Origin of the sequence: Roseivivax halodurans JCM 10272 (assembly GCF_000521785.1) — a bacterium.
Classification (GTDB): Bacteria; Pseudomonadota; Alphaproteobacteria; order Rhodobacterales; family Rhodobacteraceae; genus Roseivivax; species Roseivivax halodurans.
The window spans coordinates 53,741-110,311 of the sequence record NZ_JALZ01000011.1 but is presented as its reverse complement, the minus strand read 5'-3'; the positions used below and the strand labels follow the sequence as shown (position 1 = coordinate 110,311).

Annotated in this window: 51 protein-coding genes, 5 tRNA genes and 1 pseudogene (2 of these 57 only partly in view); 35 read left to right on the top strand and 22 right to left on the bottom strand. The window is 67.4% G+C overall.

What is annotated here, in order from left to right:
- From OCH239_RS12090 to OCH239_RS23100, 7 genes are all read left to right on the top strand, one after another.
- On the top strand, positions 1-2,405 hold the 3' portion of the coding sequence (locus OCH239_RS12090; RefSeq protein WP_084782404.1) for a xanthine dehydrogenase family protein molybdopterin-binding subunit. 412 nt of this gene lie to the left of the window's left edge; the window shows 2,405 of its 2,817 coding nt (coding positions 413-2,817); its start codon lies off the left edge, out of view; the stop codon is at positions 2,403-2,405.
- Complete coding sequence (locus OCH239_RS12085) at positions 2,402-2,923, top strand: (2Fe-2S)-binding protein (protein WP_037262904.1); 522 nt, start codon at positions 2,402-2,404, stop codon at positions 2,921-2,923. The genes OCH239_RS12090 and OCH239_RS12085 overlap by 4 nt, the downstream gene beginning before the upstream one ends.
- Entirely contained in the window at positions 2,920-3,903 is a 984-nt protein-coding gene (locus OCH239_RS23105) for a cytochrome c family protein (protein WP_051489439.1), read from the top strand. Before OCH239_RS12085 ends, OCH239_RS23105 begins: the two co-directional genes overlap by 4 nt.
- Entirely contained in the window at positions 3,900-4,595 is a 696-nt protein-coding gene (locus OCH239_RS12075; protein WP_037262902.1) for a Crp/Fnr family transcriptional regulator, read from the top strand. Before OCH239_RS23105 ends, OCH239_RS12075 begins: the two co-directional genes overlap by 4 nt.
- Positions 4,596-4,836: 241 nt before the next feature.
- A complete protein-coding gene (locus tag OCH239_RS23745; RefSeq protein WP_280110916.1) occupies positions 4,837-4,968 on the top strand; it encodes a hypothetical protein in 132 nt (43 codons plus the stop codon).
- The gene (locus OCH239_RS22665; protein ID WP_157577859.1) at positions 4,965-5,123 is read left to right on the top strand and encodes a hypothetical protein; all 159 of its coding nucleotides are present in this window, start codon (positions 4,965-4,967) and stop codon (positions 5,121-5,123) included. The genes OCH239_RS23745 and OCH239_RS22665 overlap by 4 nt, the downstream gene beginning before the upstream one ends.
- A complete protein-coding gene (locus OCH239_RS23100; RefSeq protein ID WP_037262899.1) occupies positions 5,124-5,357 on the top strand; it encodes a hypothetical protein in 234 nt (77 codons plus the stop codon).
- 198 nt (positions 5,358-5,555) lie between these two features.
- Here OCH239_RS23100 and OCH239_RS12065 read toward each other — a convergent pair whose 3' ends face one another.
- Positions 5,556-6,197, bottom strand: coding sequence for a response regulator (locus OCH239_RS12065; protein WP_037262896.1), 642 nt, complete (start codon positions 6,195-6,197; stop codon positions 5,556-5,558).
- Entirely contained in the window at positions 6,194-7,633 is a 1,440-nt protein-coding gene (locus OCH239_RS12060) for a sensor histidine kinase (RefSeq protein ID WP_211241984.1), read from the bottom strand. Before OCH239_RS12060 ends, OCH239_RS12065 begins: the two co-directional genes overlap by 4 nt.
- A 225-nt stretch (positions 7,634-7,858) precedes the next feature.
- On the opposite strand from OCH239_RS12060, the gene OCH239_RS21700 reads away from it, so the two are divergent.
- A complete protein-coding gene (locus tag OCH239_RS21700; protein ID WP_051489437.1) occupies positions 7,859-8,233 on the top strand; it encodes a hypothetical protein in 375 nt (124 codons plus the stop codon).
- Positions 8,234-8,607: 374 nt separating this feature from the next.
- Here the strand turns inward: OCH239_RS21700 and OCH239_RS12050 are convergent, their stop codons facing one another.
- The 4 genes from OCH239_RS12050 to OCH239_RS12035 form a co-directional block, all read right to left on the bottom strand.
- Positions 8,608-9,498 (bottom strand): cation diffusion facilitator family transporter, encoded by an 891-nt coding sequence (locus OCH239_RS12050; protein WP_037262893.1) that lies wholly within the window; start codon positions 9,496-9,498, stop codon positions 8,608-8,610.
- A gap of 577 nt (positions 9,499-10,075) precedes the next feature.
- Positions 10,076-12,322, bottom strand: a complete 2,247-nt coding sequence (locus OCH239_RS12045) for a xanthine dehydrogenase family protein molybdopterin-binding subunit (RefSeq protein ID WP_037262890.1) — start codon at positions 12,320-12,322, stop codon at positions 10,076-10,078.
- On the bottom strand, positions 12,315-13,367 hold the full coding sequence (locus tag OCH239_RS12040) for an FAD binding domain-containing protein (protein ID WP_037262887.1): 1,053 nt from the start codon (positions 13,365-13,367) through the stop codon (positions 12,315-12,317). Before OCH239_RS12040 ends, OCH239_RS12045 begins: the two co-directional genes overlap by 8 nt.
- Complete coding sequence (locus OCH239_RS12035) at positions 13,364-13,861, bottom strand: (2Fe-2S)-binding protein (RefSeq protein WP_037262885.1); 498 nt, start codon at positions 13,859-13,861, stop codon at positions 13,364-13,366. The genes OCH239_RS12040 and OCH239_RS12035 overlap by 4 nt, the downstream gene beginning before the upstream one ends.
- 135 nt (positions 13,862-13,996) lie before the next feature.
- On the opposite strand from OCH239_RS12035, the gene OCH239_RS12030 reads away from it, so the two are divergent.
- Positions 13,997-14,599 (top strand): TetR/AcrR family transcriptional regulator, encoded by a 603-nt coding sequence (locus tag OCH239_RS12030; protein ID WP_037262882.1) that lies wholly within the window; start codon positions 13,997-13,999, stop codon positions 14,597-14,599.
- 27 nt (positions 14,600-14,626) lie between these two features.
- Here OCH239_RS12030 and OCH239_RS12025 read toward each other — a convergent pair whose 3' ends face one another.
- From OCH239_RS12025 to OCH239_RS11995, 7 genes are all read right to left on the bottom strand, one after another.
- On the bottom strand, positions 14,627-15,307 hold the full coding sequence (locus tag OCH239_RS12025) for a response regulator (protein ID WP_037262880.1): 681 nt from the start codon (positions 15,305-15,307) through the stop codon (positions 14,627-14,629).
- Positions 15,307-17,988, bottom strand: a complete 2,682-nt coding sequence (locus OCH239_RS12020; RefSeq protein ID WP_037262877.1) for a sensor histidine kinase — start codon at positions 17,986-17,988, stop codon at positions 15,307-15,309. Before OCH239_RS12020 ends, OCH239_RS12025 begins: the two co-directional genes overlap by 1 nt.
- Positions 17,985-18,557, bottom strand: coding sequence for a potassium-transporting ATPase subunit KdpC (kdpC, locus tag OCH239_RS12015; RefSeq protein ID WP_037262875.1), 573 nt, complete (start codon positions 18,555-18,557; stop codon positions 17,985-17,987). Before kdpC ends, OCH239_RS12020 begins: the two co-directional genes overlap by 4 nt.
- A gap of 10 nt (positions 18,558-18,567) precedes the next feature.
- Positions 18,568-20,598: a potassium-transporting ATPase subunit KdpB gene (kdpB, locus tag OCH239_RS12010; RefSeq protein ID WP_037262873.1), complete on the bottom strand. Its 2,031-nt coding sequence runs from the start codon at positions 20,596-20,598 to the stop codon at positions 18,568-18,570.
- A gap of 56 nt (positions 20,599-20,654) precedes the next feature.
- On the bottom strand, positions 20,655-22,358 hold the full coding sequence (gene kdpA, locus OCH239_RS12005; protein ID WP_162149993.1) for a potassium-transporting ATPase subunit KdpA: 1,704 nt from the start codon (positions 22,356-22,358) through the stop codon (positions 20,655-20,657).
- A gap of 9 nt (positions 22,359-22,367) precedes the next feature.
- Positions 22,368-22,454 carry a K(+)-transporting ATPase subunit F gene (gene kdpF, locus OCH239_RS23880; RefSeq protein WP_037262871.1) on the bottom strand — a complete coding sequence of 29 codons (87 nt, stop codon included), beginning with the start codon at positions 22,452-22,454 and terminating at the stop codon, positions 22,368-22,370.
- 451 nt (positions 22,455-22,905) lie between these two features.
- The gene (locus OCH239_RS11995; protein WP_244430347.1) at positions 22,906-23,508 is read right to left on the bottom strand and encodes a L,D-transpeptidase; all 603 of its coding nucleotides are present in this window, start codon (positions 23,506-23,508) and stop codon (positions 22,906-22,908) included.
- A 434-nt stretch (positions 23,509-23,942) separates the two neighbouring features.
- Here OCH239_RS11995 and OCH239_RS11990 point away from each other — a divergent pair, with 434 nt between their 5' ends.
- Together OCH239_RS11990 and OCH239_RS11985 are read left to right on the top strand one after the other, a co-directional pair.
- Positions 23,943-25,604 (top strand): thiamine pyrophosphate-binding protein, encoded by a 1,662-nt coding sequence (locus OCH239_RS11990; RefSeq protein ID WP_037262867.1) that lies wholly within the window; start codon positions 23,943-23,945, stop codon positions 25,602-25,604.
- A gap of 152 nt (positions 25,605-25,756) precedes the next feature.
- Positions 25,757-27,307 carry a cytochrome c gene (locus OCH239_RS11985; protein ID WP_162149992.1) on the top strand — a complete coding sequence of 517 codons (1,551 nt, stop codon included), beginning with the start codon at positions 25,757-25,759 and terminating at the stop codon, positions 27,305-27,307.
- Between the two features lie 39 nt (positions 27,308-27,346).
- Here the strand turns inward: OCH239_RS11985 and OCH239_RS11980 are convergent, their stop codons facing one another.
- The 3 genes from OCH239_RS11980 to OCH239_RS11970 are packed head-to-tail and all read right to left on the bottom strand — an operon-like array spanning position 27,347 to position 31,444.
- Positions 27,347-28,411 carry a lipocalin-like domain-containing protein gene (locus OCH239_RS11980; RefSeq protein WP_037262865.1) on the bottom strand — a complete coding sequence of 355 codons (1,065 nt, stop codon included), beginning with the start codon at positions 28,409-28,411 and terminating at the stop codon, positions 27,347-27,349.
- Positions 28,401-30,794 (bottom strand): ABC transporter permease, encoded by a 2,394-nt coding sequence (locus tag OCH239_RS11975; protein WP_037262863.1) that lies wholly within the window; start codon positions 30,792-30,794, stop codon positions 28,401-28,403. The genes OCH239_RS11980 and OCH239_RS11975 overlap by 11 nt, the downstream gene beginning before the upstream one ends.
- On the bottom strand, positions 30,791-31,444 hold the full coding sequence (locus OCH239_RS11970; protein WP_037262860.1) for an ABC transporter ATP-binding protein: 654 nt from the start codon (positions 31,442-31,444) through the stop codon (positions 30,791-30,793). The genes OCH239_RS11975 and OCH239_RS11970 overlap by 4 nt, the downstream gene beginning before the upstream one ends.
- A 196-nt stretch (positions 31,445-31,640) precedes the next feature.
- Between OCH239_RS11970 and OCH239_RS11965 the strand changes: the two genes are divergently transcribed.
- Positions 31,641-32,579 carry a pirin family protein gene (locus tag OCH239_RS11965; protein WP_037262953.1) on the top strand — a complete coding sequence of 313 codons (939 nt, stop codon included), beginning with the start codon at positions 31,641-31,643 and terminating at the stop codon, positions 32,577-32,579.
- Here the strand turns inward: OCH239_RS11965 and OCH239_RS11960 are convergent, their stop codons facing one another.
- Positions 32,580-33,197, bottom strand: coding sequence for a class I SAM-dependent methyltransferase (locus OCH239_RS11960; protein WP_037262857.1), 618 nt, complete (start codon positions 33,195-33,197; stop codon positions 32,580-32,582).
- Between the two features lie 285 nt (positions 33,198-33,482).
- On the opposite strand from OCH239_RS11960, the gene OCH239_RS11955 reads away from it, so the two are divergent.
- The 5 genes from OCH239_RS11955 to OCH239_RS11935 all read left to right on the top strand — a co-directional run bounded on the left by OCH239_RS11955 (position 33,483) and on the right by OCH239_RS11935 (position 34,015).
- Positions 33,483-33,559, top strand: a tRNA-Asp gene (locus OCH239_RS11955).
- Between the two features lie 37 nt (positions 33,560-33,596).
- Positions 33,597-33,673, top strand: a tRNA-Asp gene (locus OCH239_RS11950).
- 37 nt (positions 33,674-33,710) lie between these two features.
- Positions 33,711-33,787, top strand: a tRNA-Asp gene (locus OCH239_RS11945).
- A 37-nt stretch (positions 33,788-33,824) separates the two neighbouring features.
- Positions 33,825-33,901 (top strand) — tRNA-Asp (locus OCH239_RS11940).
- 37 nt (positions 33,902-33,938) lie between these two features.
- Positions 33,939-34,015 (top strand) — tRNA-Asp (locus OCH239_RS11935).
- 140 nt (positions 34,016-34,155) lie between these two features.
- Here OCH239_RS11935 and mepK read toward each other — a convergent pair.
- A complete protein-coding gene (mepK, locus tag OCH239_RS11930; RefSeq protein WP_037262855.1) occupies positions 34,156-34,725 on the bottom strand; it encodes a peptidoglycan L,D-endopeptidase MepK in 570 nt (189 codons plus the stop codon).
- Positions 34,726-35,050: 325 nt separating this feature from the next.
- On the opposite strand from mepK, the gene OCH239_RS11925 reads away from it, so the two are divergent.
- The 5 genes from OCH239_RS11925 to OCH239_RS11905 all read left to right on the top strand — a co-directional run bounded on the left by OCH239_RS11925 (position 35,051) and on the right by OCH239_RS11905 (position 39,794).
- Complete coding sequence (locus tag OCH239_RS11925; protein ID WP_051489435.1) at positions 35,051-36,652, top strand: L,D-transpeptidase family protein; 1,602 nt, start codon at positions 35,051-35,053, stop codon at positions 36,650-36,652.
- A 33-nt stretch (positions 36,653-36,685) separates the two neighbouring features.
- Complete coding sequence (gene lpxD / locus OCH239_RS11920) at positions 36,686-37,777, top strand: UDP-3-O-(3-hydroxymyristoyl)glucosamine N-acyltransferase (RefSeq protein WP_037262852.1); 1,092 nt, start codon at positions 36,686-36,688, stop codon at positions 37,775-37,777.
- A gap of 41 nt (positions 37,778-37,818) precedes the next feature.
- Positions 37,819-38,079: an acyl carrier protein gene (locus tag OCH239_RS11915; protein ID WP_037262849.1), complete on the top strand. Its 261-nt coding sequence runs from the start codon at positions 37,819-37,821 to the stop codon at positions 38,077-38,079.
- A complete protein-coding gene (locus tag OCH239_RS11910; RefSeq protein ID WP_037262846.1) occupies positions 38,076-39,284 on the top strand; it encodes a beta-ketoacyl-[acyl-carrier-protein] synthase family protein in 1,209 nt (402 codons plus the stop codon). The genes OCH239_RS11915 and OCH239_RS11910 overlap by 4 nt, the downstream gene beginning before the upstream one ends.
- 207 nt (positions 39,285-39,491) lie before the next feature.
- Positions 39,492-39,794 (top strand): SH3 domain-containing protein, encoded by a 303-nt coding sequence (locus tag OCH239_RS11905; protein WP_037262843.1) that lies wholly within the window; start codon positions 39,492-39,494, stop codon positions 39,792-39,794.
- Positions 39,795-39,871: 77 nt separating this feature from the next.
- Here OCH239_RS11905 and ggpS read toward each other — a convergent pair whose 3' ends face one another.
- From ggpS to OCH239_RS11890, 3 genes are read right to left on the bottom strand one after another with little or no spacing between them, the layout of a single operon-like run.
- A complete protein-coding gene (ggpS, locus tag OCH239_RS11900; RefSeq protein WP_037262840.1) occupies positions 39,872-41,365 on the bottom strand; it encodes a glucosylglycerol-phosphate synthase in 1,494 nt (497 codons plus the stop codon).
- The gene (locus tag OCH239_RS11895; protein WP_037262837.1) at positions 41,362-42,129 is read right to left on the bottom strand and encodes an HAD-IIB family hydrolase; all 768 of its coding nucleotides are present in this window, start codon (positions 42,127-42,129) and stop codon (positions 41,362-41,364) included. The genes ggpS and OCH239_RS11895 overlap by 4 nt, the downstream gene beginning before the upstream one ends.
- On the bottom strand, positions 42,126-43,277 hold the full coding sequence (locus OCH239_RS11890; RefSeq protein WP_084782393.1) for an NAD(P)H-dependent glycerol-3-phosphate dehydrogenase: 1,152 nt from the start codon (positions 43,275-43,277) through the stop codon (positions 42,126-42,128). Before OCH239_RS11890 ends, OCH239_RS11895 begins: the two co-directional genes overlap by 4 nt.
- Before the next feature lie 411 nt (positions 43,278-43,688).
- On the opposite strand from OCH239_RS11890, the gene OCH239_RS11885 reads away from it, so the two are divergent.
- Entirely contained in the window at positions 43,689-44,597 is a 909-nt protein-coding gene (locus tag OCH239_RS11885; protein ID WP_037262834.1) for a UTP--glucose-1-phosphate uridylyltransferase, read from the top strand.
- Between the two features lie 58 nt (positions 44,598-44,655).
- On the opposite strand, the gene OCH239_RS11880 is transcribed toward OCH239_RS11885, so the two are convergent.
- Positions 44,656-45,339 carry a PAS domain-containing protein gene (locus OCH239_RS11880; protein ID WP_037262831.1) on the bottom strand — a complete coding sequence of 228 codons (684 nt, stop codon included), beginning with the start codon at positions 45,337-45,339 and terminating at the stop codon, positions 44,656-44,658.
- Between the two features lie 196 nt (positions 45,340-45,535).
- On the opposite strand from OCH239_RS11880, the gene OCH239_RS11875 reads away from it, so the two are divergent.
- The 12 genes and pseudogenes from OCH239_RS11875 to OCH239_RS11820 form a co-directional block, all read left to right on the top strand.
- The gene (locus tag OCH239_RS11875) at positions 45,536-46,426 is read left to right on the top strand and encodes a YicC/YloC family endoribonuclease (protein ID WP_037262828.1); all 891 of its coding nucleotides are present in this window, start codon (positions 45,536-45,538) and stop codon (positions 46,424-46,426) included.
- Positions 46,427-46,431: 5 nt separating this feature from the next.
- Positions 46,432-47,073 carry a guanylate kinase gene (gene gmk / locus OCH239_RS11870; RefSeq protein WP_037262825.1) on the top strand — a complete coding sequence of 214 codons (642 nt, stop codon included), beginning with the start codon at positions 46,432-46,434 and terminating at the stop codon, positions 47,071-47,073.
- Positions 47,070-47,591 (top strand): gamma carbonic anhydrase family protein, encoded by a 522-nt coding sequence (locus tag OCH239_RS11865; RefSeq protein ID WP_037262822.1) that lies wholly within the window; start codon positions 47,070-47,072, stop codon positions 47,589-47,591. Before gmk ends, OCH239_RS11865 begins: the two co-directional genes overlap by 4 nt.
- A gap of 51 nt (positions 47,592-47,642) precedes the next feature.
- Complete coding sequence (locus OCH239_RS11860; protein ID WP_051489433.1) at positions 47,643-48,845, top strand: trans-sulfuration enzyme family protein; 1,203 nt, start codon at positions 47,643-47,645, stop codon at positions 48,843-48,845.
- Positions 48,845-49,873, top strand: a complete 1,029-nt coding sequence (locus tag OCH239_RS11855; RefSeq protein WP_037262819.1) for a sensor histidine kinase — start codon at positions 48,845-48,847, stop codon at positions 49,871-49,873. The genes OCH239_RS11860 and OCH239_RS11855 overlap by 1 nt, the downstream gene beginning before the upstream one ends.
- A 340-nt stretch (positions 49,874-50,213) precedes the next feature.
- Positions 50,214-51,257 carry a PstS family phosphate ABC transporter substrate-binding protein gene (locus OCH239_RS11850; RefSeq protein ID WP_037262816.1) on the top strand — a complete coding sequence of 348 codons (1,044 nt, stop codon included), beginning with the start codon at positions 50,214-50,216 and terminating at the stop codon, positions 51,255-51,257.
- Between the two features lie 118 nt (positions 51,258-51,375).
- Positions 51,376-52,838: pseudogene (gene pstC / locus OCH239_RS11845) on the top strand (phosphate ABC transporter permease subunit PstC).
- Entirely contained in the window at positions 52,835-54,178 is a 1,344-nt protein-coding gene (gene pstA, locus OCH239_RS11840) for a phosphate ABC transporter permease PstA (protein WP_037262813.1), read from the top strand. Before pstC ends, pstA begins: the two are co-directional and overlap by 4 nt.
- 12 nt (positions 54,179-54,190) lie before the next feature.
- Positions 54,191-54,994, top strand: a complete 804-nt coding sequence (gene pstB, locus OCH239_RS11835; RefSeq protein WP_037262811.1) for a phosphate ABC transporter ATP-binding protein PstB — start codon at positions 54,191-54,193, stop codon at positions 54,992-54,994.
- An 11-nt stretch (positions 54,995-55,005) separates the two neighbouring features.
- A complete protein-coding gene (phoU, locus tag OCH239_RS11830) occupies positions 55,006-55,743 on the top strand; it encodes a phosphate signaling complex protein PhoU (RefSeq protein WP_037262808.1) in 738 nt (245 codons plus the stop codon).
- A 5-nt stretch (positions 55,744-55,748) separates the two neighbouring features.
- Positions 55,749-56,438, top strand: coding sequence for a phosphate regulon transcriptional regulator PhoB (gene phoB / locus OCH239_RS11825; protein ID WP_037262805.1), 690 nt, complete (start codon positions 55,749-55,751; stop codon positions 56,436-56,438).
- 97 nt (positions 56,439-56,535) lie between these two features.
- Positions 56,536-56,571, top strand: partial view of a patatin-like phospholipase family protein gene (locus OCH239_RS11820; protein WP_037262802.1) — the 5' end (the start) only. Its footprint extends 996 nt past the window's final position; the window shows 36 of its 1,032 coding nt (coding positions 1-36); its start codon is at positions 56,536-56,538; the stop codon falls past the right edge of the window.

Genomic DNA, 56,571 nt, shown 5'->3' with positions numbered 1-56,571 from the left:
ATCTGCATGTGGACCATCTGCTGTCTATCAAGGCCGAAGAGCAGAGCAACACCGCCACCGGCGGCAGCTTCAACCTACCGGACGGTCTGAGCTTCGATCTGCTGGTGATGCCGGGCAGGACCCCGAACTTCCTCGGGCAGGCGGTGGCGCTCTTGCTCTTCGACACCCTCGCGGCCTATCGCGCGGCGCGCCGTTTTCTCGCCGCAGATGACGGCATCGTGCAGCGCTACGGGCCCGGCGAAGGGCCGGACGGCACGCCCCTGCCGGATCAGCCGTTCGATCCGCGCACGCTCTACGTCAAGGATCCGGGGTTCGATTATGCTGGCACCGATTCCGAGACGTATGCCCGCGAGGCGCCGCAGGTGCAGGCGCGCATCCGCCAGGCGCTGGACGAGGCGACCGATCTGATCCGCCAGCCGATCCGCGCCGAAATGCGGGCGATGGATCCGATGTTCATGGAGCCCGAGGCCGGCCTTGCCTGGATCGACCCGGCCAGCAAGGAGATGCAGCTGGTGCTCGGCACCCAGTCCCCCGACGGCGACGTGCGCAACATCGCCAGCATGTTCGGCAGCGAGGCCTCCCCGGTCCCGGACCTCGCCCAGGTGACGCTGCACAGCTGCTATCCGGGCGGCGGCTTCGGCGGGCGCGACAGCTCGCCGTTCTCGCTGATGCTGGCGCTGGCGGTGGCCTTTGCTGGCGGCAACCCGGTGCGGCTCGCCTATGACCGGTTCGAGCAGTTCCGCGTCGGGCTCAAGCGCCACGCCACCACGGCGGACGGCACGCTCTATGCCCATGACGACATGCGGCTCGAGGCGGTGCGGCTCTCGATGGTGTTCGACGGCGGCGGGCGGCGCAACCTGTCGCCCTACGTCGCCTCGCTCGGGGCGCTCTGCGCGGGCGGCAGCTACCGCCTCCCGGTGGCCGACATCCACGCCGAGGCGCGTCACACGGAAAATATCTCGGGCGGTTCTCAGCGCGGCTTCGGCGGTCCGCAGGCTTATTTCGCCATCGAGACCGCGCTCGACGATCTTGCCGCGGCTGAGGGCTGGGACCAGATGGCGCTGCGCCGGGCCAACCTGATCGCGGAGGGCGACACAACCGTGACCGGCGGCCCCATCGAGCAGAGCCTGAACCTGCCCGAGATGCTGGACACCGCCGAAGCCCACCCGCTCTGGGCCGAGCGCGCCGAGATCCGGGCCGCGCACGAAGCCGAGGGCCGGACCTACGGCACCGGGCTCGCCATGTCGCTTCAGGCCTACGGCACCTCGGGCGACGGCATGGTCGCGGCGGTGCATCTGGGGCGCGACGGCACGCTGACCGTGCAGTCCGATGCGGTGGACATGGGCAACGGTTCGGCCACCACGCTAGGGGTGACCATCGGACCGATCCTCGGGGCCAATGCCACGCGCGTCGATATGGGCGGTTACACGCTCTTTGCGGAGACCGGGCTGAGCGATGACAGCGCGAGCCCGGACCGCTGGGATGATCCGATGTGGACCCAGAAGGGCACCGGCTCGTCCTCGGCCTGCCTGACCGCGCTGCATCAGGTCAACACCGTGCAACAGACGGCGCAGGCGCTGTTGCGGGGCTCGCTGCTGGTCGCGGCGGCACAGCTCTGGGGTGTGGGGCCGCTTTCGGCAGAGGACGTGATCTGGGAGGCAGGCGCGCTGCGCCCCGTCGGCGCGGGCAGCGCACCGCTGACGCTGGCGGCACTGGCAAAGGCGGTGCACGAGATGGGCCTGCCGACCGGGGCCCTCGGCCACGCCTATTTCCAGAATTCCTGGGTCGAGGCCGATTTCGACACCCCCGGCGGCGCGTTGCGGCTGCAGCTGGACGGGCTGGCCTATTATCACGGAGCCAAGACCGCGCCGCAGCCGATCCCGCGGCGCAACGGCAGCTATCCCACGCCCGAGACCGCGCGCTATTCGCGCTATGTCTGGGCGCCTTGCGTCAACGTGGTCGGCCTGACGCTCGACCGGGCGAGCGGACATGTGCAGGTGGAGAACGTGCTGAGCGTGCTCAATGCCGGGCATATCCACGTCCCGCAGATGGTCTCGGGTCAGAGCCAGGGCGGCGTCGCGATGGCGATCGGCTACACCCTGCTCGAGGACATGCCGCCGGGCATGGAGGGGCCTGCCGACGGGCGCTGGAACCTCGATCGCTACCACGTGGCGCGCGCAGGCGACGTGCCCCCGGGCGATCGCTACGCGCCGGGCGCACGGGCGCAGGAGCTGATCACGGTGCCCCAGCCGCCGGGAAGCCCCCGGGTCGGACGCGGCATCGCCGAGGCGGTGATGTGCTCGATCCCGCCCGCGATCTCGAACGCCCTGCGCGATGCCACCGGCATCCGCTTCGCCTCGCTGCCGATCACGCCGGACAAGATCCTCGGGGGGCTTGCGAAATGACCATCCGCTTCACCGTCAACGGCATGGGCTACGAGTTGCCCCAATCCCGCGGCCACGAGACGCTGCTCGATTTCCTGCATGACGAGCTGAACCTGACCGGCACCAAGCTCTGCTGCGGCATCGGCGTGTGTCGCGCCTGCACTGTGCAGGTGGTGAAGCCGCCGAGCCCGGCCGCGACGCCTGTGATCAGCTGCTCCACCGCGCTTTCGACGCTCGACGGAACGCGGGTCTCGACCATTGAGAGCGTCGCCCGCGACGGCAGGCCCGATCCGGTGCAGCAGGCCTTTCTCGACCAGTTCGCCTTTCAGTGCGGCTATTGCGCGCCGGGATTTGTCATGGCGGCGCGGATGTTCCTGAGCGATCTGCAGGCGCGGCCGGTCCCGCCTCAAGAGCTCGAGGCCGCGATGATGGAGGCCATCGGCAGCCATATCTGCCGCTGCACCGGCTACGTGCGCTATTTCGAGGCGCTGCGCTCGCTGGCCGAAGCTGTCAATGCGGGGGAGGCGATCGAGCTATGAGACCCGTCGCGTTAGCCATCGCCCTGGCGCTGGCCGTCCTCGCGCCGCCGGCAAGCGCCCAGTCCCCGCACGAGGTCTATGGCGCCGCCTGCGCCGCCGCCATTGCGCCGATCCCGGGTTTCGACTGCGCCGACGGCGTGACCATCCCGATCACCATCGACGGCATGGAGATCACCGACCGCGCGCCCGAGACCTGCGACCGGCCGGGGCTGCTCGACAACGGGCCGGGCTCGGACGGGCAATGCGTGCCGTTCTCCCGCATCCTGAACCTCTCGACGGAGACGGCGCAGGTTTCGGTCATGTGCCGCCAGAAGCGCCTGCGCAGTGCCGACAGCCCGGAGTTCGACGAGATCGACGTGATCGCGCACAACCCCGCCACCGGCGCGACCTGCTGGTTCCAGGCCGTGAACACCAAGGCGGCGCCGGTCCTCGGCGCGGCGGTCCCGTCTCCGACGGGTCCGGATGGCGAGGGCTTCTGGGAGCCGCCCGAAACCGTCGTTGCGGAAGAGTGCGGCAGCTGCCACGACAACGATCCGTTCATGTATTCACCCTTCGTGGGACAGGTCTGGGACCACGTGCCGACGAACCCGCTCGGGCCCTACGCGCATGTGGATGCGGGCTTCGGCTTTGCCGGCTGGCCGACCCACGAAATGCAGCCGCGCGACAACACCTGCCTCGGCTGCCACCGGATCGGTACCGGGTTTCTGGCCCCGCCGGCCGCTTCCGCGGGGAAACCCGGCTCCTGCGGCCAGCTCGCTTCCTGGATGACCGGCGCGCCGGCCCCGGGGGGCGATGAGGCTGCGAAGAGCTATCCGCTCAGCCATGCCATGCCGCCCTATTTCGGGCTTTCGGAAGAGGCATGGGAAGAGGTCTACGGCGCCTCCGTCGCGGCGGTTCGGTCCTGTTGCGCCGATTCGACAAAGCCGTTCTGCAATATTCGCGAGATCCGCTCGTACCTGGAGGAGGGATCTGTTCCATGAAGAATGCAGTGGCCTTTCCACACTTGCTGAAAGCGCGGATCCTCTCGGACCTCCCCGGGGAGGACAAGGCGGCGTTCCTGAACCGGTGCGAAAAGCGGACCTTCGAATGTCCCGAGGTGCTGCTGGAACAGGGCATGGTGTCGCCGGGGCTGTTCATGGTGGCGCATGGGCGCGTCGACGTGGTGCTGATCGGGGAACGCGGAGAGCAGACGCTGCTGGCACATGTCGGACCGGGTGAGACTGTGGGCGAGATCGAGTGCATCTCGGACCAGACCTGCATCGCGCGGTGCCGCAGTCAGCCGCTCGCGACGCTGCTGTTCTGCCCCACTGCGGTGGTTTACGAGTTCCTGCGCGCGCCGGTCTTCATCCGCAATGTCGCCTCGGTGTTCCGCGGCCGGTTGGCGCATGACAACGCGGTCAAGGCGCTGGATCAGCACGGCTCGCTCGAGCAGAGGCTTTTCCTGCGCCTGCGCACCATTTGCGACGGACGGGACCGGGTCCGTGCCAATCAAAGGGAACTGGCCGAAATCCTCGGTTGCTCGCGCCAGAGCGTGAACAAGGCTCTGGGGCGCCTGCGGTCGGAGGGGATCATCGACGTTTCCAAGGGACAGGTCGTCATTCTCGAACCAAACCCGTCACTCGACGATCTGGGGTCCGACTTTCGCAATGACGCGGTGCGCAAGAGCGGCTGACACCGGAGCGGCTCGCGGGCGCGGCGCGCCTGACAGATGTCGGGACCGAGAGGGCCGACCGTTCAGGGGGGCCTGCTCAACCGTTAATTGTAGTCCGGAATTGGGTCACGTCGAGCCCACGCGGGAGCGGTTCATATTCGACCGGGCGAATGTTCGAATGGGGCACCGGGCGCTGCTTGGCCGCTATTTGCATTAACCGGAACCTGATCTCTTTGGGCATGCTCAGGGCGGCAGAACGACTTTGCCCATTGCTGATAAGCGCTCCATCGGGTTGCAGGCCGAGGGCAAGCGGGTTCTCGTGACGAAGCCGACCTATGCCGGGCGGGTCTTCGAAGGCCGGGTCACCGCCTTCGTCGGCCCCTCGACAGCGTGACGCGCAGCGCCACCGTGGAGGCGGAGATCGACAAGGCCGATGGACTGCTTCTGTCGGGCATGACCTACACCATCCGCATGAGCGAGAAGACTGCGCCCCTTCCGATCGTGCCCGCCACGGCGATCACGTGGGACCGCTCCGGCGCGGGCATCTGAGTGGCCGAGAACGGCGCCGCCGGGCGCCTGGCCGTTGCCAACCGCTACCGCGACGGCGATCAGGTCTGGATCGAAACCGACGCGCGCCCCGGCGTGCAAGTCGTGACCGAGGGCGCATCGAAGCTGCGCGAGGGATCTCAGGTCGCGGCAGCCTCCAGCGAGGGGCCGGGCGCATCAGTTTCGAGAAAGGTGCGCACAAGGCCGGTTTCGCCGGCACCTTCGTGGCAACGCTGATCCTCGGGATCGCCTTGAACTTTCTCAACATCATCGCCGGGCTCGCGGCGCTGACCAGCGTCGATATCCGCGAGATGCCTGACGTGGACCAGCTGGTCCTGTTGGTTCGCCGTGATTGTTCGAACAGGTTGGCCCGCCGCCGGGACCATCCACACTGCCGCGACTTGGAATGCCGACCATCAGCCTTGGCTGCCGCCCTCATGACAAGCCAAGGTCTCGTGCCTTCAGTGCGGCTTCGACGCGGTTTCGCACCTGCAGCTTCTGCAGGATGTTGGTCATGTAGTGCTTGATCGTCTTTTCCTGCAGGTCGAGCGCACGGGCGATTTCCTTGTTGCTCTGGCCCTGGGCGACATGGCGCAGGATTTCCGCCTCGCGATCCGTCAGTTCCTCGACCTCGGGCAAAGTGGCGCCACGCCGGTCTTGAAGCGCCGCGAGAACGCGGCCGGCAAGCGCAGGCGGGACGTAGGATGCGCCTCCGGCCACGCTCTGCAGGATGCCGGTCAGTTCGTCCTCGCCGACGCCCTTGAGCGCATAGCCCCGGGCGCCCACCTTCAGGGCGGTCAGCAGGTCGTCGTCGGCCTCGGACGCGGTCAGCATCACGATGGCGACGGCTGGAAAGCGCCGCGCGATCTCCGACGCGGCGGTGAGGCCCGATCCCGGCATGGAGATGTCGAGCAGGACGATTTCGGGCATGTGCGCCTCGACGGCGGCGACGGCCTCCTCGGCAGTGCCCGCCTGCGCGACGACGGTGAAGCCGCCGTGTTCCTGCAGGGTCAGGACGACACCGCCGCGAAAGAGCGGGTGGTCGTCGGCAACGACGATGTGGATCCTTGCAGTCACCGGGGCGCGTCCATGTGCAGGGTCATGGTGAGCCTCGTGCCGCCCGTGGGCGAGCTTTCGATGGCGAAGCTGCCCCCGATGCTTTCGACCCGCTCCCGCAGCCCCGGAAGGCCGAGGCCGGCGGGCGCCCGGCTGGCGGTGTCGAAACCGGGGCCGTCGTCCTGCACCTCGATCACGGCCCCACCCGCCTCTGTGCCTGCCGCGACCCGGACCCGCGCGCCCGGCGCGTGGCGGAAGGCGTTCATCAGCCCCTCCTGCACGACGCGGTAGATGCAGATCAGGAAGGGATGCGGCGCGGGCACTACCATCAGGGGACCGGGGCGGAACGCGCGGTCGACAGCAACGCCGGTCCGCCGCTCGTGGGCCCGGATGGCGATCTCGAGCGTGTCCGCCACGGATAGCCCGTCGAGTTCCGGCAGTGTCAGCCCGCTGCAAAGGTCGCGCACGTCTCTCAGGGCCTCGCCGAGGCAGTCGCGCAGCATCTGCGCCTCGGGATCGCCCGGGGCGACGCCGGCACGGCGCATCAGGGCGTCGAGCCGGAGGGAGGCCAGCGCCAGCGCTTGTGCCGGACCGTCGTGCAACTCGGCGCTGACCCGGCGCATGTACCGCTCGTTGGTCTCGCTCACACGTTGCGAAGCGCCCTCGACCCGCGTCCGAAGCGCCTCGTTCTGGGCTGAGATGCGCGCGAGTTCCGACAGCTGCGCGGTGAGCCGGCGGGTCTGGTCCTCAATCGTACGGCTGCCGGAGCGGACGATGCCGAACAGCGCAAGGAAGGTCATGCCGGTCACCAGCGCCACGACGGTCCAGGCGCGGGTATGAGCGGCCCGCAGGTCCGCCTCGAGTTCGGTCGCATCGAGGTAGAATTCCGCCACGGCGATGATCTGGCCGGTGAGGATGGAGTGGATCGGGTTGTAGACCTCGAGCAGCGGTACCCCGGACTGGCGTTCGCGCAGGCTTTCGGCGCCTTCGAGCTCGTCGAAGGACGCATTGAGCTCGCCCCGCCAGGCCTCCATCAGCTCTTCGCTCGGCGGGAAGGTCTTGCCGATCATGTCCTCGTCGCTGCTGAAGGCGAGCAAGCCGTTCGGCCGCCATATTTTCACGGAGACCACGCGCTCCGACAGCGGCGGCTGTTTCAGGAGAGTGTCCATGCGCGCGACGGTCTCGGGCGAGAGCCGTTCCGAACCGGCAAGTTCCTGCGACATCGGTGCGATGAAGCTCTCCATGTAGACGGCGCTGGAGATGGCGGAATTGCGGACGACGCTGGTCTCGATGCTCGTGCTGACGAGGGAGCCGATCACGGCCATGCCGAGAAGCGTGACAAAGCTGCCCGCCATCGCGAAACGGTGATGAAGCGGCCGTGCCGCCAACCACCGCGCGAGCGACGGGGCGGTGTTGGCACTGCGCGCCGGGGCGAAATCCTGCTCTGTCGTCGCCACGTCCGTCATCCCGATGTCACCCTGCCACAAGGCGGTGGAGCGCGTTCGAAATCAAGCCTCATCGGACCAAGGTCGGAAGCTTTTCCGGCGCTTGGTCGGACGATGCGCGTCCGCAGGTCCGGCGTCAGGCGGCAGGGGTCCGGACCCGGTCGCCTTGGCCGAAGCGGCTGTGCCAGATGGGTCCAGCCCTGGCAAACGAGCCTCGGCCCAACGGAGGACCACCCCATGACCATCAATCTTCGAACCGGCTTCAGTGCCGCAATCCTGACCGCCTTCACGCTGGCTCTTGCCCCTGACGCCGCCCTCGCAGCGCCGCACCCCGCGCTGCCCGGCTTCGAGCTGCCCGCGGGGGGCGATGCCCAGATCGTCAAGGTCCGCCGCGGCCGCGGCGCCGATGACGGCCCAAGCCATGACGTGAACGATGACAAGGGCGGCCGGAAAGGCGGAAAGGGCCGTGGACGCGACGACGGACCCGGTGACGACAAGGGCGGTCGCAAGGGCGGCAAGGGCCGTGGCACAGACGACGCGCATGGCGACGACAAGGGCGGCCGCAAGGGTGGAAAGGGCCGCGGACGCGACGATGGCCCGAACCACACCTGACCACCCTCTCCGGCCCCGTCCTCAGCACATCAGGGATGGGGGCCGATTGCCGATACCGCGGCCCACTCCCACGACAGGGACACGCGGCCCGCGGGGGCCGAACACCCCACGGCGTCGGGACATGACCCAGGACCGGACAGAGGCTCGCCACGAGGAACGGCCAGCCTCAAGTCGCGGACTGCGTGCCAATCAGGTGGACCTGGGGAAAGGCGGGCGCAGTCCATGGTTTCGAACCGGATGGGGGCGCTGCCTGCTGTCGTGGGCCTGAGCGCGTCCGTGTCCTTCCAGCTGTTTTCACAAGCGACTGACAAGCTGGAGATGTTATCTCGGCCGCGCGGCTGTCCAAAGCGAAGCGGTGCCGAGCGCCGCCGTCCTCAATCGAGTACGACGATGCCGGTGTGCTTCTGCTTGTGCTCCGGCTCCACGTGGATGGTGATACGGGCGCCCTCGATCGCCTTGCGCAACGCGGCCTCCACGCGGTCGCAGATCTCGTGCGCGTCGAAGACCGTCGTCTCCCCCGGGACCACGAGATGGAAGTCGATGAAGGTCACCTGACCCGCGTGGCGGGTTCGCAGGTCGTGCGCCTCGACCGCGCCGCCCGCTTCGGTCGAGATGACATCACGAACCGTGTCGAGCGTTTCTTGCGGGACGGCCTCGTCCATCAGGCCGCTCAGCGACTCGCGCACCACCTTGGAGCCTGACCAGAGGATGTTGAGTGCGACGAGGGCCGCCATCAGCGGGTCGAGCACCCACCAGCCGGTGATGATGGCGAGAAGCACACCGAGCGCCACGCCGGCCGAGGTCACGACATCGGTGAAGAGATGCCTTCCGTCCGCCACCAGCGCCGGCGACCGGGCGCTGCGTCCGCGGTTGATCAGGACCCAGGCCCAGATCGCGTTGATCGCCGTGGCTACGCCGTTGATCAGCAGCCCTTCGATGGGAAGCTCCAGGGCCACCGGGTTCAGGAAGCCATGATAGGCCTCGCGCAGGATCAGCAACGCGGCGACGATGATCATGACGCCCTCGAGCACGGCGCTGAAGAACTCGGCCTTGTGGTGGCCATAGGGATGTGACGCGTCGGCGGGCCGCGCGGCAATTCGGATGGCGATCAGCGCGGCGATCGCGGTCGCGACGTTGACGGTGCTCTCGAGAGCGTCCGAGAACAGGGCGACCGACCCGGTCAACCACCAGGCCAGCATCTTTATGCCCAAGACCAGAGCGCCGACGAAGACGCTGCCGATGGCGAGCCGGATAGTCGTGGACATTATGCCTCCCGCGATGAGGGACGGTCAGATGTATCGCTGCGAGACCGGTACAACAAGAGTTGCGCACGGGACAGATCTGGCCAGTGGCGAAATACGAGGTGGCCTTCGTTGGGGAAAACGCTCCACCGGACCGTTTCCCAATCCCGTTCTGGCCGGGGCAGATCGACCACCTGCCCAGATCCGGCCCGCGTATGGCTCGGTTCCTCGACGAACTCGCGCTGTGCTTCATGCCGCCCGAGTTCATTCGGTCAGACAACGTCCCATGTCGGGAAACTCTGGCTGCTCTTCCAGTCACTCGCGCAGGCCCGCGTGGTGATCGAGGCATGGGGGGTCCATTGCCATGCCGCGCGGCTGCGCTCGGATACCTGTTCAAAACGGAGTTTCTGACTTTGACGACCACGCCATTGCCCGAGCCTCTGGCGATCTCCGCGCTGTTGCTCGCCACTGCATGTCGAACGGAAATTTCTGCAGCAACGCGGCCGGTAGTCAGGGGCAAGGTCGATGGATCATTCGCTGCGGAGCTGAACAATGGGTTCTGAATCTTGGGCCGTACCGAGTTGCTCAGCCATGCAGCAACTCACTCCCTGATGAGATCCTCAACGCGGATCGGGAAGCGCCGGATGCGCTTGCCGCTCGCGTGCCAGATCGCGTTGCCGATCGCGCCGACGGTGCCGGTGATGCCGATCTCGCCGACGCCTTTGATCCCGAGTGCGTTCACGTGCGGGTCGTCCTCGTGCACGGAGATCACCTCGAGCCCGTGTACGTCGGCGTTGACCGGAACGTGGTAGCCAGCGAGGTCGGAGTTCACGATGTGGCCGCGCCTCGGGTCGTGCCTTGCCTCCTCGTGCAGGGCGAAGGAGATGCCCCAGATCATGCCGCCGAAAAGCTGGCTCTCGGCGAGGCGGGGGTTGATGATGCGGCCGGCAGCGAAGGCGCCGACGAGGCGCGTCACACGCATCTGGCAGAGGTCCGGATCGATCCTCACTTCGGCAAAAACCGCGCCATGGGCGTTCATCGCGTATTGCTTCGCCATGTCGGGATCACGCGAGGCCGAACCCGACCCTGCGATCTCGGCATTGCCCAAACGGGAGAGGATGTCGGCGAAGGCGTCGCTGCGGCTGTCGTCGCCGTCGATGTAGAGCCGGCCGTCGCGCGCCACGAAGCTCGCGTTGCCTGCGCCGTGGAGGGATGAAGCGGGATCCGCCGCGGCGATCTCGCCGAGCTGACGGACGACATCGCCGCCCGCTGTGTGGAGCGCATTGCCCGCCGTCGCCGTGTGGCCCGAGCCGCCCGCGACGCCCCCGTCGGGAAGTCCGGAATGGCCGGCGCGGAACTCCACCTTGTCGAGTGGCAGGCCGAGACTGTCGGCGGCGATCTGCGCAAGGGATGTCCAGGCGCCCTGACCCATGTCGGCGGCCGAGGTCTCGAAAAGTGCCGTTCCGTCCGCGCGCAGGGCGGCGCGCGCGTCGGCCATGAACATCGGGCAGGGGAAGAAGGCCGTGCCCATGCCCCAGCCGACGAGATGCCCGTGCTCGTCGCGCATCTGCCCGGGCTGGAGCGGCCGCTTTGCCCAGCCGAACCGCTCCGCCCCTTGCGCGTAGCACTCGCGCAGGGCCTTCGAGGAATAGGGCTTGCCGGTGCCCGGTTCTGTTTCCGCGTAGTTCTTCAGCCGGAAGTCGAGCGGGTCCATTCCGAGCGCTTCGGCCATTTCGTCCATGGCACATTCGAGCGCTGCCGATCCCGAAGCCTCGCCCGGTGCGCGCATCGGTCCCGGCGTGCCGACGTCGAGGGCCACTGCCCGATGCGTCGAACGAAGAGCGCCGGCGGCATAGATGCCCTGAGAGGCGTTGGCTGCGGGTTCGATGAAGGTGTCGAAGGTGGAGGTCGCGGATATGCCCTCGTGATCGATCACGGTGAGCTTGCCGTCCGCATCCGCGCCGAGGCGCAGCCTCTGCCGGGTCTGTCCGCGATGCCCGACGGGGCCGAACATCTGCTGCCGTGTGAGCATCATCTTCACCGGCCGGCCGGTCATCCGCGCCGCGAGGATGGCGAGGACGTAAGGCCCGGTCGGGATCGCCTTGGAGCCGAAGCCGCCGCCGAGATAGGGGCTGCGGACGGTGACGTTCTCGGCGGGGATGCCGAAATAGTGCGCGAATCCGGCACAGGACATCGAGAGCGCCTGGCTCGGCATGTCGAGCGTCAGATGATCGCCGTCCCAGGTCGCGACGACCGCGTGGGTCTCCATCGCGTTGTGGTACTGCGGCGCGGTCTCGTAGGTCACGTCGAGCGATGTCGCCGCGCTGCCATGTCCCGCGTCCGGGTCGCCGTGGACTGTGTTCGCGGGCTTGCCGAAGGCGTCGGCCTCGAAGCCGTAGGGCTCGGCATCGTCGATTCCGACGCGGGGCTTTTCGGTCTCGTAGTGCGGGGAGAGGAGGCGCGCTCCTTCTGTCGCGGCCTCCAGCGTTTCGCCCACGACGAGCGCGATCGGCTGCTCGGCATAGCGCACGGTGTCGTCCTGCAGGGCCTCGAAGCGGAACGAGAACATCGTCGGCTTGTCCGAGGGATCGCCCTGAAGCGGCGGACGGTTCTGCGGCGTCAGCACGTGGGTGACGCCGGGATGCGCCTCGGCGGCCGCGGTGTCGAGAGAGGTGACGCGGCCGCGCGCGATGGCGGCGGGTGCGAAGACCGCGTAGAGGAGGCCCTCGGGCGTATTGTCGGCGGCGAAGGTCGCGGTTCCGGTCACCTTAGCGACACCGTCGCGCCGGGTCGCGGGCTGTCCCGAATTGGAACCGAAGCGGATATGGGGATCGAGCGTATCAGGCATGGGCGAGGTCTCCGGCTGTGCTGCCGAACGGAGAAGCGGGCAGGGCGGGCATCTGCGCGGGCGTGCCCGCGGCGGCCATCTCGAGCGCGCGGATCGCGGTCCGTCGCGCAAGGTCGATCTTCCAGGCGTTGTCGCCCGACGGAGTCGCGCCCGCGAGCGCGGCCTCGGCAGCCCGGGCGAAGAGCGCAGCGTCGGGCGTCTGCCCCGCGAGGAGAGCTTCGGCTTCGGTCACGCGCCACGGTGTCGCGGCGACCGCCCCAAGCGCGAGACGCGCCTCCGCGATCCGACCGTTTTCGATCCGCAACGCGGCGGCGGCCGATGTCATGGCGAAGGCGTATGAGGTCCGGTCCCGGACCTTGAGATAGCGGGCGTTTGCGGCGAAGCCCTCGGCCTCCGGCGGCAGGCGCAGCGCCACGATCAACTCGCCGGGCGAAAGCGCGGTCTCGCGCTCGGGCGTATCACCGGGGAGAAGGTGGAACTCCGCCATCGGGATCTCTCGCGCGCCGTCCGGCCCCCGCACCTCGACGATCGCGTCGAGCGCCGCGAGGGGCACGCAGAAATCCGACGGGTTCGTGGCGATGCATATCTCGCTCCATCCGAGCACCGCCTGTCCCGCGCCAGCCTCACGCGCATCGCATCCTGCGCCTGGGTCTCGGCGATTGCAGGCGGCCTGCGGGTCCTGAAAATAGGCGCAGCGGGTGCGCTGCATCAGGTTTCCGCCGACGGTCGCCGCGTTGCGCAACTGCCCGGACGCCCCGGCGAGCAGCGCCTCGGAGACCATCGGAAATCGGCTGGCGATGTCCGCGTCGTTGGCGAGATCCGAGTTGCGGACAAGTGCGCCGATCCGGACGCCGCCTTCCGCAAGCGTCTCGATCTCCGCGAGCCCGGGAAGGCGGGTGATGTCGATGACCTTCACGGGCTGCATCGCACCCGTCTTCATCAGGTCGACGAGATTGGTGCCGCCGCCCAGCCAGGCCGCGCCAGGTTCCCATGCAGCGAGCGCCTCGTCGAGCGAGGTAGGCTGGATGAACTCGAAACGCTTCATGCCGCGTCGTCCTTCTTGATCCCCGCACTGCCGCGCGTTGCCTGGCGGACAGCGAGCGTGATGCCGTGATAGGCGGCGCAGCGGCAGATGTTTCCACTCATGCCCTCCCGGATGCGTTCGAGATCTTCGCCCGCACGGTCTTCGGCGATGAGGCCAACTGCGCTCATGATCTGGCCCGGGGTGCAGTAGCCGCATTGAAAGGCGTCGTTTTCGATGAAGGCTGCCTGCACCGGGTGCAGGTCGTCGCCCGCGGCGAGCCCCTCGATCGTGGTGATTTCGGCGCCGTCGAGCGTCGCGGCGAGGGTCAGGCATGAATTGACGCGGCGGCCGTTCACGAGAACCGTGCAGGCGCCGCACTGGCCACGGTCGCAGCCCTTCTTGGTGCCGGGAAGCGCGAGCCGCTCGCGCAGGAGATCGAGAAGCGTGACGCGCGGATCGTCGAGCGCGACGTCGCGCTTCGCGCCGTTGAGGGTCAGGCTGATGGAGGGTGACATGCGGTCCTCCCGTCCTTTGGCAATGTTGGGATCGGCGGGCACTCGCGCCCGGGCGGAGACGTCTCTACACTCTAGAGCGGGCGCCTCGGGCGTCCCGTGCAGTCAATATACGGAGGGTGCCTCCGGATAGCAAGGATGGAAAGAGCCGCCGTGGAAACCCCGAAGCGCAAGCCGCGCGCCGATGCCCTGAGAAACCGCGAGAATCTGATCGAGGCGGCGAAGGAGGTTCTCGGGAAGGGGGGGCCGGATGCCAGCCTCGAAGCGGTCGCGCGGCGGGCAGGGGTCGGGATCGGTACGCTCTACCGACATTTTCCCGATCGCGAGGCGCTCTTCCATGCAGTGTTCGGCCGCGAGCTCACCCAGCTTGCGGACATGGCGGATCGGCTCGACGGCGGGAGCGACGAGGTCGAGGCCCTGCGGGTATGGCTTCACGCCAACGTGGCCCTCGTCGAGACCAAACGGGGGATGCTGGGAGCGCTGTCGATCGTCCTGACGGAAGAGAGCAAGCAATCCTTCGCGGAACAATCGTCGCGGATTGCGGATGCGCTCAATCGTTTGCTGGCAAGCGGCGTCGCTGAGGGCCGGGTGAGGGAGGGGGTCAGCGCGGAGGACGTGATGCAGACCATGTACGCGCTCTGTTACGCCCGTTCTCCGGGCGAGAGCTGGCGGCGCGATGTCCTCCGGTTGCTCGACATCTTTCTCGACGGTTTGCGCCAGCGGTCAGCGACAGGCCGTTGATTACGACCAGGACGGTCATCAACGATCTCAGGTGTCCCGGAACCGGTATCCGATGCCGGGCTCGGTGAAGATCCAGCCCGGGTCGGCCGCGTTGTCGCCGAGCTTGGCGCGAAGTTGCCGGATGAAGACGCGCAAATACTGGCTATCCTTGGCATGAGCCGGGCCCCAGACGGTCTCGAGCGCCATGCGCTGCGTGACGAGGCGGCCGGCATTCGACGCGAGAAGCCACAACAGGTCGAACTCTTTGGGCGTGAGGGAGAGACGGTGCCCTTCGAGGCGCGCGGAATGTTCCGCGGCATCGAGGGCGAGAGAGCCGATCTCGATCCGTGACACGCTCTCATGCTCGGGCCCTCTGTCCCTGACAATCCCGCGCAGGCGTGCGAGCAGTTCCCGCGTACCGAAGGGCTTCATCACGTAGTCCTGGGCGCCGAGATCGAGGGCTTCGACCTTCTCGCTTTCGTCGGCCCGGACCGAGAGGACGAGGACGGGCACTTCCGACCATTCCCTGATCTCGCGCAGGACATCCTTCCCGTCCCGGTCGGGCAGGCCGAGGTCGAGTATGACGACATCGGGAGAGGCCGTCGCCGCCTTCGCCGCACCCTCGCGTCCGGTGGACGCCTCGGAGACTGAGTGCCCTTCGGCTTCGAGGGCGATGCGGAGAAAACGGCGGATCTGGTTTTCGTCGTCGACGACAAGGATACGGGCCATCAGACCTCCGGATTGGCAAGCGGCAGGCGGAGCACGATGGTCGTGCCGCTGCCGTCTGGGTTCGTGGCCTCCGCGCGGATGCGGCCTCCATGGGCCTCGACGATGCCGCGCGCGATGGCAAGCCCGAGACCGGTCCCGGCACGTTGCGCGTCCCCCGTCGAGACCCGGTAGAACATCTCGAAGACCCGGTGCCGGGCCTCCGCCGGTATCCCCGGTCCCTGATCCGCGATGGCAAGCGCGATCGCCGGGCCGTCCACGCGCGCCCGGAGCCGGATCGCGGTTCCGTCGGGCGCATGCTTCGCCGCATTGTCGAGCACATTGACGAGGACCTGCTCGATCAGGACCGGGTCGACCTCGATCGCGGGCATGTTCTCCGGAATGGTCGTCTCGATCTTGTACCTCGTCAGTTCGCCGCGCAATCGCCGCCGGGCATTGCCGACGATTTCGGACAGATCCGCCGCGATGCGTCGCGGCGTGAGCGCACCGTGACTGAGTCGGGTCATGTCGAGAAGGTTCTGGATGTAGCGGTCGAGACGTTCGCCTTCCTCGCGGATCGTCACCGCCAATTCGTGGCGCATCTCGGGAGTGTAACCGGGCTCCTCGTCTGCCAGAGAGGAGGCGGCGCCAATGATGCTGACGAGCGGCGTGCGGAGGTCGTGACTGACGGAGGACAGAAGCGCCGATCGCAAGCGCTCCGTTTCCGACGACAGCCGCGCGGCCTCCAGCGCATCGACGAGGTCGGTGCGTTCGAACGCAAGGGCGAGCTGGCTCGCGAAAGCCTCCAGCAGGCGGCGATCTTCTGCTGTCATGGGACGGACCTCCCGGGAGCGTAGACCAAGCACGGCGAGGGTTTCCTCGGCGGCGCGTACGGGCAGGAATAGCCATTGGCTCGCGGACAGCGTATCGGTCCCTCGACCGGCCGGGCTCCCTTTCTCGAACGCGTAGCTGCTTGCGGTCCGCTCGCGCATGTCGAGCGGCGCCGCCTCCGGTTCCGAGGCGATCGTCTCGATGCGGGATCCGATGCGACGGAGCACGATGACATCGAGGGCTATTGCCGCGGCGATCTGCTGCGCTCCGGCCCGGGCGACCGCTTCCGAAGTCGGGGCGACCGCGATACTCCGGGCGAACTCATGCAGGATGGTGGTCCGCTCGACGCTGTCGCGGAGGGCAATGGCCCGAGCCCGCAGGCGGGCCGCCAGGTTTCCGGTGACGATCGAGGCGACGAGAAACAGGCCGAGCGTCACCAGTTCCGCCTCTCGCATCACGCGGAACGTGAGACGGGGTTCGGTGAAGATGAAGTTGTACGCAACGAAGCCGATCGCCGAGGCGGCAATCGACGGCCCCAGTCCATAGACCGACGCGACAACGACGACCCCGGTCATGAAGACGAGTGACAGAGCCGTGACGGGAAGCACCGTCTCCAGCGCCATGGCTGCGATGGTGAAGGCAGCCATGATGAGGATAGCGCGCAAATAGGCCGCACCTGTAGCCTGCGGACGCCATCGGGGAAGGCGGCGCCGGCCCGACTCCTCCTTGCGCGGGGGGTCGGCGATCAGCGTGACCTCGAAATCGCGTGCCTGGGCAACCACGGCCCCCGCCACGTCCTCGTGAAAGAGCCTTCTTAAGGTTCGACGGTCCCGGCCTCGGCCGAGAACGATGCGACTGGCGTTGACCCGCCGGGCATGCTCGAGGATCGTCGCCGCGACATTGTCTCCGGCGCGCAGGGTCGAGGTCTCGGCCCCGAGACGTTCGGCGAGCCGGAGTGCCGAAGCGAGGCGGTCGCGTTCCTCCTCGCTCATGCGATCGCTGCGATCCGTGGCGGCATGCATGACGATCCAGCCCACGCGGGCGCGATCCGCCATGCGCTTGCCAGCGCGGACTACCTCGCGTGCGGCGGGGCCGTCGTCGATACAAACGAGTATGCGCTCCTGCACCGGCCACGGACCGCTCGTCGCCGTTGAACGCATGTGACGCATGAGCTGAGCATCCACGCGATCGGCCGCGGCGCGCATCGCAAGCTCGCGCAGGGCGGTGAGATTGCCCTTCGAAAAGAAGTTCTGCACGGCTCGCGCAGCCTGGTCCTGCACGTAGACCTTGCCCTCCCGCAGACGTTTCAGAAGGTCCCCGGGGGGCAGGTCGATCAGCTCGATCTCGTCGGCCTGTTCCAGCACCTTGTCCGGAACCGTCTCGCGCACGCGGACCCCCGAGATGCGCGCCACCCGGTCGTTCATGGTCTCGAGATGCTGGACGTTGAGGGTGGTGTAGACGTCAATCCCGGCGGCCAGCACGTCCTCGACGTCCTGCCAGCGCTTCTCGTGCCGACTGCCGGGCACGTTGGTGTGGGCAAGCTCGTCGATCAGAGCGAGGTCTGGCCGGCGTTCTATCAGAGTCTCGAGATCCATCTCGTGCAGGATACGCTCACGGTAGAAATGCGCGCGCTTCGGCACGACCTCGAGACCGGCGAGCAGGGTCTCGGTCTCGATGCGGCCATGGGTCTCGACCACACCCGCGATCACATCGACGCCTTCGGCCGCCCGTCTCCGGGCGGCCTCCAGCATCGCGTAGGTCTTACCGACCCCCGGGGCGGCACCCAAGAAGATCTTGAGTTTGCCACGACCTTCCCCGGACGCTTCCTCGAGGAGGGCGTCGGGATCGGGTCGCGCCTCTTCGGTCTCGGTCACTCGATGTCTCCCGGGAAGGCGGCGTCGAGCGCGAGATTTGCCTCGAGCACGTTGACATGGGCGGGTCCGAAGATGCCGAGCCAGGGCCTCGTGGTCGCAGCGTCGAGGATCCTCAGAACCTCGTCCCGCGGCGCGCCGCGCGCTTCGGCGACACGCGTCAGCTGGGCGCGGGCGTTCTCTGGCGAAATGTCGGGATCGAGGCCGCTTGCCGAGGCGGTCACCGCGTCCTGCGGCACTTCGGTCCGTCCTGTTTCCCGGCGCCATGCCTCGGCGCGGTCGTCGATCGACGCGAGGAGTTCGGCAGAGGTCGGGCCGAGGTTCGACGCGCCAGCTGCGGAGGCATCGTAGCCGGCGGCGGAGGGTCTTGGGTGAAAGTATCCGGGCGCGGTGAATACCTGGCCGATCAGAGCCGAGCCGATCACGCGTCCCTCACGGTCGATCAGGCTGCCATTGGCCCGCGCGGGCATCGCGACCTGTGCGATCCCGGTGATCGCGAACGGATAGGCAATGCCGGTCAGCAGGATCATGACGGCGAGACTGGCAACGGCGGGACGGATAAAAGCACGCATAACGATCACCTTACGCGAGATTGAGGGCACCGACGACCAGATCGATCGCCTTGATGCCGAGGAACGGGACGACGAGACCGCCGAGGCCGTAGATCAGAAGGTTGTTGCGCAGAAGCACCGAGGCCGAGGCCGGCGCGTAGCGCACGCCGCGCAGGGCCAGTGGAATCAGGGCCACGATCACGAGGGCGTTGAAGATCACCGCGGAGAGGATCGCGCTCTCGGGGCTCGAAAGCCCCATGACGTTGAACGCCGCGAGCCCGGGATAGGCGCCGAGGAAGAGTGCCGGGAGGATCGCGAAGTATTTCGCGGCATCGTTGGCGATCGAGAAGGTGGTGAGGGCGCCGCGGCTGATCAGGAGCTGCTTTCCGACCATGACGATCTCGATGAGCTTGGTGGGATCGCTGTCGAGGTCGATCAGGTTACCGGCCTCCTTGGCCGCGGGCGTGCCCGAGTTCATCGCGACACCCACGTCGGCCTGCGCCAGCGCCGGAGCATCGTTCGATCCGTCGCCGCACATCGCGACCAGACGGCCCTGAGCCTGCTCGTCCCGGATGCGCTCGAGTTTCGCCTCCGGCGTCGCCTCGGCCATGAAGTCGTCGACACCGGCCTCGGCCGCGATCGCCGCCGCGGTGAGGGGGTTGTCCCCGGTGATCATGACCGTGCGCACGCCCATTGCCCGGAGCTCGGCGAAGCGTTCCCGCACGCCGGGTTTGATGATGTCCTTGAGGTGAATGACGCCCAGGATCTCGGAATCCTGGCTTACTAGCAACGGCGTTCCGCCGGAGCGGGCGATGGTCTCCACATTGGCCGCGAGGACCGGATTGGGCTCGCTGCCGGTATGCTTGATGATCGCGTCCGTCGCGCCCTTGCGGATCCTGAAGCCCTTCGCGACATCGACGCCCGAGAGGCGCGTCTGGGCCGAAAAGGCAATATGCTCCTCGATCGCGCTCCGGGGGATGTCGGCGCCGAGTACACGGACCGCCAGATCTACGATCGACTTGCCCTCGGGTGTGTCGTCCGCCTGAGAGGCGAGCCAGGCGGCTTGGGCCAGACGCTTCTCGGTTACCCCTTGGGAGGGGAGAAAGGCATCGGCCATCCGGTTGCCAAAGGTGATGGTGCCGGTCTTGTCGAGCAGGAGGACGTCGACATCTCCTGCCGCTTCGACCGCGCGGCCCGATTTTGCGATGACGTTGGCCTTCACCAGCCGGTCCATGCCGGCGATGCCGATCGCCGAGAGGAGCCCGCCGATCGTCGTCGGTATCAGCGTCACGAACAGCGCCGCGAGGAACACGACCGGGATGGATGTCCCGGAATAAAGGGCGAAGGGCTCTAGCGTCACGACGACGAAGAGGAAGATCAGCGTAAGACCCGTCAGCAGGATCGACAGCGCGATCTCGTTCGGTGTCTTCTGACGCTCGGCGCCCTCCACCAGCGCGATCATCTTGTCGAGGAAGCTCTTGCCGGGTTCCGCCGTGACCTTGAAGACCAGCCAGTCGGAGACGATCGTGGTGCCTCCGGTGACTGCGGATCGGTCACCGCCCGCCTCGCGGATGACGGGGGCGCTCTCGCCGGTGATGGCGCTCTCGTTGACCGAAGCCACGCCGGCTACGGCCTCGCCGTCAGTGGGGATCAGATCACCGGTTTCGACCAGCACGAACTGGCCCTTCCGCAGGTCCGTCGAAGAGACCGTTTCGGCGCTGCCGTGCTCGGCATCGACGGAGGCAAGCCGTTTCACAGGCGTCTCCTGCCCCGTGGCCCGAAGCGAGTCGGCCCGCGCCTTGCCCCGCCCTTCGGCCAGTGCCTCGGCGAAATTGGCGAAGAGCACGGTGATCCAGAGCCACAGGCTGATCTGGATCGCCACGGGCCCTCCGGTGCCCGTGGCAAGGTCGCTTAGAGCGAGAAGCGTGGTCATCGCCGCGACGACCGCGGTCACGAAGATCACCGGATTGCGCAGAAGGAGGCGTGGCGCGAGTTTGGTGACGCTCTGCCGCGCGGCAGTGGCGTAGAGGCCGCGGGGGGCGGCTGTTTCTGTGGGGGACATGTCAGTCGTCCTTGGATGATGGAATTGCCCGGGGGCGAAGGGCCCCTCGGGTCAGCTCAGAAGCGCGTGCCGGCTGCGAGGCTCACCTCTTCGGCGAGCGGGCCGAGGGCCAGCGCGGGGAAGAAGGTGAGGCCGCCGAGGATCACCACGGTCACGATCAGCAGGACCACGAAGAGCGGCCCGTGGGTGGGAAAGGTGCCTGCTGTCGGCGCCGCCGGAACCTTGGCCGCGAGGGCGCCAGCGATGCCGAGCATGGGCACGATGATTGCGTAGCGGCCGAGGAGCATCGCGATGCCCTGGAGCGTGGTGTGGAACGGGTCGGCCGCGCCGAAGCCCGCGAAGGCCGATCCGTTGTTGCCGGTGGCCGATCCGTAGGCGTAGAGAACCTCCGAGAGACCGTGGGGGCCGGCGTCCTGAACCGCAGCGAGCGCCTGTGGCACGACCACCGATATTGCGGCGAAAACGAGGATGCCGAGCGGCATCGAGAGGAAGGCCAGAACGGCCAGGCTCACCTCCTTGGCCTCGATCTTCTTGCCGAGATATTCCGGCGTGCGCCCGACCATCAGCCCGGCGAGGAACACGGCCAGCACGACGTAGAGAAGCATGCCGTAGAGCCCCGCGCCGACGCCCCCGAAGATCACCTCGCCGATCATCATGTTGACGAGGAAGACGAGCCCCGAGAGCGGCATGAAGCTGTCGTGCATGGCGTTGACCGAGCCGTTCGAGGCCGCTGTCGTGGCCGAGCCCCAGAGCGCGGACAAGGTCGCGCCGAAACGCATCTCCTTGCCCTCGAGGTTCGGCCCACCGGTGCCCGCGATCTGCGAGATCATCGGGTTGCCGGCCGCCTCGGACCAGGTGACGACCGCAAGCCCCGCGACGAACATCACCCCCATTGCCGTGAAGATCGCGACGCCCTGACGCCGGTCGCCGACCATGCTCCCGAAGGTGAAGCAGAAGGCCACCGGGATCAGCAGGATGCAGAGGCTTTGAAGCATGTTCGAGAGGACGGTTGGGTTCTCGAACGGATGCGCGGAGTTCACGCCGAAGAAGCCGCCACCGTTGGTGCCAAGCTGCTTGATCGCGATCTGGCTTGCGGCCGGTCCCTGCGCGATCACCTGCTCGGCGCCTTCGAGCGTCGTCGCGGTGATGTAATCCGAGAGGTTCTGCACCACGCCCTGGCCGACGAGGACAAGCGCGACGATCGTCGCGAGTGGCAGGAGCACGTAGAGCACCGAGCGCGTCATGTCCGTCCAGAAATTGCCGAGCCGGCACTCTCCGCGGCAGGCAAAGCCGCGGATCACCGCCGCGGCAACCGCCATGCCGGTCGCGGCCGAGACGAAGTTCTGCACCGTCAGGCCGATCATCTGGCTCAGATACGAGAGTTGAACCTCACCCGAATAGGCTTGCCAATTGGTATTCGTGACAAAGCTGACCGCGGTGTTGAAGGCGAGATCGGGTGCCATGGCTGCGATGCCGGCGGGGTTCAATGGTAGGACGCCTTGAAGACGAAGAACCCCGTAGAGAAAGACGAATCCCGCGGCATTGAACGCGAGCACCGCCAGAGCATAGGTGCGCCATGACTGGCTCTCTTCGGCGCGGACAGACGCGATCCGGTAGATCACGGCCTCGACCGGAGCCAGAACAGGCGTCAGGAATGTGCGCTCACCGCGATGAAGCCGGGCCATGTAGAGGCCGAGCGGGATCGCGACGGCGACGAGCGCCGCGAGGTAGGCAAGAACGGAGAGCAGATCCAAGTTCACGGTGCCACCTCAGAACTTCTGCGGTTGCAGAAGAACCGCGACGAGATAGACGAGCAGGCCCGCCGCCACGGCGAGCCCCAGAATGATATCGAACATGGGGGGTCTCCTCAGAGCCGCGCAATGGCCGGGACGGCGGCCGCGAAGCCGCCGAAGAAGAGAAGGCCAAGGCAGAGATACAAAAGGTCGGTCATCGCACACTCCAGTCTGGTGGATGCGCGATATGTGGGATGGAGACCCGTAAAGCGGCTATGTGGAAGTCAGCCAGGCGGCGTAAGGATCGCGTAAACTCCGCATCCCTTCATCACTGCCACACCCGGAATCTGCTCGCCCGAAAGCGTCTTCAGCCGGGCGCTGGCATCCTCGATTGGCGTCACTCGAGGGGATAAAACGTTGTATTCCATTTACGGAGAGTGTTTGCGAAACGCCGTTCCTCGAGCAAAAGGCACGGCGCTTCGCGCCCACCTCGTGTTTGAGGATCGGGATCGGCAATCTGCCTATGCTGGAGACATCCTTCGGCAGGTCACCTACAGATTTCTGGGACGGCGCGTTACTCCGAGGAGGTCGAAGCCTCGGCGACGACGTCGGGTGCGCTTGTCCACTTGCCGCTCTCGCTTCGATCGAGAACGACGACCTGGGCACCGGTTTCGACCTCTTCGGCAAGGTGAATGACGTCCTGGTTGAACATGCGGATACAGCCGGAGGAGGCGTTGTGGCCGACCGTCCAGGGGCTTGGCGTGCCGTGTATGCGATAGAGGGTGTCGCGGCCGTTGCGGTAGAGGTAGAGCGCCCGCGCCCCGAGCGGATTATCGAGGCCGCCGGGCACGCCGGCGGCGAATTCTTCGTACTTCTCGGGCTCGCGCCTGAGCATGTTCCGGGTGGGGGTCCAGTTCGGCCATTCCCGCGTGAAGGGGACCGTTGCCTTACCCGAGAAGCCGTATCCCGCTTCGCCCACGGCCACGGCGTAACGCATGGCACGGTCGCCTTCCCCCAGGTGGTAGAGCCGTTTGGCACCGGGATCGACGATGATCGTTCCCGCCTTGTAGGGAGCGTAGTAATCGACCTCCTGACGTACCTTCTCTTCGGTCAGGTATTGGGGATCGATCGCCGGGACCGTGCGACCATTGTCCTCGACCGCGGCGTACATGGCCATCCGCTCTGCGCTTGTTCCGCGTCCGCCACCGGGAAAGGGAAACGACGGCCGCTGAGCTGTTGTCATGTCCGACCCTCGTGCTTCTCTCTCATCCGGCCCGGGACCGCCAGCGCACCCCGCCAGAAGGGCGGTGGCGACCAACGGTACAAGTGTCATGCGGAACGGTGTCATACGTGCTGTCCTGTCTTCCTGGTAAGTCTGGCCGGTGCCCGGTCTGGTATCCGGTAAATGGTTGGGCGCATATGCGCAATTGACGCCAACTGGGATCTCGCCGCCATGAGGCGGCTACACTCCCGACAAACCGCCATGCAGATCCCGCGCCGAGGTCCCAGTGAAGCCCGGCTTCGCCGGCTGGGTCGCGTCGCTCCTTATGGACAATCCGCACCGCATCGTGTCGCCTGACCGGGATGCGTAGCGAGAAGGGAGCCTGCACAATGGACGGAGCGGAACTGAGGCAACGAACCGGCGGGCAGGTTCTGGTCGACCAGCTGCTCATCCATGGCGCCGATTGCGCCTATTGCGTGCCCGGCGAGAGCTATCTCGAGGTGCTGGACGCTCTTTACGACGTCCGCGACCGCTTCACGCTCTACAACGCCCGGCACGAGGCCGGTGCCGCGGACATGGCGGAGGCTTACGGAAAGCTGACGGGCCGGCCGGGCATCTGCATGGTCACGCGGGGGCCGGGCGCCTGTCAGGCCGCGGTAGGCGTGCACATCGCCTACCAGGATTCGACGCCGATGATCCTGCTGGTGGGGCAGGTGGGGCGCGACACGATGGATCGCGAGAGCTTTCAGGAGATCGATTACCGCCAGATGTTCGGGCCGGTCGCGAAATGGGCCGCGCAGATCGACGATGCCGCCCGCATTCCGGAATACATGGCCCGTGCCTTTCGCGTCGCGACGTCGGGCAGGCCGGGGCCGGTGGTGCTCGCGCTCCCCGAGGACATGCTGACCGATCGCGTGGCAGTGCCGGATGGGCGGCCCTATGTTCCGACCCAGGCGGAGCTATCGGATGCTCAGGCCGATGCGATCATGGCCGTGCTGGAGGGGGCCGAGCGACCGATGATCCTCGCGGGAGGTCCCGGCTGGACCGACGCAGGGGCGGACGCGCTTCGCCGTTTTGCAGAGGAGAATGAGGTCCCCGTGGCGACCTCGTTCCGGCGACAGGACGTGATCGACAATCGCTCGAAGGTCTATGTCGGCGATTTCGGCACCGGTGTCGCGCCGAGCCTCATCCGGCGCATCGGTGAGGCGGATGTGCTGCTCGTGCTCGGTCCGCGCCTCGGCGAGATCACCACCAAGACCTATTCGACGCTGTCGGTCCCGACGCCGGAGCAAAGACTGATCCATGTCCATTGCGATCCGGACGAGATCGGTCGGGTCTACGCGCCCGAGCTCGGTATCGCGGCAAACGCGTCGCAGGCGGCCGAAAAGCTGGCAGGCCGCCGCACCAAGGGGGCGCCCGACTGGCTTGCCGCTCTCCGTGACGAGTACCTCTCCGACAGCGAACCGCCGCCGCACGACTTCCCTCTCGACATGGGAGCGGCGATCGCGGAGGTGAGGGACCTCTTGCCCCCAGATTGCATCGTGACGCTCGATGCGGGTAACCATACGGGATGGGCGCATCGTTTCCTGCGCTTTGGACGCCCCGGGCGGCAGATCGGATCGACCTGCGGTTCGATGGGCTACGCGGTGCCGGCCGCGGTCGCCGCATCGCTCCGCGATCCGGCGAGGCAGGTCGTCGCGTTCGTGGGAGACGGCGGTTTCATGATGAGCGGAGCGGAACTGGCGACTGCGGTCCAACATGGCGGTCGGCCAATCGTCCTCCTCTTCAACAACGCCACATACGGGACGATCCGGATGCACCAGGAGCGTGAACACCCCGGGCGGGTCTCGGGCACCGACCTGAAGAACCCCGATTTCGGCAAGCTGGCCGAGGGCTATGGAGCAGCCTATGCCCGGGTGACGGAGACCGCGGAGTTCAGGCCCGCTCTCGAGGCAGCCTTTGCACATGAGGGGCCGACCGTCATCGAGCTCGTTACCGACCCCGAGATGATCTCGACCCGGACGACGGTGACAAAGTTGCGCGCGGGTTAAGCTTTCGAGCCTCGATTGCGCAACCCTGTGGCGGGGACCAGTCACCTCCGCGCAAGTGCGAGTTTCGCGCCGGCTTTGATCGGAGTCCGCTTGACGCATGGGCAGCCGTGCAGAGCGCACTAACTCATCCTCAGTTCGAAGGAGGAATGTTCATGCGCGGAACTGCCATGTCCCGCCTGCTCGCCGGCCTGGCAGCGGGCACAGCCCTGACGTGCCCGACGTTCGCCCAGCAGGTGACCGAGGGAGAGGATCCCATCGCTCGCGGGGAATATCTCGCACAGGTCGGCGGTTGCACGCACTGCCATACCGGGGACGAGGGCCCCGGGGCCTATGCCGGAGGCGTCGAGCTCGATACGCCGTTCGGCACGCTCGTCGGCCCGAACATCACGCCCGATCCCGAGACCGGCATCGGCGACTGGACCGAAGCGGATTTCGAGGCGGCCCTTCGGCAGGGTCAGCGGAAGGAGGGCGGGCCGCTTTACCCGGCCATGCCTTACAACCACTACACCAAGCTCTCGGACGACGACATCAGCGATCTGTGGTCGTATTTCCGGAGCATCGAGCCCATCGCGCACGAGGTTCAGGTCATCCAGCTGCCGTTCCCGTTCAACGTGCGGCGCGGTGTGGCGGCGTGGCAGGCTCTCTATTTCGAACCCGGCCGTTTCGAGCCCGACAGCGAAAGAGACGATCAGTACAATCGCGGGAAGTTCCTCGCCGAAGCCCTGGCGCATTGCCAATCGTGTCACACGCCGAGGAACGCCATCGGCGGGCCGATCACGGATCAGAAGTACCAGGGCGCGCTGGTCGACGGTTGGTACGCGCCGAACATCAGCGGTACGCAAGGCTCCGCGCTCGAGAAATTCGACGAGGAGACGCTGACCGCGTATCTTGCCAACCAGCATCCCGATGGGCTGGCCTCGTTCGGTGCGATGTATCAGGTCACCAAGAGCCTCGAGACCGCCCGCGAGGAGGATGTCCGGGCCATCGCCGCTTACATCATGCAGCGTCAGGACGAGGACGAGCCGCGCCAGCCGCCCCGCATGGAGGATATCCCGGACGACGTTATCGCCAGCGGCGAAGCGGTCTATGTGGGCAATTGTCTGTCCTGTCACGGTGAAGACGGCATGGGCGGCGAGAATGCGGCGCGGCTGGTAAACAACGGCGGCGTAACTGCAAAGTCGCCGACCAACGTGGTCAACGTGCTGCTTCAGGGCATCGTCGCGCGCAACGAATGGGGCCCGATGCCGAGCTTCGCCGAGGTCCTGAGCGATCAGGAGATCGCCGACGTCACGAACTACGTGCGCCGCAGCTGGGGCAACAAGGGAGCCGACGGGGCGACGGCCAATCTCGTCGAGGAGCTGCGCCCCGGCGCGGAGATCGAGCCCAGCCTCGAGCTCACGACCAATTGTCCGGCGCCCGGAAACGTGGAGATCCCGGTGGGCATTGAGAACCAGGTCGCCGATCTGTCGGGACAGACCGTCGAGGCCGAGCAGCTAACCCCGATCGTTTCCGGTTTCGCAAGCGCGATGCCCGAGGTCGGATATAGCGAGACGCTCACTGCGCTCACTTCGTCCTATTGCCAGGCTCTCGCGAGCGAGGAGCCCGAGGTTAACAAGTCGGTCTTTCTCGAGCGACAGCTGTCGTTCATGAACGCGGTCGACGACGCGCTGCGCGAGGCGGGGGTCTCGACGTCCACCGAGTAAGTACGGTGCGACGGGTCCGGCGGAGGCAAACCGCCGGGCTCAGTAGCCCGTCATCTCGAGGTATCCGCGGCCCGAATGGCTGCCTGCGATCGAGATCGGCCCCTCCCAGTAGGGAAAGCTCGTCCCCATCCATGCCTGCGGGTTCAGAGGCTGCGTCGTGACGTCGAGCCCGCGGTCGGGGAGGACGAGGCGCCATTCGACCGGAATACTTCGCCCTTCTACCGAAGCTGTCCGGAGCGGTGTGAGGGCGAGTGCGCCATCACCGTAGGTTTCGGTGGTGCCGTCATCCTCGATCCACGTCGCAGAGGTGAAGTGCGTACCTTGCTCGTCGGTGCGGAGACCGAAGCCCATCAGCTTGGCACCGCTGTCGAAGCTCAGGGAGAACCAGTCCCACCCGCTCTGGTTTGCGGCCAGTGGCTGGGAGGACCATTCGCGGTCGAGCCAGGCCTTACCCGTCACCTCGACCTCGCCGGACGGCAGGTCGAGCGTTCCCTCCACGGTGTAGAAAGGCTGCGAGTAATAGTGGCTTGCCTGCCCCTCGGGTGACTTGACCGAATAGCCGTCCTCGCCGTGACGGACGAGCGGCCCCTCGGCAGTCAGCTCCAGCGCATAGGCGAAATCGCTGCCGCGCGCGGTCAGGGACAGGACATCGAGCGGATCCTCCTCGGGATCCGCTGCACTGGTCATTGACCAGTCGTCGATGAACGCCGCGAAGGGATCCGAGATGCCTGCCTGGCCGATGCCCCCGCGGGCATACCGCTCGGCGAAACGGTGGGCGTCCGGTGTCGTGACCGCGGCGTGGCCGAGCCAGATCTGGTTCGTTTCCCAGCCGTCTGCCATCGTCGGCGAGAGGGCGGATCGAAAGAGGGTCCACTGGGCCCCGTATTCCCTGCCGTCCGCTCCCTCCAATGTCGCGGTCAGGTACCACCATTCGATGCGGTAGCCGGGATGGGCAAAATGGTCGGCGGGGAAGGTCAGCTCGCGCTCGGGGTTTGGCATCGCGAAGTCGGCACCCGCATCCGCGCCGAGGCCCGCGAACCCCTGGGCGGAGGCCGGTCCGGCGAAAACGACGCAGAGAAGGGCAGCGGTCAGGTCATCTCTCATGGGCGAACACTCGCAACAGGCGGGAGGGCGGCAGGCGGGTGAGGCGGATCGCCGGCCAGAGGCAGGCGATACCGGCTGAGAGCAGGGCCGCGCCGGCCAGCCAGATCCATTGTCCGGGGAAGAGCAGCATCGGCAGGCGCCAGCCGAAGGCCTCCACGTTGACCTTGGCGAGAAGCACCCAAGCGAGCGCCAGCCCCACCGGCACCGACAGGGCCCATGTCAGCAGAGCGAGGATGCAGGTGCGCGCGACTTCGAGCCGTGCAAGCCTGGCCGGCCTGACGCCAAACGCCCAGAGCGGGGCGAGCTGCGGCAGGCGCAGGCCGGAGAGGGTCAGGAGCGACGTCAGAACGGCGATGCCGGCGACCCCGAGGGTGAGAACGTTGAGCGCGCCGGTCACGAGGAAGGTCTGCTCGAAGACCCTCAGAGAGATGGCCTTGAGCTTGGACTGGTTCACGAGTCCCTGCGGCGGCAGCTCGGCCCTGTCCTGCAGTGCCGTGGCAAGAGCCTCCGGGTCGTCCGTGTGGATCGCGTAGCGAAGCCGCGGCACGTCCGGGTAGCGGGCGGCGAGAACGTCGTCTCCGATCATCGCCTGCGCGTTGGGATTTCCGTAATCGGCATAGACGCCAGCCACAGGCACGTCCCAACCCTCGGCCAGCGTCACGGGCTCGCCGAGGGAGAGGCTTTCGCTGCGGAAGACCTGCTCGTTCACCATCACGCCGTCCCCGGCATAGGTCCTGTTCCAGGCGTCGGGCAGGGCGAAGAGCAGTGGCCAGTCCTGACGGTAGCTGGGGTGGTCGGTGATGCCGTAAAGGGTGGCGGGCCGGCCGGCGACCTCAGCCTCGACCGACCAGATCGGCAGGGGATCGGCGCCGAGGTCGATGGAGACCTCCCGGACGCGCGTCGCGGAGGCCGAGTCCGGAGCGGTGACGTAGATTTCCGCCGAGAGGCGCTGGTCGAGCCAGCCGGTGAAGGTGGTGCGGAACGAGCCGACCATCGTGCCGACGCCGATATTGGCAGAGAGCGCGAGGAGGAGCGCCATCAAGGCGAGCGAGAGGGCGGGCACCTGCTGGCGGGCGTCGGCGAGAAGCCATTCCCCGATCGGGCCGCGGGCGAGCGGCTGGACGAGGCGCAGGGCGCCGATGAGGAGCGGCGGCAGCGCCAGAGCGGCCCCGATCAGGAGAGCCCCGAGGCCGGCAAACGCTGCGACGAGGCCGGTGCCGAAGACGACGAGGAATGCGCTGGCCGAGAGCAGCAGCGCCGCCGCAACCCCTTGCGCCATAAGGCTTCGGAGCGACGCCATCGCCCAGGCGCGCGGCTGGGCGGGGGCGAGAAGGGGCATTCGGGCGACCCGCCAGAGCGCCTGCGCGCCCGCGAGCGCGGTGCCGGCCAGGGTGATGCCGAGGCCCGCGAGCGCCCAGAGCGGATCGAAACTCAGCGCGCCCGAGACCGAGGCGCCGTAGAGCCCGCGCAGCGTGCCGGCGACACCGGGCAGAAGCGCCGCAGCGATGGCGTAGCCGATGACGAGGCCGAGGCTGCCGGCAAGGAGCGCGAAGATGGCGAGCTCCGCGGCGAGCAGCGTCATCAGGCGGTTGAGGCCGAGCCCGAGCGCCCGAAGGGTGCGGAAGGTCTGGCGGCGCTGCTCGAAGGCGAGGCCGATCGCGGATTGCACGATGAAGAGCCCGACGCCGAAGGACAGAAGGCCGAAGGCGGTGAGGTTGAGATGGAAGCTGTCCGTCAGCTCGGCAAGATCGGTGCCCTCCTCGGGGGTGGAGCGCGTGAGGTCGGTGAGATCCTCGAGCGATGTCAGACCCATGGGCTGCTCGGGCGCGATCAGAAGATGGGTCAGCCGCTGCCGGTCGAGCAGGGCCTGCGCGGTGGTGATGTCGGTGATCGCGGTGCCGGGCGCGAGGTCGGGGGCGATGCGGCGCGGGGGCAGGGTCTCGCCGTCGAGTTCGGCTGCGGTTTCCGGAGCGACGAAGAGGAGACCTGGCTCGCCGAGGAACTCCGCGAGCACGTCGTCGCCTTGCGTGAGGCTCGCGAGACCGGCCTGCGGCGGTGCGGTCAGGGGATCGACGCCGAGGATCCGCAGACGCGTGTCCGCGACGCGGATGCTGCCCTCGAGCACCGGGCTGACGAGCCAGCCGGCGCGCCGCAGGGCGACGAACTGTTCGAGCGTCACCCCGTCCGGCGAGGTCAGGCGGACGAGCGTGTCTTGCCCCAGCGTCGCCGCGGCGCGGTCGTAACTCTTTCTGGCCTCGGCATTAATCGCCTGCACCCCGGACCAGAGCGCGGTCGCGAGGGCGAGGCCGAGGAGCAGCATCGCGAGCTGCAGCCGGTGTCGGTTCCAATGCGACAGGAGCGCGAGGAGCGCCGTGCGGGTCACGTGATGCGGCCCGCTTCGAGATGCAGCTGGCGGCCCATGCGGGCGGCGTGGCGGGGGGAATGGGTGACCATCAGGAAGCCGGCGCCGGTTTCGCGCACGAGGTCGAGAAGAAGGGTGAGGACGCGGTCGGCGGTGTCCTCGTCGAGGTTGCCGGTGGGCTCGTCGGCGAGGACTAGGGCCGGGCGGCCGGCGACGGCGCGGCCGATGGCGACGCGCTGCTGCTGGCCGCCGGAGAGCTGTTCGGGGTAGCGGTCCTCTAGGCCGGCGAGCCCGAGGCGGTCCGTCAGGGCGGCGAGCCAGTCCTCGTCGACGCGGCCGGCGAGGCGTGCCTGAAAGCTCAGGTTCTGGCGGACGGTGAGCGAGGGGATGAGGTTAAGGCTCTGGAAAACAACGCCGATCTGGTGGCGCCGCACCTCGGCTCGGCCACTTTCGCCGAGGCCGTGCAGGGCTTGGCCGTCGAGAATGATCTCGCCGCTATCGGGGGAATCGAGGCAGCCGAGGCAGTGGAGGAGCGTCGATTTTCCCGAGCCGCTCTCGCCGGTGAGGGCAACGCTTTCGCCGCGGGAGACCGATAGCGAGACGTGGTCGAGAACGGTCAGCGGGCCGTCGGCAGTGTCATATGTCTTGGTCAGATCGGTCGCGTCGAGCATGTCTCGCCTCTTGTGTTCCGCGGAACCTAGCAGTGGCGCGGGGGCGGGAAAGCCGGGCAGGGTGCGACAAGAGGGCCTGCGACAAGACCCGAGTTTCGTACAGAAGTGCACAAACCCTGTCGAATTTGTACGAATTTCGCGCGCAAAAACGCCTCTATGTTGGAGTGAGCCACGCCGCATCCAGGAGGACATGGACATGAGCTGGAATCCCGCACTCGACCCGCATTGCCCGACCGGCGACGAGGTCGATGCCGTCGACACCGTGATCGTCCCGCGCGCCCGCGACCTTGGCGGCTTCGAGGTGCGCCGCGCCCTGCCTGCCCCGCGGCGGCAGATGGTCGGGCCGTTCATCTTCTTCGACCAGATGGGCCCCGCGGAGTTCCTGCCGACGAAGGGCCTCGACGTGCGGCCCCATCCGCATATCGGGCTCGCGACGATCTCGTATCTCTACCGAGGGCGGATGCATCACCGCGACAGCCTCGGGACCGATGCGTGGATCGAGCCGGGTGCGGTCAACTGGATGGTCGCGGGACACGGGATCACGCATTCCGAGCGCACGGACGATGCGACGCAGACGGAGGCGATGCCGTTCTTCGGGATCCAGACATGGGTGGCGCTGCCGAAGGATCACGAGGACCGCGCGCCGGACTTCCAGCACGCTGGCGCGGGCGACCTTCCGGTGATGCGCGGCGAGGGGAAGGAGGTTCGGTTGATCCTCGGCAACGCCTGGGGCGAGCGGGCGCCGGTGACGACGGCGTCGGAGATGTTCTATGCCGACGCGGTGCTGGAGGCGGGCGCCTCGATTCCCATGCCCGACGAGCATGAGGATCGGGGTGTCTACGTGGTGGACGGCGAGGTGAGCATCGCCGGAGAGACCTTCGAGGCAGGGCGGATGATGGTGTTCCGGCCGGGCGACCGGGTGTCCCTCAAGGCAGGGGCGCAGGGCGCGCGGGTGATGCTGCTCGGCGGCGAGACGCTCGAGGGGCCGCGCTACATCTGGTGGAACTTCGTCGCCTCCTCGAAGGAGCGGATCGAGGAGGCCAAGGAGGCGTGGCGGCAGGAGGACTGGGCGCATGGCCGCTTCCACCTGCCGCCGGGGGACGATGCAGAGTTCATCCCGCTGCCGCCGCGGTGATCAGCGCTTGCGGGCGACGACGAAGCGCGAGGGCGTCGAGGGCGGATAGAGCCCGGTCTCGACGAGCTCGAACCCCGCGGCGACGAGGGCGTGGTCGATCTGGCTGACCTTCAGGAAGGTGACGTCCGGCGCCTTGCCGAATGCCCTCAGCACCGTGACGAGCGGCCGGTAGACCCATTTCTCGCCGACGGCGGGGGTCTTGGAGATGAAGAGCCCGCGGACCGGCAGGAGCCCGTTCACCATGTCGAGCGTCTCGGCGAGGTCGGGGACGAGATGCAGGAGGTTGAAGGCGAGCACGGTGTCGTAGCTTTCGCCGAAGTAATCCCCCGGCGCGACGCCGCCCTGACGGAGCGAGAGGTTGCGCTGGCTCGTCTCCCACCGTTTTTCCTTGGCGATCTCGATCATCGCGCCCGAGATGTCGGTCGCGGTGTATTCGCGGACGAATGGCGCGAGGCGCAGGGCGGTGGTTCCGGTTCCGCAGCCGAGTTCGAGCGCGGTCGCCGAGGCGGAGAGATAGGATTTCGTCCGGGCGAGGGTCGACTCGTAGGCGGCCTCGTCCGAGATCGGGCGCCTGGCGTAGCGCGGGGCGGCTTTGTCCCAAAAAGCGGCGGCAGTCATTGGAATCTCCTTTGGATCAATAAATCGATTTTGCGAGATGTATGCCTTACGCCGCGAGTCGCGGGAACTCCGGAATTCCGTGCTTGCGATGCTGCGCCGGAGACTCGGGGTGACGATGAATCGGGGGCGCGTCCGGTTCGGTCGCGGAGCCTATGGCGGGTGCGGATCTGCGATCTTGCCGCCGCGCTGCATTCCGTTCCGGAAACCGGTCCAAATCCGCTTGACGGGGGCAGGGGCTCCGCATAGAAGCCGCCCCACGCCCGGGGCAACCCGGGCGGGCAGCGAGCGGTTGTAGCTCAGTTGGTTAGAGTACCGGCCTGTCACGCCGGGGGTCGCGGGTTCGAGCCCCGTCAACCGCGCCACGCTGTCCCGCCCGATACGTCCCCGTGCCGAAGATGCGCGGTTGTAGCTCAGTTGGTTAGAGTACCGGCCTGTCACGCCGGGGGTCGCGGGTTCGAGCCCCGTCAACCGCGCCACGCTGTCCCGCCCGATACGTCCCCGTGCCGAAGATGCGCGGTTGTAGCTCAGTTGGTTAGAGTACCGGCCTGTCACGCCGGGGGTCGCGGGTTCGAGCCCCGTCAACCGCGCCACGCTGTCCCGCCCGATACGTCCCCGTGCCGAAGATGCGCGGTTGTAGCTCAGTTGGTTAGAGTACCGGCCTGTCACGCCGGGGGTCGCGGGTTCGAGCCCCGTCAACCGCGCCACGCTGTCCCGCCCGATACGTCCCCGTGCCGAAGATGCGCGGTTGTAGCTCAGTTGGTTAGAGTACCGGCCTGTCACGCCGGGGGTCGCGGGTTCGAGCCCCGTCAACCGCGCCACTTACCTCTTCAAGAAAAACAATGTGTTGCGGGTGGTGGAACGCCGTCGTCATCGGCGGAGTTACGCCGATATGAACAGGCCCGCTCATACGAAAAAGGCGCCCGGAGGCGCCTCTGTCGTTTGCACGTATGGTGCGGGCTCAGCTGCCCCAGGTGCGGACCGGACCGCAATCCATGTGCACGAAGTTCGAGGACGAGTAGCGGCCGACGCCGCCGCCGTCGCAGGACCGCGCCGCGCTCGCGATCTGGTTGACCGAGCGCGAGGAGAGGCGGAGATCCGCAGCCTCGCCGAGAAGGTGGCGCGAATTCTTCGCGACGCCGGAGGAGCGGCTGCGCAGCATCGCGTTGGTCGCCGGGCTGCGGTAGCCCGAGATCAGCATGTAGGGCTCGGAACTGTCGAGCATGTTGTGCGTTGCCGCCATGATGTCGAGCGTACGCAGGTCGATGTCTCGGACCTGGTCGTTGCGCCAGTCGCGCATGAAGTAATTGATCTCGTCGACCGCGTCTTTGATGTAGTCGCCCTCGACCCAGTAGATCATGTCGATCTTCTCGCCGGTGCGGCCGTTGAACATCTTGAGCTTACGGATGTCGCCCGCGCCGCGGAGAAGGCCGGCGGCGTTGGCGAAGCTCGGTGCGGCCGTGATCGTGGTCGCAGCGAAAGCCGTAAGCAGGCCGCGCCGCGTCATGCTGCCAGAAGTGCGATTAGTCATGTGAGTGACTGTCCCGTATTTTGCCTGCTGATACCGGCGTCGTTGCGCCGGCGATGTCATCATTCCCCAGATGCCGTGAGTGCGGTTATGCCACACTCGAAAAGATCACGAAAGGATCGGCTGGAATTGGTTCCGCCCGCGGTCCGATTTCGGCAAGAACCTGCCGAATATTCAAAAGAGCGGAATGTGTTCGACCGGCCTGAAGATGCGCAATTGCATCGCCAGGAGCGGCTTTGCGCGGCTGAGCGCTTTGTGAATGGACATATGCAAACGCCCGTATCCACTACCGGTCAGGCCGGATGTTTCAAAATTGACGAGGGTCCCCATGCAGCGTGAGTCGAAGTCCCCGGTGGTGCGAAGGGCGCTCGTCTGCGCCGCGGCCCTGTTCGTGACGGCGGCCCCGATTCCGGCGGGCGCGCAGGTCACCGCGTTCAAGCAATCGGTCGCGGAGACGCTAGGCGAGAGCGACGCCATCGCCGCCTTCTACCGGGCGCGCAAGTTCGAGCCGCTCTGGACCGGTCCGGACGACGTGCACCGCGCGCGGCGCGAGGCGTTCCTCGAGGCGATCGGCATGGCGGGTGCGCATGGTCTGCCGGCGGGGCGTTACGATGCGTCGGCGCTGATGGCCGAGATGCGGGCGGCACGGAACCCGCGCGATCGCGGCGCGCTCGACGTGAAGCTGTCGCGGACCTACGCGCAATTCGCCCGCGATCTGCAGAACGGCGCGCTCGATCCGTCGCGCATCGATGCGGGGCTGAAGCGCGAGATCCTCTACCGCGATCCGCAGGAGCTGCTGACCCGACTCGAGAACGAGGATCCGCGGGCCGTCTTCCGGACGCTTGCACCGCAGAGCCGCGAATACGTGCGGCTCATGCACGAGAAGATGAAGATGGAGAAGGTGATCGCGCGCGGGGGCTATGGCGCCTCGGTGCCGGGCGGCAAGATCGAGGCGGGCGAGAGCGGCGAGCTTGTCGTGGCGCTGCGCGACCGGCTGATCGCAATGGGCTACCTGCGTCCGACCGCGCTTGCGAGCTACACCGACGAGATGCGCCAGGCGCTGGAGGCGTTCCAGGCCGATAACGGCCTCAAGGTCGACGGGGTCTTCGGGCCGTCGACGCGCGAGGCGCTCAACGTCTCGGCGACCGGGCGGCTGCAGCAGATCCTCGTCGCGATGGAGCGCGAGCGCTGGCTCAACCGGCCCGAGGGGCTCGGGCCGCGGCACATCAAGGTGAACCTGACGGAATACACCGCGCGGATCTACGACGGCGAGACCGTCACCTTCGAGACGCGGGCCGTCATCGGATCGACCGACAGCGACCGGCGCACGCCCGAGTTCTCGGACGAGATGACCCACATGGTGGTGAACCCGGCCTGGTATATCCCCCGCTCGATCATCAAGAACGAATATCTGCCGAAATTGCGCCAGAACCCCTATGCGCTCGGTCACCTGGAAATCATCGACAGAAGCGGCCGGGTCGTCAGCCGCAGCCGCGGATTCGGCAGCGACTTTCCCTATTCGATGCGCCAGCCTCCGGGGCCGGACAATGCGCTCGGCAAGGTGAAGTTCATGTTCCCGAACAAATACGCGATCTACCTGCACGACACGCCGGCCAAGCACCTCTTCGACCGCGACCGGCGCGCCTATTCGCACGGATGCATCCGGCTCGGCGATCCGTTCGGGATGGCGCATGCGCTGCTCGCGCCCCAGACGGACGATCCCGACGGGTTCTTCCAGTCGAAGCTGGGCTCGCGGTCCGAGGCGCGCGTGAACCTCGACACGCCGGTGCCGGTGCATCTCATCTACCGCACCGCGTTCACCCTGCCGAAGGGTCGCGTGCAGTTCCGCGAGGACATCTACGGGCGGGATGCACGGATCTGGGCCGAGCTCGAGCGCGCAGGGGTGGCTCTCGCGGCCGGGGAAAGCTAAGTCCCCCGCAAGCACCATGCTTCGGAGGACGCGATGACCCATACAGTCGCAGAGATTGCGCACGCTCTTGGCCTCGAAGCGGCGGGGGACGACAGTCTCGAGATCGACGGCGTGGCGGAGCCGGCGGATGCCGGCCCTCGCCAGCTCGCCATGGCGATGAAGCCCGAATATGCCGAGAAGCTGGGCCAGGGCCGGGCCCGGGCGGCGATGCTCTGGGACGGCGCGGACTGGCAGGGCATGGCGCTCGATGCCGCGATCCTCGCGCCGCGGCCGCGCTATGCGCTCTCGGCGCTGTCGGCGATGATGGATCCGGGACAGGGCTATACCGCCGGCATCCACCCGATGAGCTCCATCGACGAGACCGCGAAGCTCGGCCGGAACGTGAGCGTCGGGCCGTTCAGCGTGATCGGGCCCGGCGTCGTGATCGGCGACGACAGCGTGATCGGCCCGCAGGTTCTTGTCGGGCAGGACACGCGGATCGGCGAGGGGGCGCTCCTTCATGCGGGCGCGAAGATCGGCGCGCGCTGCACCATCGGCGCGCGGTTCATCGGTCATTTCAACTGCGTCGTCGGCAATGACGGCTTCTCCTTCGTCACGCCCGAGGCGTCGGGCGTCGAGAAGGCGCGCGAGAGCCTCGGCGATCAGGGCGAGGCGAAGGGCCAGCCCTGGGCGCGGATCGCCTCGCTCGGCGGGGTGACGATCGGCGACGAAGTGGAGGTCGGCGCGGCTGCGGCGATCGACCGCGGCACGGTGCGCGACACGCGGATCGGCAACGGCACCAAGATCGACAACCAGGTGCAGGTCGGCCACAACACCGTGGTCGGCGAGCACACGCTGCTCTGCGGTCAGGTCGGGATCGCGGGATCGGTCACCATCGGGGATTTCGTGGTGCTGGCGGGGCAGGTCGGCGTCAGCGACAATATCCGCATCGGCGACAACGTGATCTGCGGCGGCTCGACCATCGTGCTGTCGTCGATCCCGGCGGGGCGGGTCATGCTCGGCTATCCGGCGATGAAGATGGATCAGCATCTCGAAGTCTACAAGGCGCTGAGGCGGCTGCCGCGCATGGCCCGCGACGTTGCGGAGCTTCGGAAAGCGGTTTCCAAGCCGGGGTCGAACGACTAGAACCCGCCCCCAGCGAAGACTTGAGAGAGCGGGGCGGTGTCATGGACGTAAAGACCAGGGTGATCGAGATCATCGCCGAGCAGGCCGTGCTGGAACCCTCGGACGTGAAGATGGAGAACAGCCTCGAGGAGTTGGGGATCGACTCGCTCGGGCTCGTCGAGTCGATCTTCGCCATCGAGGAGGCGTTCGACATCTCGGTTCCGTTCAACGCCAACGATCCGTCGGAAAGCGATTTCGACATCTCGTCCGTGGCCCAGATCGTCGCGGGCGTGGAGCGCCTGGTGGCCGAGCAGAAGGCGTGAAGCGCGTCGTCATCACCGGCGCAGGCACGATCAACGCGCTCGGCACCAGCGTCCCGGCGACGCTGGAGGCGATGCGCGAGGGGCGCTGCGGGATCGGCCCGCTCGAGATGCGGGACACCGAGAGGCTGTCGATCCGGATCGGCGGGCAGGTGAAGGGCTTCGATCCGGAATCCGTCTTCAACCGCCAGCAGATCGCGCTTTACGACCGCTACACGCAATTCACGCTGATCGCGGCAGAGGAGGCGATCCGGCAATCGGGGCTGACCTTCGAGGGCGAGCTCGCGAACCGCGCCGGCGTCGTTCTGGGCACCTCCGGCGGCGGCCTCACGACGCAGGACGAGAATTACCGGGCGGTCTACGAAGAGGGCAAGAACCGGGTCCACCCCTTCGTCGTGCCGAAGCTGATGAACAACGCCGCCTGCTCCCACGTCTCGATGCAGTACAACATCAAGGGGCCGAGCTTCACCGTCGCCTCGGCCTGCGCCTCGTCGAACCACGCGATGGGGCAGGCCTTCTGGTTCGTGCGCTCGGGCATGGCGCCGGTGATGGTCACAGGGGGGTCCGAGTCCATGCTGTGCTTCGGCGGGATCAAGGCCTGGGAAGGGCTGCGGGTCATGTCGAAGGACGGCTGCCGGCCCTTTTCAGCCACGCGCAACGGCATGGTGCAGGGCGAGGGCGCGGGCATCTTCGTCTTCGAGGACTACGAGCACGCCAAGGCGCGCGGCGCGGAGATCCTCGCCGAGGTGGCGGGCTTTGCGATGTCCTCGGACGCGGCCGACATCGTGATGCCCTCGAAACAGGGCGCGGCGCGGGCGATTTCGGGCGCGCTGGCGGATGCGGGCCTCGCGAAGGAACGGATCGGCTACATCAACGCGCATGGCACCGGGACGGCGGCGAACGACAAGACCGAATGCGCGGCGGTGGCGGATGTCTTCGGCACCCATGCGGACGATCTGATGATCTCGTCGACGAAATCCATGCACGGCCATTGCATCGGCGGCACCGGGGCGGTGGAGCTTCTGGCCTGCATCATGGCTTTGCGCGACGGCGTCGTGGCGCCGACGATCGGCTACGAGGAGGCGGATCCCGAATGCGCGCTCGATGTGGTGCCGAACGAGGCGCGCGAGGCGAAGGTCGAGGCGGCGTTGTCGAACGCCTTCGCCTTTGGTGGCCTCAACGCGGTGCTCGCGCTGACGAAGGTCTGATCCGGCGGCGCGGGTGCTGACGCCCCCGCCCTCGGTGTCTCGCCCGGCGGCCTCGCGGCCTTGGGCTCGGCGCCTGTGGCGGCGCGACGCGCGACCTTCGGGCGTGGCACGGGATCCGCGGTTCGGGTGCGGCGTGCGATTTCGACGTTCCGGAGCCGGGGGCTTCGGAGTAGAGGCTGGAGCGTGGCAACGAGCGGGAGAGTGACCATGGGCAGGGTAATGGCGAGCGTTCTGGCATTGGGCATGCTGACGGCGTGCGGCGCGGGCGGGCCGGGCGGCCTTCTCGGCGACGGGCGCTACGAGGTCATGGGCGTCGAGGAGGGCGACATGCTGAAGCTGCGCGCCGGGCCCGGGACGGGCTTCGACGTCCGCGCCGGCCTTCCGAACGGGACGATCGTGCATGCGGGCGAGTGCCAGCGGCTCGGCGCGACGCGCTGGTGCGAGGTCACGCTCGACGGAACGCCGGGCATGCGCGGCTACGTCTCGCAATCCTATCTGCGGGCGCTCTGACGCGCGCTCTTTCTTCTTGATGCAAATATCCCCGCCGGAGGCCGGCCGGCGGGACCAGCCGCCGCTCCGGCGCGGCTTCAGGCGGCTTCGGTGCCGAAATCCTCGGGGCTGAGCAGGGCGAGCTGCTGGCGGGCCCAGGCCTCGGTGTTGTGCTCGAAGACGACGCGGCGCAGTTCGGACATGCGGCCGCGGCGATCCTTCTCCTCCATCTCCAAAGCCATCTCGATGGCGTGGTCCATCGACTTGTAGGAATAGGGATTGGTGAGGATGGCCGAGCTCATCTCCATCGCGGCGCCGGCGAATTCCGACAGGATCAGCACGCCGTCGCCGTCCGAGCGCGCGGCGGCGAATTCCTTGCAGACGAGGTTCATGCCGTCCGCGAGCGGCGTGATCCAGACGACGTCCGCCGCGCGGTAATAGCCGACCAGTTCCTCGAACGGGATCGCGTTCGAGATGAGCGAGACCGGCGTGCGGTCGAAGGTGGCGAAGCGGCCGTTGATGCGTCCGGCGATCTGCTCGATCTCGGACTGGATCTCGGCATAGGCGGTCATGGCGCGGTTGGCGGAGACCGAGATGTGCAGGAGCTTGAGCTGCTGGGCCATGTCCGGGCGCCGCTCGAGCAGGCGCTCGAAGGTGGTGAGCTGCTCGGCGCCGCCCTTGGTGTAGTCGGTGCGGCCCACGGAGAGAATGAGGCGGCGGCCCGCCATCGCCTCGAGGACCTCGTCGCGGCGGGTCTCGGTCTCGGGACGAGCCGAGACCTTGGCGATGTAGTCGGTGTCGACGCCGACCGGGGTTGTGCCGAGCTTCACGACGCGGTCCTCGGTGTGGATCTCGGTCGGGACGGTCCGGTCGGAAAGCGCCGAGCCCTCGGAGATGAAATCGGGATCGACGGGCTTCCTCGGCACCTGGCCGACGTCGCGGAGCGAGCGCACGACCGAGACGAAGTTCGAAGCGTAGCGCGGGATGTGGAAGCCGACGACGTCGCAGGAGAGAAGCGAGTCGACGATCTCGCCGCGCCACGGCAGGACGTTGAACATGTCGGCGGCCGGGAACGGCGTGTGGTGGTAGAAGGAGATCCGCACGTCGGAGCGCATCTGGCGCAGGTATCCGGGCACGAGCCAGAGGTTGTAGTCGTGGATCCAGACCGCGGCGCCCTTCTTGGCCTCGGCGGCGGCGGCCTCGGCGAAGGCCCAGTTCACCTCCTTGAAGGTCGGCCAGTCGACGGGGTCGTAATTGTACTTCTCCTTGAAGCCGTGGAGGATCGGCCAGAACGCTTCCTTCGACGTCACGTGGTAGAAGGACGAGACCTGCTCCTTGGTGAGGGGCAGGCGCGAGACGGTGTACTTGCCGAAGCTGTCCTCGATCTCGATCACCCGCTCGAAGCCCGGATCGGAGGGGTCCTCGGCCTCTTTCCAGGCGACCCAGGCGGCGTCCTTGACCTTGCCGAAGAAGGACTTGAGCGTTGGCACGATGCCGTTGGGGCTCTTGTTCTCCTTGAAGACGGTCTTTCCGTCCTCCTCGACTTCCTCGTAGGGCTGGCGGTGGTAGACGATGACGAGATCGCTGCTCATTTCTGGCCTCCTTCGGGGAGCGGGTGCATGTTCTTCGCGCCCACGGCTTCGAGGATGCCCGCGGCGCCGATGCCGGAGGCGACGTGAACGTGGCCCAGCCCCGCGACGCGGTCGAGTAGGGCCTGCTCGGCGCCGCCCACGGCGACGGCGGGAAGCCCCTCTTCGAGCATCGAGGCGTCGTTCAGCGTGTCGCCTGCAGCGAGGACGCGGGTCGCGTCGAGCCCGTGGTGATCGACGAAGCGGCGGAGCGAGGGGCCCTTCGAGACGCCCCTGGGCAGGACGTCGAAGTAGCGGTTGTCGGACATGAGCGCGTCGAGGCCCATCTCGTGCACGATATCTAGCGCGCTACGGTCAAACGCCTCCGGATCCATGTCGAAACTGACGCGGTAGCGGAACTCGGTCTGTTGCAGCGTGAGACCCGGCGCATCCTTCAGCGCGTGCCGCACCTCGTCGCCGCGGTCGCCCCAGGCTTCGGCGATCTCGGCCTCGAGCTCGGGGATGGGCTCGACCCGGCCGCCGTCGATGCGGGCGATGGTCGTGCCGACGTCGCCGATGGCGTATTCCGGCCACGGCACGCCGCCCTCGCAGAGCTCGGCGATGAAGGCCGGATCGCGCCCGGTGACGAAGACGAGGCCGATCGTGCCGCGATTGTCCTCGATCCAGTCGTAGAGACGGCGGCGGTCGGCGTCCGAGCCACCGAGGAAGGTGCCGTCGAGATCGGTTGCGAGGACGAACTGCTTGGACTTCAGGGGGGCGGCGCTCACGGTGTCTGGACCTCGGGGGTTGTGGACGGATGGGCGAGCTCGATGTCGAGCGCGCGGGGTTCGGATTCGATCGGGCGGGCCCAGAGGTCGGTGAAGGTCTGGTCGAGGTCCGCGCCGTCGTAGAGGATCGTGTAGACCGCCTCGCAGATCGGCATCGACACGCCGATGCGGCGGGCGAGCTCGATCACCGAAGCCGCCGAGATCTCGCCCTCGACGACGACGTTCTTGCCATCGAAGCATTCGGCGCGGGTCTTGCCCTCTCCGAGCTGCACGCCGAGCGACATGTTGCGCGAGGTGGTCGAGGAGCAGGTCAGGGTCAGATCGCCTGCGCCCGAAAGGCCTGTCACGGTTTCACGTTTTCCACCAAGGGCTTCGGCGAGGACCTTCATCTCGTTGATGCCGCGGGTGATGAGCGCCGCGCGGGTGTTTTCGGCAAAGCCTGCGCCGGTCATCATCCCGCAGGCGATGGCGATCACGTTCTTGACCGCGCCGCCCACTTCGACGCCGACGAGGTCGTCGGACATGTAGGGGCGGAAGAAGGACGAGGAGAGCGACACCGAGAGCCGCGCCGCGGGGCTGAGATCGGGCGAGAGCCGGTCGGTGTAGCGGAATTCGAAGGCGATGGTTGCCGCGGTCGGATGGCCGAGCGCGGTCTCGCGGGCGAAGGTCGGGCCGGAGAGGGCGCCGACGGGATGGCCGGGCAGTTCCTCTTCGACGAGATGCGAGAGCAGGTAGCCGGTGTGGCGCTCGATGCCCTTGCAGCAGAGCGCGAGGGGAACGCCGGGCGCGAGATGCGGGCGCATCGCGGCGCACATCTCGCGCAGGGACGAGGAGGGCGTGACGATGAGGACCGCCTCGGCGCCGTCGAGGGCGTGGGCGAGGTCCGAGGTCGGCTCGATGCCGCTAGGGAGCGGGGTGTCCTTCAGGTAGTCGTCGTTCCGGCCGGTGTCGCGCATGGCCTGCGCCAGTTCCTCGCGCCGGCCCCAGAGACGCGGCTGCCGTCCCGCGGCGGCGGCCACGGCAGCGAGGGCGGTGCCCCACGAGCCCATCCCGAGAACCGCGATGCGGGAATAGGGGTGGGCGTAGACGATGCCGGGGCGGTTCGGTTTGGGACGCTCGCTGGGAAGTCTCAGAATCTGTCCATCCATTATGTCGCTGCTCGGGTGGGAGGCGGACATGCCGCCGGGCGGGGAGCCCGCAGCAGAGATGCTAGCCGGGGAGGGGCGCAAGTCCACCCGCGCCGGGACGTGCGCGCTGCATCGCGGCATGCGAGATTCCTGTGCAAACGCTGCTCGGAGTGCTAAAAGTCTGTGCGCGGGCCTCACATTTCTGCGGTCGCAGCGCCCGGGAATTACGGCTTTATGGATTTGCGGTTTTCCGCGCATATATATTCAAAAAGGAGTTAACTAGCTGTTTTCTTGAAAACTTCGTATTTGCGCATCGAGGGAACCATGACACCTCCACACGCATTTTTGACGGAACGATCAATACGTGTACCGTGATTTCGATGCCGCGCTGCGGCACGCCCCGTACCCGGCTCAAGGAGCATCAGAGTTTCGATGACATTCGACAATCAGACCTCTTCGTCCAAGGTTCGCACGGCGATCTTTCCGGTTGCCGGCCTCGGGACTCGGTTCCTGCCGGCGACCAAGTCGACGCCGAAGGAGCTGTTGCCGGTTCTCGACCGTCCGCTGATCCAGTTCGCCATCGACGAGGCGCGGGCGGCGGGGATCGAGCGCATGGTGTTCGTCAGCCATCCCTCTAAGACCGCGATCGAGCGGTACGTGACCGAGGACGTCCAGCTCGAGGCGACGCTGCGCCAGAAGGGCAAGGCGGATCTTGCCGACATGCTGCACAACAACGCGCTGAGCGACGGCGACAAGCACGCCACCTTCGTGATGCAGCCCGAGCCGCTGGGCCTCGGGCATGCGGTTCTCTGCGCCGCCGGAGAGGTTCTGCCGGGGCCGGTTGCGGTGATCCTGCCGGACGATCTGATCCTCGGCGAGCCCGGCTGCATCTCGGAGATGATCGCGGCCTATGACAACGGCACCGCCGGACACATGGTCGCCACCATGCAGGTCGACGAGGATGCGGTGCAGAATTACGGCATCCTGTCGGTCACCGGTCGCGACGGACAGCTGATCCTCGCGGACGGCATGGTCGAAAAGCCGGATCCGGCGAACGCGCCCTCGCGGCAGGCGGTGGTCGGTCGCTACATTCTCGACGGGTCGATCTTCGATGACCTGCGCGGGCTTCCTGCGGGGGCCGGCGGAGAGATCCAGCTCACCGACGCGATCGCGAAGGGCGTGGGCACGGTCGGCATGTGCGGGTTCCGCTTCAGCGGTCAGCGCTACGATTGCGGATCGAAGGCGGGCATGCTGCAGGCGACCATCGCCTATGCGGGGCAGAACCCGGAATATAGCGGGCTTCTGGCCGGGCTCGGCCGGGAGATGGTCGCCGCCGAGTGAGGTGAGATTGTTCGACGCGGACGGCGGCGCGCCCGAAGGGGCGCGCCGTTTTTTGCGTTCAGTCGTTGGAGACGACCAGTCGCAGATGCGCGCGGCTGGGCGACGTGGTGGGCTTGCGCGGGATGAATGCGGTGCCCTGCTCGGCGAAGCCGGTGGGGACGGACGCGAGCGGCTCTTTTGGTCGGGGCGCGGGCAGCCTCAGGGGGCTGGCCTCGATCGCGGTGATCTCGAACCGGCGGGGCGTCCGGCCGATCCGGCCCGTGGTCACGAAGCCGCCCAGCGCGCGGTCGATGCGCCCCGGTTCGGAGGTGAGCGGCAGGAGGAGGAGGCGGCCGGTGAGGGGGCCGCGTCCGAGGCCCTCGGACGCGGCAAGCTCGGCGTGGAGCACCGCGCCCTCGGCCCAGACCTCCTCGGCGCGCGCGGTGAGGGCGTCGCGGCTGTCGGGCATCAGGAACGAGGTGAGCGGCAGGCCGGCGATCTCCATTCCCATCAGGTCGGCGAGATGCGAGCCGGCGACGCGGACCCGCGCCATGCCCGGCGCGATGCGTTGCGCGAGGAAGGCGTATTCGAGGGCGTCCTGGATGCCGCGCGGATCCACCCGGTCGCGGCTCGGCACGCCGCCGCAATCCTCGGCGAGCGCCTGCCAGTAGGTCTCGATCTGATGCAGCGGGCGCATGGCGCGCGCGCGATCGTGGTCCGACATAGAAATCACCCGCGAGCGGAACGTATCGCTGTCACTCATGGCGCTTACTCCCACCATTTGCGCCGCGTCCCGGTTATTAACCAAGGTTGAGGCGAACTTGTTAACGTGATCTTAATTTAGCGAGCGATGCCGGAATTTGGTCACAATTCCATCCAAAAGGTTAACGTTTCGAGCGCTTGCCTCGCCACGGCCGCTGGCGTAGGTCGCTGGTGGCCAAGGGCGAGACGGAGACCAGATGCGGCAATCGATGACGGGGTTCGCGACAGCCCAGGGCGCGAGCGGAGATGCCGGCTGGACCTGGGAGATCCGCAGCGTGAACGGCAAGGGGCTCGATCTGCGCCTGCGCCTGCCGGACTGGATCGAGGGGCTCGAACCCCTGGTGCGCTCGGCGCTGGCAGGGCGCGTAAGCCGCGGATCCATCACGGTTTCCCTCAAAGTTTCGACGGCGAGCGAGGCCGGCGTTCCGGCGCTCAACGAGGACGTCATGCGCGCTGTTCTGGACGCGGCGGCGCAGGTCGAGACCGCGGCGATGGATGCGGGCGTGTCGCTCGCTCCGTCGACGCCGGCGCAGATCCTGAACGTGCGCGGCGTGCTCGAGCAGAGCCAGAATGTCACCGATACGGGCGCGTTGCGCGAGGCGGTGCTGGCCGATCTCGGCCCCGTTCTCGACGCATTCGTTAAGATGCGGGCGGGCGAGGGAGAGGCCGTTCAGGCGGTGCTTGCGAGCCAGCTCGACGAGATCGAGGGGCTGGTTGCGGCCGTGCGGGCGGCCGCCGCGGATCGGGCGGAGGAACAGCGCGACAGGCTGCGCAGCCAGCTCGCGCGGGTCATGGACCACGTGGAGGGCATCGACGAGGCGCGCATCGCGCAGGAGCTCGCGCTCATCGCGGTCAAGTCCGACATCACCGAGGAGATCGACCGGCTCAAGGCGCATGTCGCCGCGGCCCGGGCGCTGCTGGCCGAGGATGGGCCGGTGGGGCGAAAGCTCGATTTCCTCTGCCAGGAATTCAACCGAGAGGCCAACACGCTGTGTTCCAAGGCCGGATCGGCGCCGCTGACGCAGGCGGGGCTCGCGCTCAAGACGGTGATCGACCGCATGCGCGAGCAGGTACAGAACGTGGAGTGACAGGCATGGACGACCGGCGCGGGCTTCTCATCATCCTTTCGTCGCCTTCGGGTGCGGGCAAATCGACGCTGGCGCGGCGGCTGCGGGACTGGGATCCGCGGATCGTGTTCTCGGTCTCAGCTACGACGCGGCCGCCGCGGCCCGGAGAGGTGGACGGCAAGGATTATCACTTCCTGACCGACAGCGCGTTCAAGCATCAGGTGTCAGACGGCGGGATGCTGGAGCACGCGCATGTCTTCGGCAATTTCTACGGCTCGCCCAAGGGACCGGTGCGCGAGGCCATCGAGGGCGGGCACGACGTGCTCTTCGACATCGACTGGCAGGGGGCGCAGCAGATCCGCAATTCCGAGCTCGGGCTGCACACGCTGTCGATCTTCCTGCTGCCGCCGTCCATCGGCGAGCTGAAGCGGCGGCTCGAGGCGCGCGGGCAGGACGGCGCCGACGTGATCGAGAAGCGCATGCAGAAGAGCTGGGACGAGATCAGCCACTGGGACGGCTACGATTTCGTGCTGGTGAACGCCGATCTCGACGAGACCGAGGCGCGGCTCAAATCCATCGTGACGGCAGCGCGGCTGCGGCGGAGCCAGCAGCCGGGCCTGACGGCGCATGTGCGCAAGCTGCAGGCGGAATTCGAGGAGGGGCTATGACACTCTATGCGCTCGGGGAGCTTGCTCCCGATCTGGTGGAGGACGCCTGGGTGGCGCCCGATGCCAACGTCATCGGCAACGTGGTGCTGGGGGCGAAGACCTCCGTGTGGTTCGGCGCGACGCTGCGCGGCGACAACGAGCCGATCACCGTGGGCGAGGGATCGAACCTGCAGGAGAACGTCGTCTGCCACACCGACATGGGTTTTCTGCTGACCATCGGCGCGGGCTGCACCATCGGACACAAGGTGATGCTGCACGGCTGCACGATCGGGGAGAACTCGCTGGTCGGCATGGGGGCGACGATCCTCAACGGCGCGAAGATCGGCCGCGATTGCCTGATCGGCGCGGGCGCGCTCGTGACCGAGGGCAAGGAGATCCCGGACGGCAGCCTCGTGATGGGCATGCCGGGCAAGGTGGTGCGCGAGCTGACCGAGCAGGAGATCCAGGGCCTGCGGGCCTCGGCGCTGCATTACCAGGAGCGCGCGGCGCGGTTCCGGGACAAGTTGCGCGAGATCTGACGCCTCTCGGGGCGTCGCAGGCGTATGTGAACAATTGGAAAGACCACCGTCATGAGTGACGAGACGAGACCGCGCGTGAAACCGACCCTGATGCGCCCCGGCGGCATGATCCCCGAGGCGTCCGCACCGGTGGTGACGCCGCTGATGCCCTCAGTGGTCTATGCCTCCGAGACGCCGGACGCGCTCGACGACCAGTACGAGGGTCGGGCGCGGGGCTATACCTATGCCCGCGAGGGGCACCCGAACGCCGAGGTTCTGGCGCGCCGGATCGATGCGCTCGAGGGCATCGAGGGCGGGCTCGTGACCGCCTCGGGCATGGCGGCGGTGACGGCGGCGCTGATGGGGATCTGCCGCGCGGGTGATCACGTCGTCGGGGGGGATCAGCTTTACGGGCGGTCGCTGCGGCTGATGCGCGAGGACCTGCCGCGGCTCGGGATCGAGACGACGCTGGCGGACCAGACCGATGCGGAGGCCATCGCGGCAGCGCTGCGGCCCGAGACGCGGATGGTGCTGATCGAGGTCGTGTCGAACCCGACGCTGCGGATCGCGGACATGGCCGGGATCGCGGCGCTTTGCGCCGAGCGGGGTGTGCTGCTGGTCATCGACAACACCTTCACGACGCCCGCTGCGGTCAAGGCGGTCGAGCATGGCGCGGATATCGTGATCCATTCGGTGACGAAGCTGCTCGCGGGGCATTCGGACGTCACGCTCGGCTGGGTCGCGGCGAAGGATCCCGAGCTGAAGACCGCGATCACCAATTTCGCGGTCACGACGGGCCTGACGCCGAGCCCGTTCGATTGCTGGCTGGCCGAACGGGGGCTGCTGACCTTCGGGCTGCGCTTCGAGCGCGCGCAGGCGAATGCCCGGGCGCTGGCCGATCACCTGGCGCGGCAGACGGGGCTGAAACAGGTGCTCTATCCGACGCGGGACGATCATCCGGACCGGGCGCGGGCGCAGGCCGTGCTGCGCGGGCAGGGCGGACACATGGTGACCTTCGAGCTCGAGGGCGGGCGCGCGGCGGCGAACGCCTTTGCCAAGGGCGCCTCGGATCTCGCCTTTGCGCCGACGCTCGGGGATGTGGGCACGACGTTGTCGCATCCGGCCTCGTCCTCGCACCGGGCGCTGACGCCCGAGGCGCGGGCGGCGATCGGGATCTCGGAGGGCACGTTCCGCGTATCGGTCGGCCTTGAGGAGACCGAGGCGCTGCTGGCGGCGATCGACAAGGGTCTGGCGGCGGCGCGGGACGCCGGCTGATGGTCGCCCCGCCGGGCAGCATCGTCGCGGCGATCCCGATGCCGGCGCTGCTCATCGGGGCGGACGAGCGCATTTCCGAGGCCAATCCCGAGGCGCTGGCCATTCTCGGGCAGGCGATCGAGGACCGGCACTACATCACCGTGCTGCGCCAGCCCCAGACGCTCGAGGCGGTGGAGGCGGCGCTGCGCGGCAAGGGGCCGGGATCGGCGATGTACCTCTCGAACGACGGGCGGCAGGACACGAGCTTCCGGGTGACCGCGCGGCCGATGACGGGCTTCGGGATCCTGGTCTGTTTCGAGGACGAGACCCACAGGGCGCATGCCGAGCAGATGCGGCGGGATTTCGTGGCCAATGTCAGCCACGAGCTGAAGACGCCGCTGACCGCGCTGATCGGCTTCATCGACACGCTGCGGGGGCCGGCCAAGGACGATGCCGCCGCGCGCGAGAAGTTCCTCGGGATCATGGAGGCCGAGGCCCACAGGATGAACCGTCTGGTGAAGGATCTTCTGTCGCTCAGCCGGGTCGAGGCGCAGGAGCGGGTGCGGCCGACCGAGCGGCTCGACCTGGCCGGGCTGATCCGCGAGGTCGTCCGCGCGCTGGGGCCGCTCGCCGAGACGGCGGAGGTGGAGATCGCGCCGGAGCTGACCGAGGGCGCGACCGAGATCATCGGGGACAAGGACCAGCTCCGGCAGGTGCTAGTGAACCTGATCGAGAACGCGGTGAAATATTCCGGCGCCGGAGCGGTGGCGCGGGTTTCCCTGACCGGGCCGGCCTACGAGCCCAAGGTGCGCGGACAGGGCGTGCGGATCCGCGTGTCCGATACCGGCCCGGGGATCAACCCGGTGCACATCCCGAGGCTGACCGAGCGCTTCTACCGCATCGACACGCATCGCTCGCGCCAGCGCGGCGGCACCGGGCTCGGCCTCGCCATCGTCAAGCATATCGTGAACCGCCATCGCGGCAGGCTCTTCGTGGAGAGCACGCCGGGCGAGGGGACCGAGTTCACCGTGGTCTTGCCGGCGGGCTGAGGCACGCAGCGCGGCCCGCCCGGGCGGGTCACACATGTTTCCGTTTCATGACAGCGGAGCGGACTGATTCACCGTTTCGAAACAGCCGGGTGCGCCTCCGGGCGCGAAGCCCGGGCATATACCGCTGGTTGCGCATGATCGCCGCATGATGGAATTCGACACAATATCATGCCCTTGTCTCGTCAACCTGCGGCACCAAATCGCCTGACGCCGGGTCGGGCCCGGGGTTGTCATGAAACCGTTACGTGGCTGTCACAAAAGCATTGTGCGCCGGGTCTAGGTCGCCACCAAGGCCATCGGGGGATGGCCTCCGACGCATGATGTCAAACAGGAGTTCTCCATGAGATCCGTCACGCTCACCGCTTCCGCGCTGGCCATCGCCGTCGCGGCTCCGGCATTCGCTCAATCCCGCGAAAACGTCCAGGTCGCCGGTTCGTCGACCGTTCTGCCCTACGCAACCATCGTTGCCGAAGCGTTTGGCGAAAACACCGACTTCCCGACCCCGGTGGTCGAGTCGGGCGGCTCCTCGACCGGCCTGTCGCGCTTCTGCGAAGGCGTCGGCGAGAACACGATCGACATCGCGAACGCGTCGCGTCCGATCAGCGAAGGCGAGATCGAGACCTGCGCCCAGAACGGCGTCGGCGAGATCATCGAAGTCCGCATCGGCTATGACGGCATCGTCTTCGCCAGCCAGCAGTCGGGCCCCGAATTCACCGCGTTCGAGCCGGCCGACTGGTACCAGGCGCTGGCCGCCGAGATCCCCCAGGACGGCGAGATGACGGCGAACCCGAACACCAACTGGTCGGACGTCAACGAAGAGCTGCCCGACGTCGAGATCGCGGCCTTCATCCCCGGCACCCGCCATGGCACCCGTGAGGTCTTCGAGGAGAACGTTCTTCTCGCGGGCTGCGAAGAGACCGGCGCCTACGACATGATGGTCAACGACATGGGCATGTCCGAGGACGACGCCGAGGCCGCCTGCATGAGCGTGCGCACCGATGGCGCCTCGGTCGACATCGACGGCGACTACACCGAGACCCTCGCGCGCATCGAATCGAACCCCGACGGCGTCGGCGTGTTCGGCCTCGCATTCTACGAGAACAACACCGACACCCTGAAGGTCGCGACCATGGGCGGCGTCGAGCCGACCACCGAGACCATCGCATCGGGCGAGTACCCGGTGTCGCGCCCGCTGTTCTTCTACGTCAAGAAGGCGCATATCGGCGTCATCCCGGGCCTGAAGGAATACGCGTCGTTCTTCGTCTCCGACGAGATCGCCGGTTCGGGCGGCCCGCTCGCCAATTACGGCCTCGTGCCCGATCCGGAACTGGCGGACACCCAGGAGAAGATCGAGAACGAGACGACCATGAGCGAGCAGTCGTAAGCGACTGATCCTCGGACCTGGGGGGTGGCTTGCAGCCGCCCCCCGACCGTTTCTCCGCCGGGTCCGGGTGTGGCCCGTTTCGGAGATCAGATCCTTCGAAACGCGAGGTGGGACGCGCATGTCGACAACGATACTGGTACTCATCGTCCTCGCGCTCGGCGCTGCCGGGTACGTGGTCGGCAGGCGGCGCGCGCTCAGAGCCGTGAACGGCGACCAGCGGAAGCTGCATTCGCTTCCCTCCTATTACGGGACCAACGTCGCCATGAAGGCGATCGTGCCCGCGCTGCTGGTAATGATGGTCTGGCTGCTCGCGCAGCCGCTGATCGTCGACCGCACCGTGCGGGTCGGGCTGCAGGACGAGAGCGTACGTCAGAACCGCGCCGTCAGCCTCGTGATGTCGGACGTGCGCCGCGTGGCGAACGGGCTCGACGTCGCCATCGAGACCGGCGTCATCACGCGCGAGCGCGCCGCCAACATGCAGACCGAATTCTCGGATGTGCGCGAGCGGCTCGGCGAGGCCGGCGTCGCCCTCGGCTCGGACGTCACCTCACCCGTGCTGCGCGCGGCGCAGCAATACCGGGGGCTCAGCGGCACCGGCGATCTGCTGCGGACCGGCGCCGTTCTGGCGCTCGCGGTCGCGGGGCTCGCCTGGGGCGTCTCGAACAGCACGCCCGCCTTCCGCGCCCGCAACACGGTGGAGACGGGGATCCGCGTGCTGCTGATCCTCGCCGCCTGCATCGCGATCCTGACCACGCTCGGCATCGTTCTGAGCCTCGTGTTCAACACGATCGAATTCTTCCGCATCTACCCCGCGAGCGACTTTTCCTGTCGACGACGTGGTCGCCCTCGTTCGGCGGCGGCTCGGAGCTCGGGATCCTGCCGCTGCTCTGGGGCACGTTCTACATCTCGATCATCGCGCTCATCGTGGCGGTGCCGATCGGGCTCTTTACCGCGATCTACCTGTCGGAATACGCATCGAAGCGCATGCGCGCCGTGGCCAAGCCCGCGATCGAGATCCTCGCGGGCATCCCGACCATCGTCTACGGCCTCTTCGCGCTGCTGACGATCGGGCCCCTCCTTCTCGATCTCTTCGGCGACGACACGGTGGGCTGGATGGATGGCGGCACCGCGGTGATGACCGCGGGCCTCGCCATGGGCATCATGCTCATCCCGTTCGTCTCGTCCCTCTCGGACGACGTCATCAACGCGGTGCCGCAGGCGATGCGCGACGGTTCCTACGGGCTCGGCGCGACGAAATCCGAGACCATCAAGCAGGTCATCCTGCCGGCGGCGCTCCCGGGCATCGTCGGCGCGGTGCTGCTCGCGGCGTCGCGCGCCATCGGCGAGACCATGATCGTGGTGCTCGGGGCCGGTGCCGCCGCGCGTCTCAGCCTCAACCCCTTTGAGGCGATGACCACCGTCACGGCCAAGATCGTCAGCCAGCTGACCGGTGACGCCGATTTCGGCTCGGCCGAGGCGCTGGTCGCCTTCGCGCTCGGCATGACGCTCTTCGTCGTCACGCTCTGCCTCAACGTCATCGCCCTCTACATCGTCCGCAAATACCGGGAGCAGTACGAATGACCGACGCAACCGCATCTGCCAGCCCGGCCCGCGGGTCCAGCACCCGAACGAAGTCGATCATCACGACGGACGCGAACACACGCAGGCGCAACCGGACCGAGAAGCGGTTCCAGTATTACGGGCTCGCGGCGATCGGCGTGGGGGTCTTCTTCCTTTTCGCGCTGACATTCTCGATCCTGCGCTCGGGCCTTCCCGCCTTCACCGAGACGGCCGTCACGCTGGACTTCACGCTCAGCCAGGAGCAGTTCGACGAGGCCGAGAGCCAGGTTCTGAAGACCGCGGCCTACGAGCGTTTCTTCGTCCAGGAGCTTCAGGCGGAACTGAACGAGGAGGGCGCCGGCGACGTCCAGGTCGAGGAAGACGCCATCAGCCGGATCATGGGCAATGTCGGCAGCCAGATCCGCGAGTTCTACCGCGAGAACCCCGACCGGCTCGGCGAGGAGGTGAGCTTCAGCGTTCCCGCCTCGAGCCGCGTCGACCGGTACCTGAACGGCGGTCTCAGCCGTGAGCTGCTGGAGAACAGCCGCTTCCTGACGCCCGAGGACCTCGACATCGTCGACCGGCTCTCGGAAAGCGGGGTGCTGACCAACGTGTTCGACTGGGACTTCATCACGGGCACCGATTCCGGCGTGGACAACCCCGGCGGCGCCGGCCTCGGCGCATCGGTCGTGGGCTCGTTCTTCATGATGCTGGTGGTGCTGGCCCTGTCGCTGCCGATCGGGGTCGCGGCGTCGATCTATCTCGAGGAATTCGCGCCGCAGAACAAGTTCACCGACCTCATCGAGGTGAACATCTCGAACCTCGCGGCGGTGCCCTCCATCGTCTTCGGCATTCTCGGCCTCGCGGTGTTCATCCAGTTCGCGAACCTGCCGCAATCGGCGCCGCTGGTCGGTGGGCTCGTCCTGACGCTGATGACGCTGCCGACGATCATCATCTCGACGCGCGCCTCGCTGAAATCGGTGCCGCCGTCGATCCGCGCCGCGGCGCTCGGGGTCGGGGCATCGAAGATGCAGTCGGTGTTCCACCACGTCCTGCCGCTCGCCGCGCCGGGGATCCTGACGGGGACCATCATCGGCCTGGCGCAGGCCCTCGGCGAGACGGCGCCGCTTCTGCTGATCGGCATGGTGGGTTATGTTGCGCGGACCTATCCCGACGGCCTAACGTCGGGGCTGCTCGACCCCAACTCGGCGATGCCGGCGCAGATCTATACCTGGGCGGCCCGGTCCGACCCGGCCTTCTACGAAAAAGCCTGGGGCGGGATCATCATCCTTCTGGTGTTCCTGCTCGCCATGAACGCGGTGGCCATTTTCCTTCGCCGCAAATTCGAGCGGCGCTGGTAAGGAGATACGACAATGTACGACGCAGATCACAACCGGACGGAGACCCGCGTGGGGCAGAAAGACATCAAGATCTCGTGCAAGGACGTGCAGGTCTATTACGGCACCAACCACGCCATCAAGGACGTCTCGGTCGAGATCGAGGACAAGACGGTCACCGCCTTCATCGGCCCGTCGGGCTGCGGCAAGTCGACCTTCCTGCGCTGCCTCAACCGGATGAACGACACGATCGACATCGCCCGGATCGAGGGGGACATCCTGATCGACGGCGAGGACATCTACGACAAGCGCGTCGACCCGGTGCAGCTGCGCGCCAAGGTCGGGATGGTGTTCCAGAAGCCGAACCCGTTCCCGAAATCGATCTACGACAACGTGGCCTACGGGCCCAAGATCCACGGCCTCGCCAAGAACAAGGCCGAGCTCGACGACATCGTCGAGCGAGCGCTGAAGCGCGCGGCGATCTGGGACGAGGTGAAGGACCGGCTCGACGCGTCGGGCACGGGTCTCTCGGGCGGCCAGCAGCAGCGGCTCTGCATCGCGCGGGCGGTGGCGACCGAGCCCGAGGTGCTGCTGATGGACGAGCCCTGCTCGGCGCTCGACCCGATCGCGACGGGCCAGGTCGAGGAGCTGATCGACGAGCTGCGGCAGAACTACTCGGTGGTGATCGTCACGCACTCCATGCAGCAGGCGGCGCGGGTGAGCCAGAAGACGGCGTTCTTCCATCTCGGCGATCTCGTGGAATACGGCGAGACCGAGAAGATCTTCACCAACCCGCAGGACAGCCGCACGGAAAGCTACATCACCGGCCGGATCGGATAAGGCGAGGGACCATGTCAGGACTGAAACAGCACATCGTCTCGGGGTTCGACCGCGATCTCGAAGGCATCCAGGCGCATATCATGAAGATGGGCGGGATCGTGGAGACCATGATCCGCGACGCGGCCAAGAGCCTCGAGACGCGCGACGAGGAGCTCGCCGAGGACGTCCGTCGCCGCGACGCGCAGGTGGACGACCTCGAGGACCTCGTGAACGAGGAAGCGGCGCGGGTGATCGCGCTGCGCGCCCCGGCGGCGAGCGATCTGCGCATCGCCCTGTCGGTGCTGCGCATGTCGGGCAACCTCGAGCGGATGGGGGACCTCGCCAAGAACATGGCCAAGCGCACCGGGGTCCTGGTGCAGCTGCAGCCGATCGACGGCTCCGCCGCCACGCTGCGCCGGATGGCGCGCGAGGTCGAGCTGATGCTGAAGGACGCGCTCGACAGCTATATCCAGCGCGACGCGGAGATGGCGCGCGACGTGATCGAGCGCGACCGCGACGTCGACCAGATGTACAACACGGCGTTCCGCGAGTTCCTGACCTTCATGCTGGAGGATCCGCGCAACATCACGGCCTGCATGCACCTGCATTTCATCGCCAAGAACGTCGAGCGCATGGGCGACCACGCGACCGGTATCGCCGAGCAGGTGATCTTTCTGGTCGAGGGGAAGTGGCCGGACGAGGATCGCCCCAAGGCGGACGCGACTTCGACCGACATGCGGTTCTCGCCGGAAGCGGGTGAGGGAGAGTAGGGATCATGGCGGCCGATCAGCCGAGGGTTCTCGTCGTCGAGGACGAAGACGCGCAGCGCGAGGTCCTGAGCTACAACTTCGAGGCGGAGGGGTTTCGCGTCTCCAAGGCCGAGAACGGGGAGGAGGCGCTTCTCCTCGTCTCGGAGGAGAATCCGGACATCATCGTGCTCGACTGGATGCTGCCGAAGACGTCGGGCATCGAGGTCTGCCGCCAGCTCAAGACCAAGCCCGAGACGCGGCACGTGCCGGTGATCATGCTCTCGGCGCGGTCCGAGGAGGTCGACCGGGTGCGGGGGCTCGAGACCGGTGCCGACGATTACGTCGTGAAGCCCTATTCGGTCGTCGAGCTGATGGCGCGGGTGCGCGCGCAGCTGCGCCGCACGCGGCCCGCGGCGGCGGGGATGCGGCTCGATTACGAGGACATCGTGCTCGACAGCGAGACGCACCGGGTGACGCGCGACGGGCAGCCGCTGAAGCTCGGTCCGACGGAGTTCCGGCTGCTCTCGACCTTCATGGAGAAGCCCGGCCGGGTCTGGTCGCGCGAGCAGCTTCTCGACCGGGTCTGGGGGCGCGACATCTATGTCGACACCCGCACGGTGGACGTCCATATCGGGCGGCTGCGCAAGGCGCTCTGCCAGCATGGCGGGGGCGATCCGCTGCGCACCGTCCGGGGCGCGGGATACGCGCTCGGATAGGACCGGCGTGTTGCCGCAGTGCAGCGAAACGGCTTTGCCGGAGCGGCGGCGCGGGTTAGGTTGGCCGCCGTAGATCAAGGCACACGGCGGGTCCCTCATGAAACGCATCAATCTCGCGCTGCAGGGCGGCGGG

Coding starts and splice junctions, on each gene's coding strand:
- OCH239_RS12040 (WP_037262887.1), bottom strand. CDS start 13,367: ATGAAGCGTTTCGAGTTCATCCAGCCTACCTCGCTCGACGAGGCGCTC.
- OCH239_RS11960 (WP_037262857.1), bottom strand. CDS start 33,197: ATGACTGCCGCCGCTTTTTGGGACAAAGCCGCCCCGCGCTACGCCAGG.
- OCH239_RS11905 (WP_037262843.1), top strand. CDS start 39,492: ATGGGCAGGGTAATGGCGAGCGTTCTGGCATTGGGCATGCTGACGGCG.
- OCH239_RS11890 (WP_084782393.1), bottom strand. CDS start 43,277: ATGGATGGACAGATTCTGAGACTTCCCAGCGAGCGTCCCAAACCGAAC.
- mepK (WP_037262855.1), bottom strand. CDS start 34,725: ATGACTAATCGCACTTCTGGCAGCATGACGCGGCGCGGCCTGCTTACG.
- OCH239_RS11980 (WP_037262865.1), bottom strand. CDS start 28,411: ATGAGAGATGACCTGACCGCTGCCCTTCTCTGCGTCGTTTTCGCCGGA.
- gmk (WP_037262825.1), top strand. CDS start 46,432: ATGGACGACCGGCGCGGGCTTCTCATCATCCTTTCGTCGCCTTCGGGT.
- OCH239_RS11875 (WP_037262828.1), top strand. CDS start 45,536: ATGCGGCAATCGATGACGGGGTTCGCGACAGCCCAGGGCGCGAGCGGA.
- OCH239_RS21700 (WP_051489437.1), top strand. CDS start 7,859: ATGACCATCAATCTTCGAACCGGCTTCAGTGCCGCAATCCTGACCGCC.
- OCH239_RS12050 (WP_037262893.1), bottom strand. CDS start 9,498: ATGTCCACGACTATCCGGCTCGCCATCGGCAGCGTCTTCGTCGGCGCT.
- OCH239_RS11985 (WP_162149992.1), top strand. CDS start 25,757: ATGCGCGGAACTGCCATGTCCCGCCTGCTCGCCGGCCTGGCAGCGGGC.
- OCH239_RS11915 (WP_037262849.1), top strand. CDS start 37,819: ATGGACGTAAAGACCAGGGTGATCGAGATCATCGCCGAGCAGGCCGTG.
- OCH239_RS11885 (WP_037262834.1), top strand. CDS start 43,689: ATGACATTCGACAATCAGACCTCTTCGTCCAAGGTTCGCACGGCGATC.
- OCH239_RS12030 (WP_037262882.1), top strand. CDS start 13,997: ATGGAAAGAGCCGCCGTGGAAACCCCGAAGCGCAAGCCGCGCGCCGAT.
- OCH239_RS11860 (WP_051489433.1), top strand. CDS start 47,643: ATGAGTGACGAGACGAGACCGCGCGTGAAACCGACCCTGATGCGCCCC.
- OCH239_RS11995 (WP_244430347.1), bottom strand. CDS start 23,508: ATGGCCATGTACGCCGCGGTCGAGGACAATGGTCGCACGGTCCCGGCG.
- kdpF (WP_037262871.1), bottom strand. CDS start 22,454: ATGTTCGATATCATTCTGGGGCTCGCCGTGGCGGCGGGCCTGCTCGTC.
- kdpB (WP_037262873.1), bottom strand. CDS start 20,598: ATGTCCCCCACAGAAACAGCCGCCCCCCGCGGCCTCTACGCCACTGCC.
- OCH239_RS11965 (WP_037262953.1), top strand. CDS start 31,641: ATGAGCTGGAATCCCGCACTCGACCCGCATTGCCCGACCGGCGACGAG.
- OCH239_RS11990 (WP_037262867.1), top strand. CDS start 23,943: ATGGACGGAGCGGAACTGAGGCAACGAACCGGCGGGCAGGTTCTGGTC.
- OCH239_RS12085 (WP_037262904.1), top strand. CDS start 2,402: ATGACCATCCGCTTCACCGTCAACGGCATGGGCTACGAGTTGCCCCAA.
- OCH239_RS12075 (WP_037262902.1), top strand. CDS start 3,900: ATGAAGAATGCAGTGGCCTTTCCACACTTGCTGAAAGCGCGGATCCTC.
- OCH239_RS11970 (WP_037262860.1), bottom strand. CDS start 31,444: ATGCTCGACGCGACCGATCTGACCAAGACATATGACACTGCCGACGGC.
- OCH239_RS11880 (WP_037262831.1), bottom strand. CDS start 45,339: ATGAGTGACAGCGATACGTTCCGCTCGCGGGTGATTTCTATGTCGGAC.
- OCH239_RS11925 (WP_051489435.1), top strand. CDS start 35,051: ATGCAGCGTGAGTCGAAGTCCCCGGTGGTGCGAAGGGCGCTCGTCTGC.
- ggpS (WP_037262840.1), bottom strand. CDS start 41,365: ATGAGCAGCGATCTCGTCATCGTCTACCACCGCCAGCCCTACGAGGAA.
- OCH239_RS12035 (WP_037262885.1), bottom strand. CDS start 13,861: ATGTCACCCTCCATCAGCCTGACCCTCAACGGCGCGAAGCGCGACGTC.
- phoB (WP_037262805.1), top strand. CDS start 55,749: ATGGCGGCCGATCAGCCGAGGGTTCTCGTCGTCGAGGACGAAGACGCG.
- lpxD (WP_037262852.1), top strand. CDS start 36,686: ATGACCCATACAGTCGCAGAGATTGCGCACGCTCTTGGCCTCGAAGCG.
- OCH239_RS11855 (WP_037262819.1), top strand. CDS start 48,845: ATGGTCGCCCCGCCGGGCAGCATCGTCGCGGCGATCCCGATGCCGGCG.
- pstA (WP_037262813.1), top strand. CDS start 52,835: ATGACCGACGCAACCGCATCTGCCAGCCCGGCCCGCGGGTCCAGCACC.
- OCH239_RS11865 (WP_037262822.1), top strand. CDS start 47,070: ATGACACTCTATGCGCTCGGGGAGCTTGCTCCCGATCTGGTGGAGGAC.
- pstB (WP_037262811.1), top strand. CDS start 54,191: ATGTACGACGCAGATCACAACCGGACGGAGACCCGCGTGGGGCAGAAA.
- OCH239_RS12045 (WP_037262890.1), bottom strand. CDS start 12,322: ATGCCTGATACGCTCGATCCCCATATCCGCTTCGGTTCCAATTCGGGA.
- OCH239_RS12025 (WP_037262880.1), bottom strand. CDS start 15,307: ATGGCCCGTATCCTTGTCGTCGACGACGAAAACCAGATCCGCCGTTTT.
- OCH239_RS23105 (WP_051489439.1), top strand. CDS start 2,920: ATGAGACCCGTCGCGTTAGCCATCGCCCTGGCGCTGGCCGTCCTCGCG.
- kdpC (WP_037262875.1), bottom strand. CDS start 18,557: ATGCGTGCTTTTATCCGTCCCGCCGTTGCCAGTCTCGCCGTCATGATC.
- phoU (WP_037262808.1), top strand. CDS start 55,006: ATGTCAGGACTGAAACAGCACATCGTCTCGGGGTTCGACCGCGATCTC.
- OCH239_RS11850 (WP_037262816.1), top strand. CDS start 50,214: ATGAGATCCGTCACGCTCACCGCTTCCGCGCTGGCCATCGCCGTCGCG.